Source organism: Actinomycetospora sp. NBRC 106378, assembly GCF_030269685.1.
Lineage (GTDB): Bacteria > Actinomycetota > Actinomycetes > Mycobacteriales > Pseudonocardiaceae > Actinomycetospora.
Window position 1 is genome coordinate 57265 of record NZ_BSTT01000013.1, and the last position, 56549, is coordinate 113813.

A 56549-nucleotide genomic window follows, 5' to 3' on the forward strand; every position below is an offset into this window, starting at 1 on the left:
CTCGTCGCGGATGTCCTTCACCAGCGAGACCTGCAGCGCGGCCTTGAGTGTCGCGCGGTCGGCGAGCACGCCGGGCTCGCGGGCGCACCGCATGGCGTCGAGGACCTCCGAGGTGGAGATCCGGACCTGACGGATGCGCAGGAGCCGCACGAAGCGGTGGATCGTGGCCTCCATCGCGAGGCCTCCTCTCGGTCGAACCGCACGGACGGGGCGGACCGGCACCGGCCCGACGTCGGGACGGGGCCGGTCCTTCACGCGCGCTACAGCGCGCGCTTGCGACCCAGCCCGAACGAGCGGTCGCCCTGCGAGGAGCTGACCTTGCGCGGGTTCGTCGGGTTCTTGTCCGACCCGGTGCGCGCGGCCTCCTGGTTGTCCCGGCCGGGTGCCCCGTAGACGCCCGCGTGCCGGCCCGGCTCGTCCTTCGCGGCGCGCACCGCGCGGCCGTCGGGGCCGTCCTCGTCGTCCTGGGCGGGAGCGGGCCCGCGGGAGCGGCCGTTGGTGGGGGCGTCGTGTGAGTGGTCCCCGTCGTGCCCGTGTCCGTGGCCGTGCCCGTGTCCGTGGCCGTGGGCCTCCTCGATGGTGGCGTTGGGGTCGACGAGATTCGGGAGCGCCTGCAGCGCTTTCTGCACGTCCTTGTCGTACTTCACGACGACGCTGACGGTGTCGGCGAGGATCTGGGAGTTGAGGTCGTCGATGCCGAGCACCGCGAGCGTCCGGGCCCAGTCGATGGTCTCCGAGATCGACGGCGCCTTGCGGAGCTCGAGCTCGCGCAGGCCGCGCACCACCTCCACGAGCTCGCGGGCGGCGGCCTCGGGCAGCCCCGTGTCCTTGGAGCGCACGATGTCGAGTTCGCGCTCCGCCGTCGGGTAGTCGAGGAACAGGTGCAGACAGCGGCGCTTGAGGGCAGCGGCGAGGTCGCGGGTGTTGTTGCTGGTGAGGATCACGTACGGCGCGTTCTTCGCGACGAACGTGCCGACCTCGGGCACCGAGATCTGGAACTCGCCCAGGGTCTCGAGCAGCACGGCCTCGAGGGCCTCGTCGGCGCGGTCGACCTCGTCGATCAGCAGCACGACGGGCTCGTCGGAGCGGATCGCCTCGAGCAGCGGGCGCGGGGCGAGGAAGCGTTCGGAGAAGAAGACGGAGTCCTGCGCGCCGATGCGGTCGACGGCGGTGGGGATGTCGGGGGCGTCCTCGACGACCTGCCCGATCTTCTCCCGCAGGATCTGGGTGTAGAGCAGCTGCTTGCCGTAGTCCCACTCGTAGAGGGCCTTGGTCTCGTCCTGGCCCTCGTAGCACTGCAGCCGCAGGAACTTCCGGCCCGTCGCGACGGCGAGCATCTTCGCCAGCTCGGTCTTCCCGACGCCGGCCGGACCCTCCAGCAGCAGCGGCTTCTCGAGGCGGGTGAGGAGGAAGACGGTCGTGGCCAGCCGCCGGTCGGCGATGTAGCCCTGGGCCGCCAGCGCCTCGACGACGTCGTCGACGGACTCGAAGGTGCTCGTGGTCGTCGGAGCCGCTGCGGGCTGCTCGGACGTGCTGGTCACGCGGGGGTCCTCTCCTGCGGGTTCGATCCGGGGGAACGCGGGGGAGACGCAGCGCAGCGGAGCTCGACCCGACGTGCCGGTGCCCGGCGGGCCGAGAGTCGGACCGCCGGGCACCGGGAACTGGGTCGCTCAGCTGAGCAGGTCGTCCAGGTCGCCGTTGAGGCAGTGGTCGACCACGGGGCGCACCGTGGTGAAGGTGCACTCCTTCGGGTTGCCCGGGGTGCAGGCGTCGCCGAGGACGTGGTTGGTGATGCGGTCCACGTCGGCGTCGTTGCCCGTGATGGTCTTCTCGTTCTCGTAGAACTTGGTCGGGCCCTGGCCCAGCCGGTTCTTCGAGTACGAGTCCTGGGTGACGTCGGTGAACTTCTCCGGGATGCCCACGTCGCGCAGCAGGCGGATGGAGGCGGCGAGCGCGGCCTCCGCGGCCTGCACGTCGGTCATGTGCGTGGTGTCCACGCCCATCGCCGTGGCGATCTTGGCGAAGCGCTTGTAGGCGACCGGCATGTTGAACGCCCACACGCGGGGGAGCGCGATGGCGTTGTTCAGGCCGTGGTGGGTGTCGTAGAAGGCCGACACCGCGTGCGAGATCGAGTGGATGATCCCGAGGCCACCGGAGTTGAACGCCTGGGCGGCGATGTACTGCGCGTACATCATGCCCTCGCGGCCGGGGAGGTCCTGGCCGTTCCACACCGCGGCGCGGAGGTTCTCCGCGGTCAGCTCGATGGCGCGCAGCGCGTTGCCGAGGCTCGGCTCGAAGTTCAGGCGCGAGACGTAGGGCTCGGAGGCGTGCGCGAGGACGTCGAAGCCGCACTGGGCGGTGAAGTCGATCGGGCAGTCGTAGTAGAGCACCGGGTCGTCGACGGCGAGAGAGGTCACCGAGTTGTCGTCGAACGCGACGTACTTGTGCGGGTTGTTCGGGTCCGTCGTCGTGTCGGTGATGACGTAGGCCCACGAGGTCTCGGAGCCGGTGCCGGCCGTCGTCGAGACCGCGATGTGCGGCGGGTTCTTGGGGTTCTCGGACTGGTTGAAGCCCTCGAACTCGTTGACGTTGCGGCCGTCGTGCGCGACCGAGATGCGGGCGCCCTTGCAGGCGTCGTGCGAGGAGCCGCCGCCGATCGAGACGAAGCTGTCACAGGAGTTCTCCTGGTACAGCTTCACCGCGTCCATGACGTTGTAGTCCTTGGGGTTCGACTCGACCTGGTCGTAGATGACCGTCTCGATGCCGTGCCACTTCATGGACTCGCTGATCTTGTGGACGATGTCGGTACCGCGGAGGCCCGACGTCATGATCAGCGTCTTCTTGAAGCCCATCTTGAGGGCCTCGGGGCCGATCAGCTCGTGCGAACCCGGCCCGAGGAGCGCCCGGGGGAACGGGTGGAACTCCTTGATGGGGAACGGCTTGAGCAGCTCGTCGACCTGCATCGCGATCCTCTCGTCGTCTCCGAAGACCCGCCTGGACCTCAAGCCGGTCTCTCGTCGGACCGGACGGTAGGCGTGCGCCAGGTCACTGGGGAGAGGCAAACGGTGATCCCGTTCACGGAGGCGGGAGATCACCTGAACCTTCGGAGGGTTTCCCGGGCTGCCCTTCGTACCGCGCTCGCTCGCCGCTGCAGTTGCCAGCAGTTTGCGACAGCCGAGCAGGGTTCGTCCAGTCCCCGGCGGGAACTCCCGGCCGCGTGGACCTCTCCGGCCGGACGGCGGTGGTGACCGGCGCGAGCCGCGGTCTGGGGCGGGCGATCGCCCTCGGTCTCGTGTGGGCCGGAGCCCGCGTGATCGGAGTCGCGCGCCCGGGCTCCCCCGTCCCCGACGAGGTGGAGGCGCTGCCGCTCGACCTGGCCGACGTGGACGCGATCGCCGACGCGGTCGCCGACGTCGGGGACGTGGACGTGCTGGTCAACGCGGCGGCCGTGATGAGCGCGCGGCGGTCGAAGACCCTGGAGATCTCGCTCGCCGACTGGCGGGCCGTCCGCGACGTCGACCTCGACGCCCCGTTCGCGCTGACCTCGGCGTTCGTGCCCGGGATGGCGGAGCGACGGTGGGGCCGCGTGGTCAACGTCAGTGCCTGTCTCGGGCGCATGAGCGGCCCCGGGACGGCGGGCGGGCTCGCGCCGTACCGCATCGCCAAGGCCGGCCTGAACGCCATGACCCGCAACCTCGCCCACGAGCTCGGCAACGGCCGCAAGGGCGTACTGATCGACGCGACGTGCCCCGGTCACTGCCGGACCGACATGGGCGGGCCCGACGCTCCCCGCTCGATCGAGGAGGGAGCCGACACCGCGATCTGGCTCGCCGGGCGCGAGGCGACCCTGTCCGACCCGCCCCCCACGGGGCGGCTGTGGGAGGACCGGGCCGAGGTGCCCTGGTAGGTCTCTTCCCGACGGCGGGTAAGGCCGGATGCCGTCGTCAGGCGGTGAGGGCGGCGCGGGCCAGGTCGAGGGCGCGTTCGGGCGTGACACCGAGCTCGCGCATGCGGCCGGCGAAGGCGCGGGCGGCCTCGCGGGCCTCGTCGGGACCGCCGGAGGACTCGACGACGAACGTGCCGAGCCGGCCGCGGGTCTCGACGACGCCGGCGGCCTCGAGCTCCCGATAGGCGCGCGCGACGGTGTTGGCGGCGAGGCCGAGGTCGACCGCGAGCCGGCGGACGGCGGGGAGACGGGTGTGCGCGGGGAGGGCCCCGGTGCGGACCAGCTCGGTCACCGAGGCGCGCACCTGCTCGTAGGGCGCGACGGGCGACGAGGGGTCGACGTCGATCAGCTCACTCGGATCCTTCACCCGAACCCCCGTCCCAGGTCGTCGAAGGCGGCCACGACGAGGGACCGTAGTTCGACCTCGGGGGCGGCGAGCCACACCGTGAACACCCCGCGCATCGCCGCCACCACGACGCGGGCGAAGACCTGCGGGCGGAGATCGGTGGGTGGGCACCCCCAGCGGCCCGCCGCGTCCAGCGCCACCGCGCGCTCCCACGCCTCGTAGCGGACGGCGGCCCGGGCGGCCACCTCCGGCACCGTCTCGATGAGCGCGAGGCGGCGTCGCAGCACCGGCTCGTCACCGGGGTCGTACGCGTTGACCTGCAGGAACGCCTGACGGGCGGCCGTGGTCGGGTCGGTCGTCGAGGGCACCGCGGCGAGGGCGTCGACGAGCGCGGCGAGGGCGTCGTCGAGCTGACCGAGGACGACGTCGAGCTTCGTCGGGAAGTACCGGAAGAACGTGCGGCGGCCCATGCCGCCCGCGGCGGCGAGGTCGTCCACGGTCACGGCGTCGAACCCCCGCACGGTGAACAGCTCCAGCGCGACCGCCTCGAGGCGGCGGGCGCGGAGCGTCCGAGTGGCAGAGGTCACCCGAGCAGTGTGCCCCGTCCGTGGCGACCGCCCCCTCGCGCGTAACAAACGAGACCGCGATCACGCCCCGCCCGATCGGTCGGGACCGGACCGTCCACGACGACCGTGTGAATGGCACCGGGTGCCAGTTAGCGTCCGACGCGTTCCGAGGTGGTCGAACGCAGGAGGTCGGTATGGCTGAGCCCACGCACGAGGAGACCCCGCTCGTCGAGGAGACCCTCGTCGAAGAGGTCTCGATCGACGGTATGTGCGGCGTCTACTGATGACCGCGGCTCCGGCGGAGGCCCAGACCTCCGCCGGCGCCTTCGACCCCGCGCTCCCGTACCGGCTCTCGTCGTCGGTCTCGGTGCGGCCGGAGTCGTTCGGCGCCCTCGTCTACGACTTCCACACGCGGCGACTCTCGTTCCTCAAGACCCGGGCGCTCGTCCGGGTCGTGGAGGCACTCGCCGAGCACCCCGACGTCCACGGTGCCCTCGGGGCCGCCGAGGTCCCGGCGGAGCAGTGGGAGCAGTACCTCAAGGCACTCGCCGGGCTCGCCAGGGCGGGCACGATCCAGCCGCGGGAGACCACCACATGAAGCTCGTCGACCACTTCGTCGAAGGCCTGACCTCCCCGATCTGCCTGACCTGGGAGCTCACCTACGCCTGCAACCTCTCCTGCGTGCACTGCCTCTCGTCGTCGGGTCGGCGCGACCCGAACGAGCTCTCCACCGAGGAGTGCAAGGCGGTCATCGACGAGCTGCAGCGGATGCAGGTCTTCTACGTCAACATCGGCGGCGGCGAGCCGACCGTGCGCAGCGACTTCTGGGAGCTGCTCGACTACGCGATCGCCCACGACGTCGGCGTCAAGTTCTCCACCAACGGCGTGAAGCTCGACCAGGAGCGCGCCGCGCAGCTGGCGAAGACCGACTACGTCGACGTCCAGATCTCGCTGGACGGAGCGACGGCGGAGGTCAACGACCACGTCCGCGGTCCCGGGTCCTACGACACCGCGATCCGCGCCATGGAGAACCTGTACGAGGCGGGCTTCGGCGAGTTCAAGATCTCGGTCGTCGTCACCCGGCAGAACGTCGACCAGCTCGACGACTTCAAGGCCATCGCCGACCGCTACGGCGCCCAGCTGCGCATCACCCGCTTCCGCCCCTCGGGCCGCGGCGCCGACTCGTGGGACGAGCTGCACCCGACCCGCGAGCAGCAGCGCCAGCTCTACGACTGGCTCGTCGCGAAGGGCGAGGACGTCCTGACGGGCGACTCGTTCTTCCACCTGTCGGCGTTCGGCCAGGAGCTGCCGGGGCTCAACCTGTGCGGCGCCGGTCGCGTGGTGTGCCTGATCGACCCGGTCGGCGACGTCTACGCCTGCCCGTTCGCGATCCACGACCAGTTCCTCGCCGGCAACGTCCGGTCCGAGGGCGGGTTCCAGGGCGTGTGGCAGGACAGCGAGCTGTTCGCCGAGCTGCGCGGCCCGCAGTCGGGTGGCGCGTGCACCAAGTGCTCGCACTACGACGCCTGCCAGGGCGGTTGCATGGCGGCCAAGTTCTTCACCGGGCTGCCGCTCGACGGGCCGGACCCCGAGTGCGTGCTCGGCAACGGCGAGGTCGCGCTGGCGAAGCTGGAGATGGACACCGTCATCCCCAAGCCCTCGCTGGACCACTCGCACCGCACCGAGCGCGGACCCCGTCGCGACGGCGGGCCGGTGCCGCTGACCCTGTCGGTGCGTCGGCCGGACAAGGCCTGCGACACCGACCCCCTCGCGGGTGAGGGTCGACGCCTGCCGGCGGGCATCCGCGCCCATTAGGACCTCCCCCGGCGCCGCGGACCCCTCGTCGTGGCGCCGGGGTGAGCTCGCATGTTGACCGACCCGGCCAGGTTCGGCGCGCGCACCGTCCCGTCGCGCGTGCTGTTCGGTCCGCACGCGACGAACACCTCGCCCGACCGGACCCTCGGCTCGGTCGAGCACTACCGCGCCCGGGCGGCGGGGGGCGCGGGGGTGATCGTCACCGAGGTCGCGTCGGTGACCGGGGACGACCGGCCCTACGAGTACGCGCCCCTGGCCTCCTCGTGCGTCGACGGGTGGGCGGAGGTCGCGGTCGCCTGTGCGCCGGCGCTGGTCCTCGCGGGGCTCGGGCACGCCGGGTCGCAGTCGTCGGCCCGCGGGCTGCTGCGGGCGCCGTCGTCGGTACCCGATCCGGCGACCCGGGCGGTGCCGCGTCCCCTGTCCGCCACCGAGATCGACGAGCTGGTCGGGGCCTTCACGACGGCGGGTCGCGCGGCCGTCGACGCCGGGTGCGCCGGCGTGGAGATCGCGGCCGGGCAGTACTCCCTGCTGCGGCAGTTCCGGTCGGGGCTCAGTACTCCGACACCGGACGACCGTGTGCTCGTGGCCGTGCTGGAGGCCGTCCGCGCGGAGCTCCCCGACGCGTGGGTGGGCCTGCGGCTCGGCGTCGACGAGCTGGCGCCGTGGGCCGGGATCACCCCGGACGCGGCGCTGGCGACGGTGGACCGCGTGGCCGGCCTGGTCGACCACGTCGTGCCGGTCCGGGGTTCCGCGATGTCGGTGCCGGCGACGCGTCCGGACGCGCACACGGCGCCCGGGTTCATGGCCGAGGCGTGCCGGGCGGTGCGCGCCGTGGTGGACGGCCGGTGCGCGGTGGTGCTGGCGGGCAGCGTCGTCGATCCCGCCGACGCGCGGGCGGCGCTGGACGACGGGGTGGCCGACCTCGTCGAGATGACCCGCGCGCTGCTCGCCGACCCGACCCTCGTCGCCACCGTGCGCGCCGGACGTGTCCCGCGGCCCTGCGTGCTGACCAACCAGCGGTGCCGGGTCCGGGACGTCCGGAACCCGAGGATCGGCTGCACGGTGGAGCCGTCGGTGGGTGAGCCCTTCCCCGGTGGCAGGAAAGCGTCGTTGCTGTCACGACGTGACAGCAACGACGCTTTCCTGCCACGAGGGGCCGAGGTGCTCGTCGCCGGGGCCGGGCCCGCCGGGATGGAGGCGGCGCGCACCCTGGCGCTGGCGGGACGGGCGGTGCGGATCGTGGAGCGGGACGACGAACCGGGCGGGCTGCTCCGGACGATCGCGGCCCTCCCCGGCCGGCACCGGTTCGGGCTGCTCGCCGACTGGTACGTCGACGAACTCGTCCGGCTCGGGGTGTCGATGCAGGTCGGAGCGCCTGCACCGCCCGGTGCGCACATCGTGGCGACCGGCGGGGACGACGTCGGGCTCACCCCGCTCGCCGTCCTGCGCGGCGCAGCGCTCGCCGGGCCCGTCGTCATCGACGACCCGCTCGGGGACGGATCGGCGGTCGCCCTCGCCGAGCACCTCGCGACCGGTCATGCGGTCACCCTCGTGACCGCCGACCAGATCGTCGGGAAACAGCTGCACGACGTCGTCGGCGCGGCCACGAGACTCGAGCGGGCGGGCGTCGACCGCGTCCTCGAGCACCGGGTCGTCGAGCGCCGGGCCGACCACGTCGTCGTCGCGGACGTCGTGACCGGCGCACGCCGCACGATCCCCGGCACCCTCGTCGACGCCGGGCCGCGGCAGCCGGGCGACCCGTCGTCGGGACACGGAATCGGCGACGCCCGAGCGCCGCGGACCGTCGCCGAGGCGATTCGCGAGGGGCGCCGGGCGGCCGAGGAGATCCTCCGTGCTGGGTGAGCCGATCCGGGTGGGCACGAGAACCGTCCGGAACCGGATCGTCTTCCCCGCCCACCTCACCAACGCCGCGGTGCAGAACCGACCGAGTGCCCAGCACGCGGCCTACTACGCGGCCCGTGCGGCCGGCGGCGTCGGCCTGATCATCGTCGAGGAACAGGCCCTCGACCGGCCGTACGAGAAGGCCGTCCTCGGCACCGACCCCGCCGTCGTGCCCGGCTACCGGGCGATCACCGACGCCGTGCACGCGCACGGAGCGGTGGTGCTGGCGCAGGTCGGGCACAACGGCGCCCAGTCGTCGTCGCTGTACTCCCGCGAGCCGGTCGAGGCGCCGAGCCCGGTCCCCGACCCGATGTTCCGCGAGGTCCCCGTCGCCCTCGACGCCGCCGGGATCGCGGAGGTCGTGCGCGGCTTCGCGACCGTCGCCCGCCACTGCGTCGCCGGCGGCTTCGACGGCGTGGAGATCCAGGGCTCGCAGGCGTCGCTCGTGCGCCAGTTCCTCTCGCCGCTGACCAACCACCGGACCGACCGCTACGCCGACGGCGTCGTGTTCCTGCGCGAGGTGCTCACGGCCGTGCGCGCCGAGCTCGGCGACCGCGTCCTCGGCGTCCGGTTGCAGGGCGACGAGGGTCTCGACGGCGGGCTCACCGCGGCCGACGCCGCGCGGGTGGCGGTGCGCATCGCGGACCTGGTCGACGTCGTGAACACCGCGGTCGGAGTGGCGACCGCCACGCTCCCGCTGATCGAACCGCCGATGGGCGTCCCGGCGGGCTACGCCGAGCCGGTGCCGGACGCCGTCCGCGCGGCGCTCGCGGGGACGGGCGTCCCGGTGATCGGTGTCGGCCGGTACACCACCTCCGAGCAGGCACGACGCGCACTCGAGACCGGTGCGTGCGACCTCGTCGGCGTCGTCCGCGGGCAGATCGCGGACCCGGCGTTCGCGGCGAAGGCGCTCGCCGGGGAACGGGTCCGCCGCTGCATCGGGTGCAACCAGGAGTGCATCGCGGCGGTCGGGCTGAACCGGTGGCTCGGGTGCTTGGTGAACCCCGACGCGGGGCGCGAGTCGGTCGCGGTGCCGGTGGCCCGTTCCCGACGACGGGTGCTGGTCGTCGGGGGTGGTCCGGCCGGTCTGGCGGCAGCCGCGGAAGCGGCGGAGCGGGGGCACGACGTGCACCTCGTCGAACGCTCGGACCGCCTCGGAGGGCAGTTGGCCCTCGCCGCGGCCGCCCCGGAGCGGCGGGAGCTGGCGCACGCGGTCGCCGACCTGGCGCACCGTTGTCGGGACGCCGGGGTGTGGATCTCGCTGCGGACCGAGGTCCGAGATGCACATCAGGCAGGTCCGGGCGGCTCGGAACCTGCCTGGCGTCACCCTCGCGGGGAGGGCCCGGACCACCCCGACGTCGTCATCGTCGCCACCGGCGCGCGGCCGGACCCGCCGTCGGGAACCATCGACGTGACCGACGTGCTCGCCGGCACCGCCTCGCCGTCGGGACGGGTGCTGGTCGTCGACGACCTCGGCGGCCCGGCCGCCCCGAGCGTCGCCGAGCTCCTCGCGCAGCGGGGGTCGCACGTGCGGCTGGTGACGAGCGGGATGGTCGCCGCCGAGGGGCTCGGCCCGGTGCTGGAGCGGGAGCGGTGGCGACGGCGGGTCGCGGCGCTCGGGGTGGAGCTGCTGACCGACCGGGTGCTGCTGGACGGTGCGCTCCTCCATCACCCCAGTGGTCGGTGGGAGCCCCTCGACGCGGACGCCGTCGTCCACGCCGGGCCCCGCATGCCGGCGGAGATCGACCTGGCGGGCACCCGGGTCGGCGACGTCCTCGCGCCGCGCGACGCCGCGGCCGCGATCCGGGAGGGCACCGACGCCGCGCGGGCCGTCTGACAGGCTCGGACGCGATGGACATCAGCGCCGCGCGCTCGGCCGACACCGCCGCCGTCGACCTGCTGCTCGTGCCCGTGGGGGCCACCGAGCAGCACGGCCCGCACCTGCCGCTGGGCACCGACACCGCCGTGGCGACGACGGTGGCCGGCCGCGTCGGGCTCCCCGTCACCGCGCCGATCGCCTTCGGCGCCTCCGGGGAGCACGAGGGCTTCCCCGGCACGATCTCGATCGGCACCGAGACGCTGGCCGCGGTGCTCGTGGAGACCGGCCGCTCGGCCTGCCGGTGGGCCCGGCGGCTGTGCTTCGTCAACGGGCACGGCGGCAACGTCCCCGCGCTGGTCACGGCGACGACGTTGCTCCGCCACGAGGGTCGCGACGTCGCCTGGCACTCGTGCGGCGTCCCGGGTGCCGACGCGCACGCCGGCCGCTACGAGACGTCGCTGATGCTCGCGCTCGCTCCCGACGACGTCGACCTCGCCCGCGCCGAGCCCGGCAACACCGCCCCGCTGCGGGAGCTGATGCCTGCGCTGCGGGCCGGGTCGGTCCGCGACGTCAGCCCCAACGGCGTGCTCGGCGACCCGGCCGGGGCGTCGGCGGCGGAGGGCGCGGAGACCCTCGCCGTCCTGGCCGCCGCGCTGCGCGACGCGCTCGCCGACTGGCGGGTCAGCGAGCACGGCCGGCTCAGCTGAGCGCCTGCCGGAACTCGGCCACGTCCACGAAGGCCTCGAACCGCACGACGAGTCCGTCGCGGACCCGGAGCACGTGCACCTCCGAGGCGTCGAACGGACGCCCCGTCGCGAGCGCCCGACCCCGCGAGCGCCCGATCTGCACCACCGCGTCGCCCGCCGCGAACAGGTCGACGACCTCCACCCGCGGGTCGACGTGCCCGAGTAGCGCCCGCAGGAACGCCCCCACCCCCTCCGGCCCCGCGTACGTCCCCGCCCACGGCAGGTCGCCGGCCTGGTACACCCGCACCTCCGGGTGCAGCATCGCCCCGATCGCCGCCGTGTCCCGCGCGGCGAACCCCTCGTAGAGCCGCCGCGCCACCGCCACGGCCTCACTGCTGGACATTCGTCCCCTCCGTCCTGGAATCTCCTCCGTGTGCTCGAAGCCTCCGTCGCCGTTGCCGCCCCGGACCAGGCACGGAGCACTTCCCGGGACGAAGCGCCGCATCGGTTCGGGAAACCCGGCCGACCGGCCGACGACGTCGTGCTGCGCCGGCGAGAGATCTTCGAGGCGGTCGCTCCCCTCGTTCCCGACGGCGGGGCGCGGCGGCTGACGATGGCCCGCGCGGCCCGGGTCGCGGGGCTGTCGGTCGGCGGGCTCTACCACCGCTTCGACGGCAAGCGCGCGCTGCTGCTCTACGGGCTCGCGCCGGAGAACCTCGGGCGGGCGTGCGCGGACTTCCAGGTGCGGTGGGGCCACGTCGAACCGGTCGAGCGCGTCTCGCGCGCCCTCGACGGGTTCTCCGACGCCGTCGACCGGTGGGTGCGGCCGTCGGTCGACGCTGCGGGCCAGCTCGGCGTCGACGTCCTGCACGGAGCGCTCGAGGCGGCGATGACGACGGAGCTGGTCGGGATGGTGCGGTCCGTCCGCGCGATGGCGCCGGGCATGACCGACGGACGGGCGGAGGCGCTGGAGCGGTCGCTGCGCCGGGTGTGCACCGCGCACGTGGTCGACCCCACCGCCCGCGACGGCGAACTGCGCGAACAGCTGCGCCTGACGGTGGTGGGAGCGCTCGCGTGCTGAGGTCAGCGGTGGCCCACGGCTGACGTCGGGTGTCAGCGGTGGCACACGGCTGACACCGGCCCTCGCCCGGGCGGCCGCGCCTAGACTCGCGTCCCGCGATGAGCACCCCACGCCTGCCGGACGGCTGGACCGTCCGCCCCGACCCCCGGACCTGGCGCGTCGACGGCGGGGCCACCTGGATCGGCGGGTCGCCGCCCCGGGTGCTGCGGCTCTCGGCGGCGGCGCGCGGACGGCTCGCCGGGCCGGAGCTCGTCGTCACCGACGCCACGTCCGCAGCCCTGGCACGGCTGCTGTCCGATGCCGGGGTCGCGCATCCCGCCGGGGGAGGCGGTCCGACGCCGGACGACGTCACGGTGGTGGTCCCGGTCAAGGACCGCCCGGCCGAGCTCGACCGGCTGCTCGCGGCGGTCCGGGCGACCGCACCCGGCGTCGGGATCGTGGTGGTGGACGACGGCTCGGCCGTGCCCCAGGTGACCGAGGCCGTCGTCGGGAAGCATGGCGGGCAGGTGATCCGGCATCGGACGAGTCGCGGTCCGTCCGCGGGTCGCAACACCGGCGCCCGGGCGTGCGCGACACCGGTGATCGCGTTCCTCGACTCCGACGTCGTCCCCGAGCCGGGCTGGCTGGAGACGTTGCTGGCGCACCTCGGTGACCCGGCGGTCGGGCTCGTGGCTCCCCGGATCGTGGCCTTCTCCGACGGCGGCCCCGAGAACGCCGTGACCCGCTACGAGCGGCGACGCTCCTCGCTCGACCTCGGGCCCCGGCCGGCCCCGGTCACCGCCCGGTCGCGGGTGGCCTACGTCCCGAGCGCGGCGGTGCTCGTCCGGCGCGAGGCGTTCGGCGAGGGGTTCCGCGAGGACATGCCGGTCGCCGAGGACGTCGACCTGGTCTGGCGGATCGGCGCCGCGGGGTGGCGGCTGCGCTACGAGCCGGCCGCCCGCGTCGCGCACGAGCACCGCGCCCGCTTCCGTGCCTGGCTCGCCCGCAAGGCGTTCTACGGCACGGGCGCCGCCCCCCTCGCCCGGCAGCACCCCCGCCGCGTCCCGCCCGTCGCACTCGCCCCGTGGACGGCGGCGACGGTGACGCTGCTCGGCGTCCAACGCCGGTGGTCCGTCCTGACGGCGGGGGCCGTCACCCTGGTCGCGACGGCCCGGCTCGCCCGGGGCCTCCGCAAGCCGGGGGAGCCGTGGGTGTCGCTCCGTCCTCGGTGGCAGGAAAGCGTCGTTGCTGCCACCGGACGACAGCAACGACGCTTTCCTGCCACGAGGAGGGCCACGAGGGGGGCGGCAAGGGGGGTGGCCACGGGGCCGGTCCCGCTCGCCCTCGTCCTGGCCCCCTGGGGCCTCGGCGGCGCGCTGTGGCAGGCGGCCGGGGCCCTGACGCGCCACTGGTGGCCGGCCGCGCTCGCCGGGGCCCTCGTGAGCCGACGGGTCCGGAGGGCGCTCCTGGTCGCGGCCGTCGCCGAGGGGCTGGCCGACTGGGTCCGGTTCCGCGACCCGGGCGCCGGGCCGCTCGACGCCGCCCTGCACGTCGCCGCCCACCGCGCCGACGACCTCGCCTACGGCGCCGGCCTCTGGTGGGGTGCGTGGCGGCACCGCACCGTCGAGCCGTTGCGGCCCGACCTCTCCGGGAAGGGACCCGATGCCTGATCCCCGCGTGCGCACCGTCGCCGTCGGCCGCGCCGTCGAGATCGCCGGCCCGAAGGACCGCACCACGCGCACGGCGAGCGCCAAGTCGCCGGTCGAGGGCTCCGTCGTGGTCCACCCCGAGCACCTCGAGGGCGACGAGCAGGCCGACCTCGAGAACCACGGCGGTCCCGACAAGGCCGTCTACGCCTACGCCGACGAGGACGTCGCCTGGTGGCGCGGCGAACTCGGCCGCGACGTCGACCCGCAGACCTTCGGCCAGAACCTCACGACGACGGGTCTCGACCTGCGGTCCGTCGTCGTAGGGGAGCGCTGGCGGATCGGGACGGCCGAGTTCGAGGTGGCCCAGCCGCGCATCCCGTGCTTCAAGCTCGGCCTGCACTCGGGGGACCCGACGATGCCGCGCCGCTTCATCGCCGCGGTCCGCCCGGGCGCCTACCTGCGGGTCACGACGACGGGTCGGGTCGCCGCCGGCGACCGGGTCGAGGTCCTGGACCGACCGGCCCACGGGGTGTCGCTCGCCGAGGTGTTCACGATCTACCACCACGAGCGCGACCGGGCGGCGACCCTGCTCGACGTCCCGCAGCTCGCGCCGATGTACCACCGGTGGGCCCGCGAGCGGCTCCGAGCGCCCGCCGAACGGCACCGACCCGACGTCGGGGAGGGCGTGTGAGATCGCCGTGGCGACATGGATACGAGACCTGTCCGATCGGGTAGGTGGGCACGCTGCCCGGACCGCCCGATTTCCCCCGGCTCGTACCGACGTCCGCGCCGTCGGGGCCATCGGCCGCACGCAGGTGCGGGCGCAGGAACCTCGAACCCCCGCATCTTCGGAGTGGATCCGCGGCATGGTCCTGACCAGCACCGGAGGTACCCACGGCACGCCCCGACCAGCCGTTGCGAGATGGCGATCACGGGGGTGTGATGTGGCCGCCACCACGCTGACGGGCGTGACGGCGTCGTCGCGGCCGGGCCACGGCCCGTCACTGCGACGGCAACACCACCACTGACGACGTGCTCGCCTCTTGTGTCCCGTGCGAAAGCGGGCCTGGGCGTGTGAGGAGTGAATCCATGGCACGCATCCGGACCACCGTCGACGGCCTCGTCTACGAGGACGACGTCGAGCCCCGCATGCTGCTCGTGCAGTACCTGAGGGAACGACTGGGCAAGACCGGCACGGTGATCGGCTGCGACACCAGCAACTGCGGTGCCTGCACCGTGCACCTGGACGGCCTCTCGGTGAAGTCCTGCTCCGTGCTGGCCGTGCAGGCCAACGGCAGCGAGGTGCTCACCGTCGAGGGTCTCGAGCGTGACGGTCAGCTCCACCCGGTCCAGCAGGCGTTCCACGACAACCACGCCCTGCAGTGCGGCTACTGCACGCCGGGCATGATCATGCAGTCGATCGACCTGCTCGGGGACAACCCGGACCCGACCGAGCAGGAGGTCCGTGAGGGCATCGAGGGCAACCTCTGCCGCTGCACCGGTTACCAGAACATCGTGCGGGCGGTGCAGGACGCGGCGCAGAAGATGAAGCCGGGCGCCACGGCCTCCCAGCCCGCGTCCGTCGCCGGGGGAGGCGCCTGATGACCACGGTCGAGAACAACGCACCTGCACAGGAGATCGGGCGCGACCGGCGCCGCAAGGAGGACCGTCGGCTCATCACCGGACGCACCCGGTGGACCGACAACCAGGCCCTCACGGGCCTCCTCCACCTCTCCATCGTGCGCAGCCCCTTCGCCCACGCGGAGATCGGCAGCATCGACACGAGCGCCGCCAAGCAGATCCCGGGCGTCGTCGCGGTCTACACCGCGTCCGACATCGGTGCCGACGCGGTCCAGCTGCCCTGCGCCTGGCCGATCACCAAGGACATGAAGTCGCCGCAGCGCCCCGCCCTCGCGGGGAGCCGGGTGAACTTCGCCGGTGAGGGCGTCGCCGTCGTCGTGGCCCGCTCCGCGGCCGCCGCGAAGGACGCCGCCGAGCTGGTCGAGGTCGACTACACCGAGCTCGAGCCGGTCCTGGACATGGAGGAGGCCCTCAAGGAGGGCGCGACCCTCGTCCACCCGGAGCTCGGCACGAACGAGAACGCCCAGTGGGTGTTCGACTCGGGCGAGGCCGGCTCCGGCGGGTCCGCCACCGAGGCGCTCTCCGCGGCGGAGAAGGCCGACGACCAGGTCGTCATCACGCGCCGCTTCCGCCAGCAGCGCCTCGTGCCGGTCTTCATGGAGCCGCGCTCCACGGTGGTCGACCCGTCCGGCGAGCAGCTGGTCATGTGGTCCTCCACCCAGGTGCCGCACATCCTCAAGACGATGCTGGCGCTGACGCTCGGCCTGCCCGAGCACAAGATCCGCGTCATCGCTCCCGACGTGGGCGGCGGCTTCGGCGGCAAGATCGCCGTGGCGCCGGAGGAGGTCGTCACGCTGCTGGTGGCCCAGAAGCTGGGCAAGCCGGTGAAGTGGACCGAGACGCGCTCGGAGTCGCTGCTCACCGCCCACCACGGCCGTGACCAGATCCAGGACATCTCGATGGCCGTCACGAAGGACGGCATCATCAAGGGCCTGGACGTCAAGCTCCTGGCGGACATGGGTGCCTACCTGGGCCTCGTCGGCCCGGGTGTGCCGATCCTCGGCGCGTTCATGTTCAACGCGATCTACAAGATCCCGGCCTACCGGTTCGACTGCACCAACGTCTTCACCACGAAGACGCTGACCGACGCCTACCGCGGCGCCGGGCGCCCGGAGGCGACCTTCGGCATCGAGCGCATGATGGACGAGGTCGCCGTCGAGCTCGGGCTCGAGCCGATGGAGTTCCGCAAGAAGAACTGGATCAAGCACGAGGAGTTCCCGTTCACCACGGTCAGCACGCTGACCTACGACACGGGCAACTACGAGGCCGCGACCGACCAGGCCATGCAGATGTTCGACTACGACGGCCTCCGGCGTGAGCAGGAGGAGCGCCGCAAGCGCGGCGACGTCAAGCAGCTCGGACTCGGCATCTCGACCTTCACCGAGATGTGCGGCCTCGCCCCGTCCCGCGTGCTCGGCTCGCTGGACTACGGCGCCGGCGGCTGGGAGACCGCGTCCATCCGGATGCTCCCCACCGGCAAGGCCGAGGTCGTCGTCGGCGTCAGCCCGCACGGGCAGGGCCACGAGACCGCGTTCTCGCAGATCATCGCGGACAAGCTGGGCGTCCCGTTCGAGGACGTCGAGATCCTCCACGGCGACACCCAGTCGTCCTACCGCGGGCTCGACACCTACGGGTCGCGCTCGCTCGCGGTCGGCGGCATCGCGATGGTCAAGGCGGCCGAGAAGGTCGTCGCGAAGGCCAAGCCGATCGCGGCGCACATGCTCGAGGCGTCCGAGGACGACATCGAGTTCACGGCCGGCAAGTTCTCGGTCAAGGGCACCGACAAGGGTGTGGGCATCCAGGACGTCGCGCTCGCGGTGTTCGCGGCCCACGACTACCCGGAGGGCATCGAGCCCGACATCGACGCCCACGCGACGTTCGACCCGGAGAACTTCTCCTACCCGCACGGCACACACCTGTGCGCGGTCGAGGTCGACACCGAGACGGGCTTCGTGCAGCTGCACAAGTACGTCTGCGTGGACGACGTCGGCACGGTGATCAACCCGCTGATCGTCGAGGGCCAGATCCACGGCGGTCTCGCGCAGGGCATCGCGCAGGCGCTGTTCGAGGAGGCCCCGTACGACGAGTCCGGGACGCTGCTCTCGGGCACGTTGGTCGACTACACGCTGCCCTCGGCGGCGGACCTGATCAACTTTGACACGGCGAACACCTCGACGCCCTCGACGACCAACCCGCTCGGCGTCAAGGGCGTGGGCGAGGCGGGCACCATCGCCTCCACCCCCGCCGTCGTGAACGCCGTCCTCGACGCCGTGCGCCAGTACGGGGTCTCCGACATCGACATGCCGACCACGCCGTTCCGCGTGTGGACGGCGATCAACTCGGCCAAGGGCACCGCGGGCCGGGCGGACGAGGCGGACGTCGCCTCGCCCGGCGCGGGCCTGGGTTCCACCGCGAAGGACATGCCCGAAGGAGGCAACCTGTGATCCCGGCTTCGTTCGACTACGTGCGGCCGACGTCGGTCGCCGAGGCCGTCCAGGCCCTCGCCGACGGCGGCGACGACGCGAAGATCCTGGCCGGCGGCCAGAGCTTCATCCCCGTCCTGCGGCTGCGCATGGGTGACCCGTCGCTCGTCGTCGACCTCGGTGGCATCGCCGAGCTCCGCGGCGTGCGCGAGGAGGGCGACAAGATCGTCGTCGGTGCGATGACGACGCACCACGACGTCACCCGCGACGACCTGCTGAACCAGCACGTGAAGCTGATCAGCGAGGCGACGAAGACGGTGGCCGACTTCCAGGTCCGTCACCGCGGGACCCTCGGTGGCGCCCTGGCGCACGCCGACCCGGCCGGTGACCTCGCGGCGCCGGCGCTCGCGCTGGACGCCGAGTTCGTCATCGCCGGGGCGAACGGCGAGCGCACCGTCGCCGCCGGGGACTTCTTCGAGGACTACTTCACGACGGCCATCGGCCCGCAGGAGATCCTCACCGCGATCCGCTTCCCGAAGTACACGGGCTGGGGCGCGCGGTACGAGAAGTTCAACCGCGTCGCGCAGGCCTGGTCGATCGTCGCGGTCGCCGCGACGGTCAAGGTCGAGGGCGGCACCATCACCGACGCCCGCATCGGCCTGACCAACATGGCAGGTACGCCCGTCCGTGCGCGGGGTGTGGAGTCGGCCCTCGTCGGGCAGACGATGAGCGAGGAGACGGTCCGCGCCGCCGCGCAGGCCGCCGCCGAGGGCACCAGCCCCACGTCGGACGCCGACGCCGGGTCGGACTACCGCGAGCACCTCGCGAAGGTCCTCACCGGTCGCGCGGTGCTCGCCGCGGCCGGCTGACGCCACCGGCCAACGCCCTACCGTGAGGCCCGTCCCAGCCCGGGGCGGGCCTCACGTGCGTCCACCCACTCGCCAGGAGGCGTCAATGCAGCTCGAGAACACGTTCACCGTGCCGGTCGCGATCGACACCGTGTACGACGCCATGAACGACCCGGAGAAGATCACCCCGTGCTTCCCCGGCGCCACGCTGACCTCCGCCGACGGTGACGACTTCACCGGCACCGTGAAGGTCAAGCTCGGCCCGATCTCCATGACCTACAAGGGCAAGGGCACCTTCGTCGAGCGCGACAAGACCGCGCACAAGATCGTCGTCGACGCCCAGGGCCGCGACTCGCGCGGCAACGGCACGGCCTCGGCCAAGGCCACCCTGACGATGAGCGAGGACGGCCCCGGCTCCACCAAGGTCACCGTGCTCACCGAGATGCAGGTGACCGGGAAGCCGGCGCAGTTCGGCCGCGGCGTGATGTCCGACGTCGGTGACAAGATCCTCGGCCAGTTCGCGTCGTGCCTGGCCGACGAGTTCGCCGACGCGCCCGCGCCGGAGGCCGCCCCCGCCTCGGCGTCGTCCAACGGTGCGGCCGCTCCGGTGTCCTCCGGGGCCGAGGCCGTGTCCGGCGCCGCCACCCCGGTGTCGCAGCCGGCGAGCCCCGCGCCCGTCGCCGCCGGCTCCGGTGCGCCCGAGGCCGCGCCGATGGCGTCGACCGTCGCCGAGGCCCGCAAGCAGGACGACGCCGCCGCGAAGCCCGGCGCCTCCCCGTCCTCCGGGGCCGGGCCTCGCCCCGTGCAGTCGGCGCCGAAGCCCAAGCGCCAGCAGGCCGAGGCCATCGACCTGCTCGACGCCTCGTCCGAGGCACTCACCAAGCGCCTCGTCCCGGTCGCGGCCGGCGTCGGCGTGCTGGCGATCATCCTGCTGATCATCCGGTTCGCCCGGCGCTGACCACGGCGCCGGCGTCAGCGGTGGCACACCGCTGACACCGGACGTCAGCAGCGCGTCACGGCACCCGGACCCGTCCGGTCGAAGGGCATCTCCCGACGTCGGGAGGTGCCCTTCGGCGTCTCGGCGTCAGAATGTCGACCATGACGGGACCTCTCGCGGGGCTGCGAGTACTGGAGATGGGGACGATCATCGCCGGGCCGTTCGCGGCCCGGATCCTCGGCGACTACGGCGCCGACGTCGTCAAGATCGAGCCACCGGGCCGTCCCGACCCGCTCCGCGACTGGGGCCAGGGGGAGTACAAGGGCGAGCACTTCATGTGGACGGTGATCGGCCGCAACAAGCGCTGCATCACCCTCGACCCCCGCAGCGGGCGCGGGCAGGAGATCTTCCTGGAGCTCGTGGAGCAGACCGACGTCATCGTCGAGAACTTCCGGCCCGGCACCCTGGAGCGCTGGGGCCTGGGCTTCGACCGGCTCAGCGAAGTGAACCCGGGACTGATCCTGGGCCGCGTCTCGGGCTACGGCCAGACCGGTCCCTACGCCTCGAAGCCCGGCTACGCGTCGGTGGCCGAGGCGGTCAGCGGGATGCGCAGCATCAACGGCTTCCCCGGCGAGGCGCCGCCGCGCATGGCGGTCTCTCTCGGCGACTCCCTGGCCGGGATGGTCGCGGTGCAGGGCGTCCTCGCCGCCCTCTACAGCCGGAGCGTCACCGGGAAGGGCCAGGTCGTCGACATCGCGATCACCGAGGCCTGCCTGTCGGTGCTGGAGTCGTCGATCCCCGAGTACGACAAGCTCGGCGCCGTGCGCCGTCCGGGCGGCACGAAGCTCGACGGCATCGCGCCCTCGAACATCTACCGGTCGTCGGACGGTCTGTGGATGGTCGTCGCGGCCAACCAGGACACCGTGTTCAAGCGGCTCTGCGAGGCGATGGGCCGCCCGGAGCTCGCGATCGACGAGCGCTTCGTCGACCACGTCGCCCGCGGCCGCAACCAGGACGAGATCGACGGCATCGTCGGCGACTGGGTGGCGTCGAGGACGGCCGACGAGGTCCGGGAGATCCTCGACGGGGCCGGCGTGATCGTCGGCCCGGTGAACACGATCGCCGAGGTGGTCACCGACGAGCAGTTCCTGGCCCGCGACATGATCGTCCCGCACCACGACGAGCGCCTCGACGAGGACGTCCTCGGCCCCGGCGTGGTGCCGACCTTCGCCGGGACGCCCGCCTCCGTGCGCCGGGCCGGGCCCGCCCTCGGCGCGGACAACCAGGAGGTCTACCGCGAGCTCGGGCTCTCCGACGCCGAGATCGAGGAGCTCACGGCGGCGGGGACCATCTGATGCGCGTCGGCCACGCCCGGCTCGCCGGCGACGGCGCGCTGAGCGGCACGACGGTGGTCGTCCCCGGCCCGGAGGGCGCGGTCGCCGGGGTGGACGTGCGCGGCGGCGGCCCCGGGACCCGCGAGACCGACGCGCTCGACCCCCGCACGCTCGTCGACCGGGTGCACGCGGTCGTCCTGTCCGGCGGGTCGGCGTACGGGCTCGCCGCCGCGACCGGGGTGATGGACGCGCTGGGTGATCAGGGGGTCGGCTTCCGGGTCGGCGGCCCAAGCGAGGTGGTCCCGATCGTCCCGGCGGCCGTGGTGTTCGACCTCGGTCGCGGCGGCGACTTCCGCGCCCGCCCCGACGCCGCGCTCGGCGCCGAGGCCCTCGCGGCCGCGAGCGAGGACTGGGAGGACGGCGTCGTCGGCGCGGGCACCGGGACGCTCGTCGGTGGGCTGAAGGGCGGGATCGGGACCGCCACGGTCACGACCGACGCCGGGTCGGTGACCGCGCTCGTCGTCGTGAACGCGGCGGGCTCGGCGGTCGATCCGCGCACCGGCGAGCTGTGGGCCGCGCGCCACCTCACCGCCGACGACCGCACCCCGCCGCCCCTGCCCGACGACCGGTCGGCTCTGCTCGAGCGGCTGGCCGCGGCCGCCGCCCCGCCGACCCTCAACACCACGATCGGCGTGGTGTGGACCGACGCGACCCTCACGGTCGCCCAGTGCTCCAAGCTCGCCGCCGTCGGCCACGACGGGCTCGCCCGCGCGATCCGGCCGGTGCACGGGATGACCGACGGCGACACGCTCTTCGGGCTCGCGACGACGACGGGTCCCGCCCCCGACCTCGCGGGCCTCCAGGCGATCCTGACGGCGGGTGCGGACGCGGTGACCCGCGCCGTCGGCAACGCGGTGCTCGCCGCGCACTCGATCGGCGGGTTCCGCTCCTACGCCGACGTGGTGCGCTCGTGAGACTGCGCGTGGCCACCTGGAACCTGTGGTGGCGCTTCGGGGACGCGGACCGGCGGCGGCCGGCGGTGCTGGAGACGCTGCGGGGGCTGGACGCCGACGTGATCGGACTGCAGGAGGTCTGGTGCCGCGGCACCGAGGACCTCGCGAGCAGTCTCGCCGACGACCTCGGGATGCACGCGGTGTTCGGGCCGTCCCCGGACCCGTCGTCGTGGACCGACCGGCTCCCCGGGGACGCCGACTGCGGGATCGGCAACGCCGTCCTCGCGCGGTGGCCGGTGCACCGGCTGCACCTCGAGGGGCTGCGCGGCACCGGACGGACGCTGCTCGGCGCCACCGTCGACACCCCGGTCGGCTCCTGGCACGTCCAGTCCGCGCACCTCAGTTCGTCGGCCAGCGGGTCCGCGCTGCGCTGCGAGCAGGTGCGGGTGATCGCGCGACACGTGGTGTCCGCCCCGCCGACCGACCTGCCCCCGCTCGTGCTCGGCGACTTCAACGCCGAGGCGGCGTCGGACGAGATGCGGCTCGTCGAGGGCCACCTGACGGCGCCGGCCGAGCCCGGTCTGGTGCTGGTCAACACCCGGCGCTGGGCCGCCGACCCCGACGAGCCGACCTGGTCCCCGGCCAACCCCTACGTCGCGCCCACCGGGTCGCCGCCGTCGCGGATCGACCACGTGCTCGTGGGCGCCGGGCGGGGGACCGTGCCGCTCCGGGTCGACCGGGTGGCGGTGTTCGGCGACGGTCCGGCGTCGGACGGAATCTGGCCGTCGGACCACCACGGTGTGGTGGTGGACCTCGAGGTGGCCGGCCGTGCGTGAGGTCCACCCGTGGCGGCGGGAGGCGCGCGGACCGGCGCTGATCCTCCCGGACGGGTGCCTCGACGTGATCGTCCGTCCCGACGGGGAGGCGGTCGTCGCCGGGCCGGACGCGGTCGCGCGGGAGCACGTCGGCGACGGCCCGTACCGCGGGGTCCGGTTCTCCCACGGGGTCGGCCCGCTGGTCCTCGGGGTGCCGGCGGACGAGTTGGTGGGGCGGACGGTGCCGCTCGCCGACGTCGTCGGGCGGGTCCCCGACGTCGGGTCCTGGCTGCGGTCGCGTCTGCGGGACGTCCCGGCACAACCGTGGGCCGGGGCCGTCTTCGACGCCTCGGCCCGGGGTGTCCCCGTGGCGCGGATCGCCGACGGGCTGGGGCTCTCCGCCCGTACGCTGCACCGCCGGTGCCTGGCCCGCTTCGGGTACGGCCCGCAGCACCTGCACCGCGTGCTGCGCCTCCAGCGCGCCCTGACCCGTCGTCGGGAAGGGTGGTCGTGGACGGCGACGGCGGCCGCCGTCGGGTACGTCGACCAGCAGCACCTGGCCCGGGAGGCGCGGGCGCTGACCGGGAGGTGTCCTTCGGACCTGTGAGTACCTCTCCGTGCCGGAGCACGGAGGAAGTCTTCACGGGCGCGTGGCGAACAAGTCCACCCCGACGCCGTCCGGGTCGAGCACGACGGCGTAGCGCTGGCCCCAGACGGCGTCGAACGGCGCGAGGTGACCGCGGTACCCGGCGCCGACCAGGCGGTCGTACTCCGCGTCGACCTCGGCGGGCGAGGTGCACTCCACCGCGAGGCCGACCCGTCCGGCGCCCGTCGGCGGCGTGAACGACGGGTCGAACGACGCGACGACCTCCTCGGTGTCGAGCAGGAGCCGCAGCCCCCCGAACGGGATCTCCACGTGCGGGGCGGGGTCGTCGGGCACCTCCAGACCGAGCGTGCGGTAGAAGGCGAGCGAGGCGGCCATGTCGGTCACGACGATGCCGACGGCGGCGGGGCTGGTGCGCATGGCGTGGGAGGCTAGGTCCGTGACGGCGACGGGGTCGTGGATCCATCGGACACACGCCCTCGGGTTCACGGCGCCGCTCTGCCCGGACAACCTGTACGGCCACCTGGTCGCCACCGCCGTCCCGGGCGTGGAGGAGTGGTTCGACGGCGCCTACCGGCGCACGCTCTCGCTGCCCGGCGGACCTGCCGTCGTGAGCCTGCCGCCGCCGGTCCGCGGCACCGTCGAGGCCGGGCTGGTGCTCTCCGATCCCGACGACGAGGCGGAGGGGGTCCGGCTCGCGCGGCGCCTGCTCGACCTCGACGCCGACCCGGCCGCGGTCGACGGGCGGCTGCGCACCGACCCCGTGCTCGCCCCGCTCGTCGACGCGGCCCCGGGCCGGCGCGTGCCCGGCAGCCCCGACCCCGACGAGTTCGCGGTGCGGGCCGTCCTCGGCCAGCAGGTCTCCACCGCGGCCGCGCGGACGCACGCGGCCCGCCTGGTGCGGGACCACGGCACGCCGCTGCCGGGCGGTCTGGCTCCGGCCGGGTCGTCGCTGAGCCACCTCTTCCCGAGCCCCCACCAGCTCACCGCGCTCACGGACGACGAGCTCGGCATGCCCGCGAGCCGGAAGCGGACGCTGCACGGACTCGTCGCCGCCCTCGCGGACGGGAGCGTGGACCTGCGGGCCCCGGACGCCCGGGAGCAGCTGGGCGCGCTGCGGGGGATCGGACCGTGGACGGTGGACTCGGTCGCGATGCGCTCGCTCGGCGACCCGGACGCCTTCCTGCCCTCCGACCTCGGCATCCGGGTCGCCGCGCGCGAGCTGGGCCTGCCGGAGCGCGACCGCGACCTCGTGGCGCACGCCGAGGCGTGGCGGCCCTATCGCGCCTACGCGACGCAGTACCTGTGGGCCGCCCTCGACCACGCGGTCAACACGATGCCCGCCTAGCGGGTGGCAAGGTGGTCGACGATCAGCTCGGCGACGGTGTCGCTGGTGAGGTCCATCATCGGCAGATGGGTGTTGCCGGGGTGGTCCGAGGCCGGGAGATCGAGGTAGTCGGCGGTCACGCCGGCCGTCCGCAGCTCCTCGAGGTAGGTCCGCCAGCGCCGCCGGAGGTCGCGGTAGAGCGGTGAGAGCTCGATGAAGTCCCCGGCGACGATCAGCTGACGGCCGGTCGACCCCGCGAAGTCCGCCGCGTCCGGCAGGCCGTGCGGCTCGACGAGCACGAGATCCTCGACGAGCCCGTCGGTCCCGGCCGCCGCGCGGGCGGCGATCCCCCCGCCCTGACTGTGCGCGACCACGGCGCACGGGCCGACGCGGCGGACCAGGGCGGTGACCGCGGCGACGGCCAGGTCGGTCGTGGTGGTCCAGCGCGGGACCTGCTGACGGTTCAGCTCGGCCAGCGCGTCGCCGGGGAACCGGCTGCCCGCGAACGGCGTGCGGGTGGGATAGCCCTCCGGCGGGCCGAGCCGGAACGCGTCCCACGCCTCGCGCTCGGTGCGCAGCAGCGGCGCGGCGTCCTCCCCGACCCCGGGGACCGGGCACCACCCCGCCCGGCCCCGCTCGACGTTGTCGAGCACGTAGCAGGGGTGGCCGGCCCGGAGGAGGAACTGCAGCCACCCCGGGCGGCCGTCCGGGGTGGTCTCCCAGCAGGTCCCGGTCAGCCCGCCGCCGTGGACGAGGACGACGGGGCGGCGCTCGGCCGGGGCCGGCACGAAGTACTGCACGTAGGCGTGGCCCACCGAGTACAGGCCGTTCGGGTCCACCGGGAACTCCGGGAGGTCCCGCGAGAGCCGGACGACCTGCGTGGGTCGGTCCGTCACCTCGACCCGCCGGCCGCCGACGGTGAAGCTCCCGAAGGCCGCGAGGGTCACCGGGGTGTGGGCGGCGGTCACGCGGGCTCCTCGTGCGGCGGGGGAGGCGGAGGGCCGCCCGGGAGGGCGACCCTACGTCGTGAGGTGCCGGCGCAGCGCCTCGTCCACCGTCGCGCCCGACGACGACGGCCGGCGTGGCCGACCCCGGGAGACGACCCGCGCGGAGGTGAGCCGGACGGTCAGAAGAGCATCGCGTCCGCGGCCTCGAGGTCGAGCAGCGCCCGCTTGGTCCCCAGCCCGCCCGCGTACCCGGTGAGGGAGCCGTCGGCGCCGACCACGCGGTGGCAGGGCACCACGATCGCCACCGGGTTGCGGGCCATGGCGCCGCCGACCCGCCGCGAGTCCGAGACCGGGAGGCCGACCCTCGTCGCGAGCGCCCCGTAGGTGATCGTCGAGCCCCACCCGACGCCGCGCAGCCCCTCCAGGATGCGGCGGTCGTGCGCCCCGCTCAGGTCGACCGGGACGGTGAACTCCCGCAGCCCGCCGTCGAGGTAGGCGTCGAGCTCGCGGCGCGCGAGGTCGAGGTGCTCCGTCCCCACCACCGGTCCCGGCTCGTCGGGGAGGCCGAAGCCCAGCAGCGTCAGCCCGTCCGCCGAGGCCTCCAGGTACAGCGGTCCGATCCGCGTCTCGTGCACGATCGTCATGTCCGGGAGAACACCACGGCGGCGGGCGGTGTTGCGGCCGCTCAGACCCGGGCGGCGGCGCGCCGGGCGAACGCCGGGGCGCGCTCGGGGCGGACGCCGACGCCGATCAGGTAGGCGGGCACGATCTGCGCCGCGGGCACGGCGGCCATGAGCTTCCCGACGGCGGCGGGCGGCCCGGACCGTCGGCCCTCGAGCACCGGGGAGAGGATCACGCGGTGCATGAGGCGCTGCAACCCCTGCACCAGCACGGTCGGCAGCAGCCGACGCCGCCGGACGCCGTCGAGGTCCCTCGGTCGGACCGCACCGCGCCGCAGCGGCTCGGCGAGCAGGCGCGCCGCGGCGACGGCGTCCTGGATGGCGAGGTTGATCCCGACGCCGCCCATGGGTGACATGGCGTGCGCCGCGTCGCCGATGCAGAGCAGGCCGTCGACGTGCCAGCGACGCAGCCGGTTCAGCTTCACCGAGAGGAGCTTGACCTCGTCGAGCGAGGTGATCGCGTCCATGCGGTCGGCGAACTCGGGCACCAGGGCGGCGACGTCGGCCCGGAACGCCGCGAGGCCGCGGGCGCGGAGCGCGGCGTCCGAGCCGGGCGGGGTCATGTAGGCGACCTGGTAGTAGTCGTCCCGGGGGATGAGCAGCCCGAAGCGCCGGTCGCCCATGCGTGGGGACAGGGCGGTCATGGTGTCGCCCGCGTGGCGCGGCAGCCGGAACCACCAGACGTCCATCGGGCAGGCGAACTCGGTGATCGGCAGGTCGACCCCGTCCCGGGCCGTCGAGGACCGACCGTCGCCCGCCACGGTCAGCGTCGCCTCGATCTCGCCCTCGACACCGTCGGCGGTGCGGTAGTGCACCCCGGTGACCCGTTCACCGTCGTGGCGCAGCCCGGTGACCTCGGTGCTCATCCGCAGGGTGAAGGTGGGCTCGTGCCGGGCCGCGTCGGCGAGCAGGTCCAGCAGGTCCCACTGCGGCACCATCGCGACGTACGGGTGGCGGACCCCGACCCGGGCGAGCTTCGTGAAGTCCCCGACGCGCAGCATCGGGCCGCTGCCGACCGCCGCCCCCGGAGCCACCGGCCCGGCCGGGAAGGACACCTCCTCGAGTCGGCTCTGCGTGAGGTCCGCGAACCGCTCCCCGAGCCCCAGGTCGTCGAGCAGCTCGAGCGTCGTCGGGTGGACCGTGTCACCGCGGAAGTCCCGCAGGAAGTCCGCGTGCTTCTCCAGGACCGTGACCTCCACCCCGGCCCGCGCCAGCAGCAGGCCCAGCATCATCCCGGCCGGACCGCCTCCGACCACGCAGCACGTCGTGCGCTCCATGTCGATCCCTCCCCGATTTCACCGCCTGATGAATTCCTCTCCTCGCACGGTACGGCTCCGCGCGCAGGAACTCAACAGTCGATGAGTTCGATAGGGTGACGTCATGGCGGCGACGGCCCGGCGGGCCACCGGACGGCGTCCGGGCGACTCCGGCGCCCGCGAGGCGATCCTCACCGCGGCTCGCGCCCGCTTCACCGACCAGGGCTTCCGGGAGACGACGGTGCGCGCGGTGGCCACCGCGGCCGGGGTCGACCCGGCCCTGGTCCACCACTACTTCGGCACGAAGGAAGGGCTGTTCGCCGCGGCCATGGCGTTCCCGTTCAACCCGGCGGACCTCGTCGAGCACCTGCTCGAGGGCGGCGTGGACGGGCTGGGCGAGCGCCTCGTCCGCACGCTGCTCGGGACGTTCGCGCGGCTCGGCGCAGCGAACCCGATGATCGCCCTGCTGCGCTCGGCCGTCGGTCACCCGCCGGCCGCCGACATGCTCCGGGAGTTCCTGACGGGGGCCGTGCTGGACCCGGTGGCGGCCGCGATCCGCGTTGACCGGCCGGGCCTGCGGGCGGAGCTCTGCGCCTCCCAGGTGGTCGGCATCCTGGTGGCGCGGGAGGTCGTCGCCCTGCCCGAGCTGCGGGCGGCCGAGACCGACACGCTGGTGGCGGCCTACGGGCCGACGCTCCAGCGCTACCTCACCGCGGAGTTCTGACCGTCAGGCGTTGCCGAGGGTCAGCCCCCGGCGAACGGCGGCAGCACGTCGAGGACGGCGCCGTCGGCGAGGGCCTCGTCGCGGGAGTGCACGGCGGTCCCGTCGAGGAGGAACGACGAGGCGGCCAGCACCTTGACCAGCGCCTCGCCGTGGTCGGAGGCGATCGCCTCGACCAGGGCCGCGACGGTGGTGCCTGCCGGCACGGAGACCGGTTCGGAGCCCTGTCCGGCGGCGGCCTTGGCTCCGGCGAAGTAGCGGACCGTGACGGTCACGGTGCGGGTGTCGAGGGAGTTCGTCATCATCCTCCGATCGCGCTCATGGGACGGTCGGGCTGCAGGAAGCCGGGGTCGTCGATGCCGTGACCGGGCTTCTTGCCCCACATCGCGACCCGCCACGCGGCGGCGATCTCGGCGTCGGTGCCGCCGCCGCGCAGGAGCGACCGTAGGTCGTTCTCGGAGCGGGCGAACAGGCACGTGCGCACCTGTCCGTCGGCGGTCAGGCGCGTGCGGTCGCAGGTCCCGCAGAACGGGCGGGTGACCGAGGCGATCACGCCGACCCGGGCCGGACCGCCGCCGGGGCGCTCCCAGCCGTCGACGAGGAACCGCTCCGCCGGGGCACCGCCGCGCTCGGCCGGGTCGGGGCGCAGCGAGAACCGGGTCTGCAGCGAGGCGAGGATCTGCTCCGCGGTGATCATGCGGTCGCGCTGCCAGGAGTGCCCGGCGTCGAGCGGCATCTGCTCGATGATGCGGAGCTCGAAGCCTTCCTCGAGGGCCCAGCCGAGCAGGTCCGGGGCCTCGTCGTCGTTCAGGCCGGGCATGAGCACAGTGTTGATCTTGATGGGGCCGAGCCCCGCGTCGCGGGCGGCCGCGAGGCCGTCGAGGACGTCACCGAGCCGGTCGCGCCGGGTGATCTCGGCGAACCGCTCCGGGCGCAGGGTGTCCAGCGAGACGTTGACCCGGTCCAGGCCGGCGTCGGCGAGACGCCGCGCCCGCTTCGTCAGGCCGAGGCCGTTCGTGGTGACGGACATGTCGGGGCGCGGCGTGAGCGCGGCGGTGGCGGCCACGATGTCCTCGAGCCCGCGCCGCAGGAGCGGCTCGCCGCCCGTGAAGCGGATCTCGTGCACCCCGAGGTGCTCGACCGCGACGCGCACGAGCCGGACGACCTCGTCGTCGGTCAGCGCCTCCTCGGTCGGCATCCACTCCAGGCCCTCGGCGGGCATGCAGTAGGTGCAGCGCAGGTTGCAGCGATCGGTCAGCGAGACCCGGAGGTCGGTCGCGACGCGGCCGTAGCGGTCGACGAGACGGTCGTCGGAGGGACGGTCGGCCGCCGTGTCCGACGAGCCCGGGACGGACGGGACGCCGAGGAGGGTGGTCATCGCCATCCACCCTAACCACGATCGAGGACCTGCGTGAGCAGCATCTCCGCAGGTCGCGGGCGGTGAGCCGCAGATGCGGGGACCGCTCCGGCATGATCACGCACCTGCGGCTCGGACCCTCCGGAACCGTACGATTGGAGGGGAGTCGAGCCGTCGGCGGTCCGCAGAAGTAGCGGATCCGGGGCCTGGGCGTCCGGATCCGCTACCTCTCTCAGGCGGTCGTGATGTCGCCGTTGGTCAACGTGCCGGTCACGGTCCTGCTGCCGATCCGGACGGTCACCTGGTCCCGGCCGCCGGCCCATCCCCCGGTCGGGTGACACGCCGAGCGCGCGGACGTTCCGGTCCGCGCGTCCGCCGATCACTAGCGTCGGCCCGTGACCACCACCGCGATCCGGATGCCCGCGGCGGGCCCCGGTCCCGTTCGGCGGCGCCGACGGGGACGCGGGGTGGTCGCGGTCCTGCTGCTGTTCGTGGTCGTCGTCGTGATCGGCGGGCTGGCTCTCGGCGCGGACGCCCCGCTGCGGCCCGACACCGCGACCGTGGTCCGCGGCAGCGTCGTGGCGCAGACCCGCGCCGACGGCACCGTGGTGAGCCGCCAGGCGTCCACGGCGTCGTTCCCGGTGGACGGCGTCGTCGCCTCCGTCGACGTGACGACCGGGGCGGAGGTGCGGGCGGGCGACGTGCTCGCGACGCTCGACGAGAGCGCCGTCCGCCCCCGCCTCGAGGCGGCGCGTGCCGCGGTGGTCGCCGATGAACGCGCCCGGGACGCCTCGACGCGCGTGCCGGTGCCCGACCCCGTCGCGATCGCCCGCCTGGACGCCGCGATCTCCGCCGACCGGGCCGCGCTGGCGGAGGCGCAGCAGGTGCTCGACGGCGGCGTGCTGCGCGCCGCCCAGGACGGCACGGTGACCGGTGTCCGGGCGCAGGTGGGCGACCGCGTCACGGCGAGCTCGCCCCCCGTCGTCGAGATCGCGGACCTCGCGGGGCTCGTCGTGCGGGCCGGCGTCGAGCCCGCGCAGGTCGCCGCGGTCCCCGTCGGCCGCACGGCGTTCGTGACGACGACCGGCCCCGCCACACGCGGTCGCGTGACCGACGTGGCGCCGGTCCCCGGCCCCGACGGGCGCTACGCCGTCACGGTCGACGCCCCGCTCGACGGTTCCGCCCGCATCGGCGTGCCCGCCCGGGTGGGCTTCGTGCTCGCGCGGCGGGACGGGGTCCTCGTCGTCCCGCGCGGGGCGCTGCGGCCCGGGCCGGCGCCGGAGACCGCGACGGTGTCGGTGCTGCGCGATCAGGGGCCCGGGATCGACACGCGCGTCGTCGGCGTCGGGCTCGTCGGCGACGACGTGGCCGAGGTGCTCGACGGCCTCGCGGTCGGCGACGAGGTGGTGGTCGGGGCGGGACTGCCGGCGACCGAGGAGTAGGTCTCGCCGAGCCGGGCGACGCTCAGGTCGGCCGTGGCGGTGCCGGCGTTGCCAGTGTCGCGGTAGAGGCCGACCTTCCAGTAGCTCCGCTTCCCGGGGTAGAGGGTGCCGCCGGGCGGGCGGAACCCCGCGATCTTCTGCGTTCCGTCCACCCAGGCGTCGACCCGGCCCTCGGCGGGGTCGGACGAGAAGACGATCCCGACGACGAGGTCGACCGGCCGGCCGGTGATCGCGGGAGCGATGTCGGTCGCGAACAGCCGCGAGCCGCCGGGCCGACCGAAGCCGCCGCCGAGCCGGAACTTCCCGTCCTCGACCCGCAGTTCCAGCGGCGGCGACCCCGTCCCGTCGTTCTTCCACTGGGTCGCGAGCTGGAAGCCCGACGGGTCGAGCGGGAACGAGGGCGGGAGCAGGTAGGTCAGGCGGAAGAAGCGCGTCTGGCCCTCGCCGAACTCGTCGACGTCGGGCTCGACCTCGGCCCGCTGCGAGCCGCTGGGCACCGTGAACCGGATGGTCTTCGGTGGACCGTCGAGGACCTTCACCGTCGAGCTGCCGGTGATGTTGTACGGGGTGTCCTCGAACCCGCCGAGGCCCTTCGTGGCGATGGCCCCGTCCCAGATCAGGCCGGTGCCCGAGGGCGCGGCTGTGGTGGTCACGGCTGCGCTGGTCGCGGCGAAGGCAGCGGGTCGGGGCCGGTCGGTGGGGATCGTCGGGACGGGGGACGTCGTCGGGACCGGCTCGCGCGTGTCCGGCCCGGCGGTCAGCCACACGCTCCGGGCCGCGGGCACGGCGGACCCGTCGGGGGCGCCGCGCAGCAGCAGCCGCACCTGCACCTCGGCGGTGGGGTCCGCGAACCGTGCGGGCGCGCGGTCGCGCACCGGCAGCCACGGACCCCACCCGCCGTCGGTGTCGAGGCCGCGGGCCTGGAGGTCCACCGCGGTGCCCGGCGGCGTCTCGGCCGTGACCGTGCCGGCGAGGGTCGTCGTGGGCCGCAGCAGGCGGCGGGGAGCGACGGTGAGGACGCCCTCGGTGCGGGGCGCCGCGGGGCGGACCTCGCCCCCCGCGAGCACGACCCCGGCATCGTCGCCGCCCTCGAGGGCGAGCTCGGCCGACCAGGTCTCGGCGGGCGGCGTCGGGACCACGATCGCGGGGTCGGCGACGGCCGCAGCGGTGCCCGCGACCAGCAGCGCGGCGACGGCCGCGGCGGTGACGGCGGCCCGCCGACGGTCAGCACGCGGGGACATCGGGGACCTCCAGTGCGGTGGCGGGGACGTACTGGTCGGGGCCGAGGCGCAGCCAGCGATCGGTGGCCGGCGTCGTGGTCGGCGGGGCGGTGGTCGTCGTGACCGCCGGTCGCCGGGCCACGGCGGCCTGGTCGGCCGGTGGGGCGGCGGTCGTCGTCGGGGTGGCCGGCGGAGCGGTGGTCGTCAGCGGCACCGAGCTGCTCGGCGCGGACCCGGCGGGCGCGGCGCACTCGACGAGGACGCGCGAGCGCGGCGCGACGGACCCGACGTCGGGAGCCTCGGCAGAGGGGGCGGAGCGGACGGTCAGGGGATCGTCGGAGGTGGTGCCGGCCGGCCCCGTGCCGGTCCAGAGGTAGGTGACGTCGACCGGGGAGTTGTCGGCGAGGCGCAGGTCGCGGCGGAAGGTGCCGTCGGCGAGGTCGATCCCGGCCGGGTTGGCCACCCGGCGGCCGAACCCGTCGCGGCCGCCGTTGTACCCGTCGTCGCGGGCGGCCTGGGCCTGCGGGACGCCACGGGGGAGGTCGGAGAAGGACTCGCGGTCGGCGTTCCAGTAGTCGTCGCGGATGTTCCACGGGCCGACGTCCCAGACCGGGGCCCACGCGCACCGGCCGTTGTCGGCGCAGACGCGGACGGTGTAGTCGCCGGCCCCGTCCGGAGCGAGTCCGCGCCGCGACGGCAGGGCGACGAAGCGGTCGTCGGTCACGATGCGGTGGCCGTTGGCGGTGGTGTCGCCGACCAGACCGAGGCGGGTGGCGAAGACGCGGGCGGTGAAGGGCGGGCTCGCGACCACCGCCGCCGACCGTCGTGGTGTCGGGGTCGCGTCCGCGGTGAGCCACAGGCGGCGCAGCGCCGGGCCGGCCCCGCCGTCGCCCGCGACGAGGGTCACCCGGACCTGCACCTGCAGGGTCGCGGCGGGCAGCTGGGCAGGCCCCTGCGCGCCGGTGGGGATCCACTCGGACCAGGACCCGTCGTCCCGCAGACCCCGGACCGCGACCAGGACCTGCGAACCCGGCGGCGTGTCCGCGGTGACCGCCGCGGAGATCCGGTCGGCCACGGCGCCGAGGCGGCGCGGGGGGAGGAGCAGGGTGCCCTCGGCGGGGGCGGGCCCGGACGTCGTGGTGCGGGCGGTCGTGTCGCGCAGTCGCACGGCACCGTCGGCGGCGACCACGTCGACGTCGTCCCCGTCGGCGACGGCCAGCTCGGCGGCCCAGGTCTCCCCGGTCGGCAGGGACGGCAGGGCGCGCGCCGGGGGCGCCGCCGGGAGCGTCAGCAGCGTCGCGACCGCCGCCAGGACCAGTGCCCACCGCGTCGCCTCTCGCACTCGATCATGGAATCCACCGCTGCCCGGCGGACGCAATCGCTGTGCGCGTGACGCATGTGAGTGATGGCCAGGGGGGTGAATTACATCGGTGTCGGTCGGTCGGCGTGCCCGGTGGCCCGGGTCCGTGTCACCCGGTAGAGATCTGGCGTCCACGATCGTGTGAAGGAGCCGCGCGATGGGGCGCACCTGTGTGGTGCACGACGAGCGGGAGCAGACGCGTCGTCGGCTGGAGCTGCTGCTGGCGAGCACCGGCGACGTCGACGAGGTGGTGGCCGCGGCCGACCTCGACGACCTCCTGGCGCGGGTGGGCGCCGGCCCCGTGGACGTGGTCGTGCTGGGGGCCGCGCGGGTCGGCACCGTCGCGGCCACGCTCGCCGCGGTCCGGCACGCGGCGCCGACGGTGCCCGTGCTGGTGGCCGGGCCGTCGGACGACCCGAGGGCGGTCGCGGAGGCCCTGACCGCCGGCGCGGCCGGCTATCTCCGCTGGGACGCGCCGCGGGCGATGACCCGCACGCTCGCGGCGTTGGCCGCCGGCTCCTCGACCGAGGGCGGGCTGCTCACCCCCGCGGACGAGGGTGTCCACCTCGACCGGCTCGCGCAGCGGGAGCTGGACCTCTCGGCCCGCGAGGTGCAGGTGCTCATCGGGCTGAGCCGGGGGATGACGCACGCCGACATCGGCGGGCGGCTCTACCTGTCCTCCGCCACCGTCAAGTCGCACGCCGCGCGGCTGTTCCGCAAGCTCGGCGCGACCGACCGCGCGGAGGCGGTCGGCCGGGCCTGGGCGCTCGGGGTGTTCAGGCGCGGTTCTTGATCTCGACGCGGGCGACGGAGCGCAGGTGCACCTCGTCGGGACCGTCGGCGAGGCGCAGTGCACGTGCCCAGGCGTAGGCCGAGGCCAGCGGGAAGTCGTCGGACACCCCGCCGCCGCCGTGCACCTGGATCGCGCGGTCGATGACGTTGCAGGCCATCCGCGGGCAGACGACCTTGATCGCCGCGATCTCGCTCGCCGCGCCCCGGGACCCCACCTTGTCGATGAGGTCCGCGGCCTTCTGCACGTAGAGGCGGGCCTGGTCGATCTCGATGCGGCTCTCGGCGATCTGCTGCTGGACCACGCCCTGGTTCGCCAGCGGCCCGCCGAAGGCGATGCGCTCGTTCGCGCGGCGCACCATCGCGTCGAGGGCGCGCTCGGCCATGCCGATGAGGCGCATGCAGTGATGGATGCGTCCGGGGCCGAGGCGTGCCTGGGAGATGGCGAAGCCGCCGCCCTCCTCGCCGACCAGGTTCGACGCCGGGACCCGGACGTCGTGGAACTCGATCTCGCAGTGCCCGTGCTGGTCCTGGTAGCCGAACACCGGCAGGGCGCGGACGATGTTCACGCCGGAGGTGTCGCGCGGGACGAGCACCATGGACTGCTGGCGGTGCTTCGAGGCCTCCGGGTCGGTCTTGCCCATGACGATGAAGATCGCGCAGCGCGAGTCGGCGGCTCCGGAGCACCACCACTTCGTGCCGTTGATGACGTACTCGTCGCCCTCGCGGCGGATCTCGGTGGTGATGTTGGTGGCGTCGGAGCTCGCGACGTCCGGCTCGGTCATCGCGAACGCCGAGCGGATCTCGCCGGCGAGCAGCGGGACGAGCCAGTCCTGCTTCTGCTCGGCGGTGCCGAACAGGTGCAGCGTCTCCATGTTGCCGGTGTCCGGCGCCTGGCAGTTGATCGCCTCCGGCGCGATCACCGGCGACCAGCCGGTCACCTCGGCGACGGCGGCGTACTCGAGGTTCGACAGGCCCGACTCGGACGGCAGGAACAGGTTCCAGAGGCCGCGCTCGCGGGCCTCGGCCTTGAGGGTCTCGACGACGGGCGGGAGCTCGTGCTCGGCGGGGGTGCCGCGACGCGCCTCACGGAAGGCGTCGTATTCGGCCTCGGCCGGGAGGATCGACTCCTCCAGGAAGGCGCGCATCCGCTTCGTGTAGTCGTCCGCTACGGCGCTGGGGGCGAAGTCCACACCCGCGACTCTCCCACCGGTGCGGGCGGTTCGCGAGGGTGGCGGTCCCCGCGATCTCCACCACCGTCACCCGCCGTCCCGAAGATGCTCCCCCAGGCGGGTCACCACAGCCGTAGTTACGTGCCTAGACTGCGCGCCGTGACGCACTTCCGGATCGCCGAGGCGGCTCGCCTGCTCGGGGTCAGCGACGACACGGTCCGTCGCTGGACCGACGGCGGCGCCCTGCCCGTCGAGGCCGACTCGAGCGGCCGCAAGGTCATCGCGGGCGCCGATCTCGCGGCGTTCGCGCGGGCCCAGGCACACGCCACGCCCGACCCGTCCGGGGTCGGGCGCTCGGCCCGGAACCGGTTCGTCGGACTGGTGACCGACATCCAGAGCGACAAGGTCATGTCGCAGGTCGAGATCCAGTGCGGTCCGCACCGGGTCGTGTCGCTCATGAGCACCGAGGCCGTGCACGAGCTGTCCCTCGAGGTCGGCTCGCTCGCGGTCGCCGTCGTCAAGGCCACCCACATCATCGTCGAGACCCCTGGAGGGACCGCGTGAGGACCCGATTCCGTGCTGCGCTGATGGCCGGCACCGCTGCCGTGCTCGGGCTGGCCCTGACCGCCTGTGGAGGCTCGGACTCCGGATCGGGTCAGCAGGCGGCCCCGGCGCGCACCCTGACCGTGTCCGCGGCGGCCTCGCTCACGAGCGTCTACCAGCAGCTCGGCACCGAGTTCCAGAACGCGAACCCGGGCACGACCGTCAAGTTCAACTTCGGCGGCTCGGACTCGCTCGCCCAGCAGGTCGTGCAGGGCGCCCCGGCCGACGTGCTCGCGACGGCCAGCTCGAAGACCATGCAGACCGCGGTCCAGGCCGGGAAGATCCAGGGCGAGCCGGTCGTCTACGCGACCAACTCGCTGCAGATCGCCGTGGCCCCGAACAACCCCAAGGGCATCACCTCACTGCAGGACCTGACGAAGCCGGGCGTCGTCTCGGTCGTCTGCGCTCCCGCCGTCCCGTGCGGCGCGGCCGCCGAGGCCGCCGAGAAGGCCGCGGGCGTCACGCTCACCCCGGCCAGCGAGGAGCAGGACGTCAAGGGCGTGCTCAACCGCGTCCAGACCGGCAACGCCGACGCGGGCCTGGTCTACGTCACCGACGTGAAGTCCACGAACGGCGCGGTCACCGGCGTCTCCTTCCCGCAGGCGAGCGCGCAGGGTGCGGTGCAGTCGTACCCGATCGGCGTGGTCAACGGCTCGCAGAACGCCGACCTGGCGCAGAGCTGGATCAACTTCGTCCGGGGCCAGCAGGGCACGGCGGCGCTGCAGCAGGCGGGGTTCGTCACCAAGTGACCCCCGCGTGAGGAGGGCGAGCGGAGCGACGGGAGACGTGTGAGGACCACGGTTCCGCGGTTCCTCTGGGTGCCGGCGGCGCTCGCGTGGCTCCTGGTGGCGATCCCCGTCGCGGGGCTCGTCGTCCGGGTGGACTGGCCGAACTTCCTCGGCCTCGTCACCACGCCGTCGGCCCTCGCGGCCCTGCGTCTCTCGCTGGAGACCGGGCTCGCGACGATGGTGCTCTGCCTGCTGTTCGGGGGGCCGCTCGCCGTGGTCCTCGCGCGGTCGTCCCTGCCCGGCCTGCCGTTCATCCGGTCGGTGGTGCTGCTGCCGCTGGTGCTCCCACCCGTCGTCGGGGGCCTGACGCTGCTGTTCCTGTTCGGGCGCACCGGGCCCGTCGGCGGGTTCCTCGACCGCGAGTTCGGCATCACCATCCCCTTCTCGACGGGGGCGGTGGTGCTGGCCCAGACCTTCGTCGCCATGCCGTTCCTCGTCGTTTCGCTCGAGGGAGCGCTGCGGACGGCGGGGGAGCGGTACGAGGCGGTCGCCGCCACGCTCGGTGCCTCCCCGGCGACCACGTTGTGGCGCGTGACCGTGCCGGTGGTGCTGCCGGGCCTGATGTCGGGCAGCGTGCTCGCGTTCGCCCGGGCGCTCGGGGAGTTCGGCGCGACGATCACCTTCGCGGGCTCGCTCGAGGGCACGACGCGGACGCTGCCGCTGTTCATCTACCTCGAGTCCGAGAGCGACCTCGACGGCGCCGTCGCGATGTCGCTCGTGCTCGTCGTCGTGGCGATCCTGGTCATCGTCGTGTCCCGCACCCGGGACCTGCGGTGAGCCGGCTCGAGGTCGACGTCGCGGTCACCCGCGGGTCCTTCGCGCTCGACGTGTCGGTGACCGTGGAGTCCGGCGAGGTCGTGGCCGTGCTCGGCTCGAACGGCGCGGGCAAGTCGACGTTCCTCGGCGCGCTCGCCGGGCTGTACCGCCCCGACCGCGGCTCGATCGCGCTCGACGGCCGGGTGCTCGACGACGTGCCCGTGCACAAGCGGCGGGTCGGGCTGCTCAGCCAGTCCGCGCTGCTCTTCCCCCACCTCACCGCCCGCGACAACGTCGCCTTCGGGCCGCGCTCCACCGGTTCCCGACGACGGGTCGCGCGTGCGACCGCGGACCGCTGGCTCGCCGAGGTGGACGCGACGGCGCTGGCCGACCGGCGCCCGTCGGAGCTCTCCGGCGGCCAGGCCCAGCGCATCGCGATCGCCCGCGCTCTCGCCTGCGAGCCCGAACTGCTCCTGCTCGACGAGCCGTTCGCGGCGCTCGACGTCGACGTCACCCCCGCGATCCGCTCGTTGCTGCGCCGCGTGGTGCGGGCCGCCGGGGTGACCACCCTGATGGTCACCCACGACGTCCTCGACGCCGTCGTCCTCGCCGACCGGCTCGTGGTGCTCGACGCCGGCCGGGTGGTCGAGTCGGGGGCCACCGCCGACGTGCTGCGCCGGCCGCGCTCCGCGTTTGCCGCGCGGATCGCCGGACTCGACCTCGTCCCCGGGCGCTCCTGCCCGGAGGGCCTGCGCACCGCCGAGGGCACGGTGATCGGCGGCGTGCACCCGGAGCCGGTCGCCGACGGGGAGCCGGCGGTCGCCCTGTTCTCCCCGGCGTCGGTGGCCGTGTACCGCGAGCCGCCGAAGGGCTCGCCGCGCACCATGGTGCCGGTTCGGCTGGCCGCGATGGAGCCCCACGGCGAGCTGGTGCGGCTCCGTGCGGGCGTTCCCGACGGCGGGCCGGGCTGGGTCGACGGCCTCGCCGCCGACGTCACGCCGGCCGCCGTCGCCGACCTGGGCGTCGACCCGGGCGACGAGCTGTGGTTCTCGGTGAAGGCGGCGGAGGTCGAGGTGTACCCGGCGGGCCGGTGAGCCCGACACCCGCGCGAACGGCACTCCCGCAGCATCTATGTGCACGAGAGTGCCGTTCGCTCGGAAGGGAGGATGGGCCGATCAGACCAGCCGGCCGCCGCCGTCGACGTGCAGCGTCGTGCCGGTGACGAACGGGTTGGTGAGCGCGAGGAGCGCCGCGGCGGAGACGTCGGCCGGGGTCCCGGTCCGTCCCGCCGGGAGTCGGGCCGCGGTGTCGGCGAGGAAGTCCGCGTCCCACGTGCCGGAGTCGACGATGCCGGGCGAGATCGCGTTGACCCGCACCGGCGCGAGCTCGACGGCCAGCGCCTCGGCGAGGAACGCGACCGCGCCGTTCGTCGCGACCATCACCGACAACCCGGGCGCGGGCCTCCAGGCGGCCACCCCGGAGAACAGCAGGATCGAGCCGCGGACGGTCAGGTGCTTGGCGAGCAGGAGCGGCCCGATCACCTTGGCGTCGAAGGCGGTGTGCACGGCGTCGCGGTCGAGCGAGGCCACCGGTCCGTTGGCGTGCGCCGCCGCGGTGACGACGAGGTGGTCGACCGGCCCGACGCGTGCGGCCAGGGCAGCGATCGACGCCTCGTCGGTGAGGTCGACGGCCTCGGGGCGGGCACCGTCGGCGGCGAGCCGGCCGGGGTCGCGCCCGGCGAGGATCGCGTCCGCGCCGCGGGCGGCGGCGTCCGCGGCGATGCGGGCCGCGATGCCGGAGCGGCCGCCCACGACGAGGACGGTGGAGCCGGTGAGGTCGGTGGTGATGTCCATGCCGGGTGCAGCGCACCGGCCGGCCCGCCGCATCCCGTCGCGCCATGAGTGTTCTGGGCAGTTGCCATAGATTGTGCGCATGCCGACGTTGCGCGCGCTGGAGTGCCTGGTCGCGGTCCTCGACGCGGGGTCGGTCACCGAGGCCGCCCGGGCGCTGCACCTCTCGCAGCCCGCGCTCTCCCATCAGCTCGCGGGGCTGGAGCGCGAGCTCGGCACGCCCCTGCTGGAGCGCCTGCCGCGCGGGGTGCGTCCGACGGCCGCCGGACGCGCCGTCGCGGCCGACGCCCGGCTCGCGCTCGCGGCGGCGGACCGGGTGGTCGCCACGGCCCGGGACGTGGCGGGCGGGCGCGGTGGCCGCCTGCGGCTGGCGTGCGCCGAGTCGATGACGGCGTGGCTGCTCGCGCCCGTGCTGCGCGGCTGGCGGCGCCGGCACCGCGACGTCGCGGTCGAGCTGACCGAGACCACGAGCGCCGACGACCTCGCGGCGGCCCTCGCCAGAGGCGCTGCCGACGTCGCGATCGGCCCCCGCCCCTCGTCGCACGAGGCCGCGCGGGAGGTCGTCGTCGGGACCGAGGAGATCCTCGCCGTCGTCCCGCCGGACCACACCCCGCCGCAGACCTGGGCCGACCTCGCCGCCGGACCCGTCGTCGGCTACCACCCCGACAACGGGCTGGCCGCCTTCCTCGACGCGACCGCGGCGCAGCGGGGCGCGGCCCTCACCCCGGTCACGCGCACGCGGCACGCCGCCACCGCCGCCCAGCTCGCCCACGCCGGCCTGGGTGTCGCGCTGGTCCCGACGACGGGTCTCGGTGCGGCCTTCTCGGGCGAGCTCCGCCACCTCGATCCACCGCTGACCCGCGAGGTCGTCGCCCTCGTAGAGACCCCGCACGACCCGATGGTGCGGGCCTTCGTCGGCGAGGTGGTCCGCCGCGGGGTGCCCGTGTCGGCGGCGGTCAGCCGGCGGCTGTCGGACCGGAACTGACGGACCCACGGCGCGACGCGGGGCCCTGGCGGCGGTCGGTGGCGTCGGCGGAGTTCGTCACTCCGCGCGACCTGCGGGTCCACCCGTTCGAGACCACAGCACGCCCTCGTCGGCGGTTTACCGTGGCCGTACTGCGAAGTAGGTGTACGCGATCCGCCCGGTCGGGTCGGACCGCCGGAGGGGGACGAATGGCGGTCGAGGTCACGGACGACGTGGACGCGGACCTCCGCGCCGTCCTCGCGACGAGGTCGGTCCGCACGGTCTTCCAGCCCGTCGTCGAGCTCTCGACCCGTCAGGTCGTCGGCGTCGAGGCCCTCACCCGCGGACCGCGCGACGGTGCCCTCGAGCGCCCCGACGCCCTCTTCGCCGCCGCTCGCGCGGCGGGGGTCACCGGGGAGCTCGACCGGCTCTGCCACGCCGAGGCCCTGAACCAGTGGGAGATCGCGCGGCCACCGGCCGAGCTGCGGCTGTTCCTCAACTGCGAGCCCGCCGGCCTGGGCGCCACCTCGTGGACGGCGCTGCTCGCCGGCATCGCGCGGTACCCGCAGGTCCAGGTCGTCGTCGAGATCACCGAGCGCGACCTCGCCCGCGACCCCGCGGAGCTGCTCACGTTCACCGAGCACCTGCGGGCGGCCGGGGTGGGGATCGCGCTGGACGACGTCGGGGTGGACGCCGACTCGCTCGCGCTCATGCCCTTCCTGATGCCCGACGTCGTGAAGCTCGACATCAGCCTGCTACGCCGCGCCCCGGACCCCGCTCTCGCCCGGGTGCTCTCCGCGGTCCGCGCGCACGCTCAGCGCCGGGGGGCGCTCGTCCTCGCCGAGGGGGTGGAGACCCTCGAGCACGAGCGCCTGGCGATCGCGTTCGGCGCGACCCTCGCGCAGGGCTGGTACTACGGCGCGCCACGCCCGCTGCCCGAGCACTGGCTCCCGGGCGGCCTGCCGCGTCCCCGCTGGCCGTTACCGCTGCACGGCCTGGACGACGCGACACCCGCGGGGAGCCCCTACGAGATGGCGACGTCCCGGCACCCGGCGGTCCGGACCCCGGTCGATCTGCTGATCGCCATGCGGCGGGAGCTCGAGGACGTCGTCAGCCGGAACGCCGGCCTCGCCGTCGTGCTGATCACGTGTCTCGATCCGCGCAACACGCCCGCCGGGCTCGCCGAGCACTACGCGGCGCTCGCGACGCACGCGCGGTTCATCGGGGCCCTCGGGGTCGACATGCCCGCCGAACTCGTCCCCGGGCTGCGGGGCACGGCGCTCGCGGCGGGCGACCCGGTGGCGCGCGAGTCGAGCCTCGTCGTCGTCAGCCCGCACTTCGCCGCGGCCCTCGTCGCCCGCGAGCGCGGCGACGCCCAGCCGGGCGAGGGCCGGGCCTTCGACCACGTGGTCAGCTACGACCGCACCCTCGTCGTCGAGATCGCCCGGTCCCTCATGGTCCGGGTGCTCCCCCTCGCCGACGAGGAGCCCGTCCCGGGGGACCGCGTCCCGGCGTGAGCCCCCGGTCCTACGTGTCCGAGGGACCGCCGAACAGCGGCTCGTCGACCGAGCGGATCTCCTGGCTGGGCAGGCCGCCCGGGTGCTCGCGACGGACACGGTCCACGGCGGCGAGCGCGATGCCGAGGTGGTGGCGCTTCGAGGTCTCGTAGAAGGTCTGGGCGTCCGCGGAGAGCTTGGGCGACCCGTGCAGCGGCTTGTCCGAGACGCAGAGCAGCGTCGCGTTGGGAACCCGGTAGCGGAACCCGTTCGCGGCGATCGTCGCCGACTCCATGTCCACCGCGACGCTGCGGCTGGCCTGCATCGCCGCGAGCGTCAGCTTCTGGTTGAGCTCCCAGTTGCGGTTGTCGGTGGTGTGCACCGTGCCGATCCGGTACTCCGCCCCGGCCTCCTGGAGCGCTTCGAGGAGGAACGTGTTGAGCCGGTGGTTCGGGATCACCGGGACGTTCAGCGGCAGGACCTCGTCGAGCACGTGGTCGAAGCGCTGGTAGCCGGTGGCGAGGACGAAGTCGCCCTTCTGCTGGTGGTTCCGCAGCCCGCCGCAGTGTCCGATCATGATCATCGTGTCGGGGCGGAGCACCGCGACGTGGTCGGTCGCGGTCTTCGCGTTGGCCGGGCCGACGCCGATGTTGACGAGCGTGACGCCGTCGCCGTCGGGCAGGACGTGGTGGTAGGCGGGCATCTGGACGTCGTGGTCCGGCCGGACGGCGTCGGCGTAGCGCTCCAGGAACGCCTCGACGTGCATCGCGTAGTTGGTGAACAGCACGTGCCGCTGGAAGGCCGCCGCGGGGGTGCCGGTGTAGTGCCCGAGCCGGTCGGTGGAGAGCTGCATCCGCTCGGGGGAGAAGAGGAAGAGCTTCTTCGAGCGCGCGTCGACCCGGTCCTCGTCGAGCGCGGCGAAGAAGGAGGGGTCGTCGAAGGCCAGCGCGGGCCGTGCCGGGCGCACCGTGATCCGGGCGCCCGCGCGCAGGAGCGACTCGAGCTCGCGGCAGAGGTAGCGCCGGATCGCCGCCGTCCGGGAGAACTCGCCGGTCAGCCGTGGGTTGACCGCCGACCACGGGCGCACGACCTCGATGGTCGAGTACCACCCGTCGTCGTCGATGGCACCGAGCGTGTCCACCAGCCGGGCCACGGCGTCGTCGTACTCGGTGAGCGTGGCGCCGTCGGCGCTCGCCGTGGTGTGCGGGTGGGTCGCGGTCACGGCTGTCGATGGTCCCAGTCGTTCCCGACGACGGCGGTGGCCGGGTCGCCGAGGCTTCACGCTGTCGGTGCATCGTGCGATCGTGAGACGGACCACGATCGAGTCCGTCATGGAGGTCACCCGGTGAGCGCCCCCGCTGTCCCGTCGTACGCGTCCGGTATCTCCGACGTGCCCCTGCTCGGCGACACCATCGGCGACGACCTGGACCGGACGGTCGCCGCCTTCCCCGACGGCGAGGCGCTGGTCGACCGGGCGCAGGGGCTGCGCTACACGTGGTCGGAGTTCGCCGCGGAGGTCGACGCGCTGGCGGTCGGGCTGCTCGACCTGGGGATCGCGAAGGGCGACCGGGTCGGGATCTGGGCACCGAACTGCGCGCAGTGGACGCTGCTGCAGTACGCCACGGCGAAGGTCGGGGCGATCCTGGTCAACATCAACCCCGCCTACCGCACCCACGAGCTGGAGTTCGTGCTCAACCAGGCCGGGGTGCGGCTGCTGGTGGCGGCCCGGTCGTTCAAGACCTCGCAGTACGCCGAGATGATCGAGCAGGTGCGGCCGAACTGTGCGGCGCTCGAGACGGTGGTCATCACCGACTCCGACGCGTGGCGGTCGCTGTTCGTCACCGACGGGGACGTCGCCCGGGTGCGCGCGGTGCAGGCGGAGCTGTCGGCCGACGACGCGATCAACATCCAGTACACCTCGGGCACCACCGGGTTCCCGAAGGGCGCGACGCTCTCGCACCACAACATCCTCAACAACGGCTACTTCGTCGGCCGCATGTGCGGCTACGACGAGACCGACCGGGTGTGCATCCCGGTGCCCTTCTACCACTGCTTCGGCATGGTGATGGGCAACCTCGCGTGCTCCAGCTCCGGGGCGACGATGGTGATCCCGGCCCCCGGCTTCGACCCGGCGCTGACGCTGGCCGCCGTCGCCGAGGAGCGCTGCACCTCGCTCTACGGCGTGCCGACGATGTTCATCGCCGAGCTCGCGCTGCCCGACGTCGGCGACTACGACGTCTCCTCCCTGCGCACCGGGATCATGGCCGGCTCGCCGTGCCCGGTGGAGGTGATGAAACAGGTCGTCGACCGGTTCGGGATGACCGAGGTGACGATCGCCTACGGCATGACCGAGACCTCGCCGGTGTCCACCCAGACCCGCGCGGACGACTCGCTCGACCGCCGCGTCTCCACCGTCGGACGCACGATGCCGCACCTCGAGTCGAAGGTGATCGACCCCGAGACCGGGCTGACCGTGCCGCGCGGGACGCCGGGGGAGCTGTGCACCCGCGGGTACTCGGTGATGCTCGGGTACTGGGAGCAGCCCGACAAGACCGCCGAGGTGATCGACCGGGCGCGCTGGATGCACACCGGCGACCTCGCGGTGATGGACGACGAGGGCTACGTCAACATCACTGGCCGGATCAAGGACATGGTCATCCGCGGCGGCGAGAACGTGTACCCGCGGGAGATCGAGGAGTTCCTCTACACCCACCCCGACATCCTCGACGCGCAGGTCATCGGGGTGCCCGACCCGCGCTACGGCGAGGAGCTCATGGCGTGGGTGCGCCTGCGCGACGGGGTGGCGGAGCTGACCGCCGAGCAGGTCCGGGAGTTCGCCACCGGCCGGCTCGCCCACTACAAGATCCCGCGCTACGTGCACGTCGTCGAGGAGTTCCCGATGACCGTCACGGGCAAGGTCCGCAAGGTCGAGATGCGCGCGACCGCCGTGGAGCTGCTCGGTCTCGAGGCGGCGGCACCGACGGCGTAGCGGGGAGAGGACGCGCGCCCGCGATCTCCGACGACCCGGTCACCCGTGCGGGATACGATGGACCGATGCGCTCCGGCACTCTGCCGGGGCGCGTTCTCGTCGACGAGAGAACGGGTGAGCACGGTGCCGACCGGCAAGGTCAAGTGGTACGACGCCGAGAAGGGGTTCGGGTTCCTCTCCCAGGAGGAGGGCGCCGACGTCTACGTCCCCAAGGGTTCCCTGCCCCGTGAGGTGGAGGCCCTGAAGTCCGGTCAGCGCGTCGAGTTCGGGATCGCCGAGGGGCGTCGCGGACCGCAGGCGCTGCAGGTCCGCCTCGTCGACCCGCTGCCGTCGGTGGCCGAGGCCAAGCGTCGTTCACCGGACGAGCTGCACGGGCTCATCGACGACATGATCAAGCTGCTCGAGATCAAGGTCCAGCCCGACCTGCGGCGCGGGAAGTACCCCGACCGGCGCAACACGAAGAAGCTCGCCGAGGTCGTCCGCGCCGTCGCCCGGGAGCTCGAGGGCTGAGCGGTCCCGACGGCGGCTCCGGCCCTGTCGCGGGTTTCCACCCTGCCGTGCCCACCTTGTCGTTGTGAATCACAACGACAAGGTGGGACCGGTCGGTCGAATGTCCGCGACAAGGCGGCTCAGGCCGCCCCCGCCGCGGTCAGCACCCACGTGGACCGGGTGGAGAACAGGCTGCCCTGCGGGGTGATCGTCTGGCTGGCCCCGAACTGCTGCACCTCCACGCGCTGGAGGCGCCAGCGGGGGTCGGGGAGCACGAGGCGGAACGAGCCGCGCGCGTTCGGCGCGAAGACCTGGCTGCGTCCGCTCTGCTGCGCGCCGGTGTCGTCGAGGTAGGTGAAGGCGACCTGCCACGGCGTCGCGAGCACGGCGTCGGGGATGGTCAGGTCGACCGCCACCCCGGCCGGCAGCGGCAGCGTGGCGACGTTCGACGGGTCGGTCTCGCAGTCGGTGACCATGAGGTCGCAGTAGACCGTCGGCTCGGCCTGCACGGACGCCGGGCCGGCGGTGAAGGTGACGTCACCCGGGTCGTCCGGCCCGGAGGTGACCACGAGCACGACCACCACCGCGGCGACCACGACCACGACCACGACGACGGCGATCCACACCCAGCGGGGCACCGCCCGCAACCGCGCGAGCATCAGGCGGGACGGCGGGGGAGCAGCGAGCGGCCGCGCGAGGTCATCACGGTCTGCACGGTACCGATCACCAGCACGGCGCTGATCACCGTGAACCCGATCCACCAGGTCGGGGGCAGGAGCACCCCGAGCGTGCCGCCGAACACCCAGGTGAGCTGCAGGATCGTCTCCGACCGCCCGAACGCCGAGGCGCGCGCCGCCTCGGGCATGTCCCGCTGCACCACCGCGTCCAGGCAGACCTTCAGCAGCGCCGAGGCGGTCGCGCCGACCAGGCCGACCACGGCCGCCGTCGCGAGCCCGACGACGAGCGCGGCGGTCACGGTCGACGCGAGGGCCGCGCACAACGCCGTGATGAGCAGCAGGTCCGGGCGGTCGAAGCGGCGTCGGGCCCCGAGGGCGTTGCCCAGGAACCCACCGGCTCCCGCCGCCGCCCCGACGACGCCGAGCAGCAGCAGCTGACGGCCGGGCGTGCCCTCGGTCTGGGCCTTGACGACGAACGCGGCGAAGAGGGTCAGGAATCCGGTGAGGGCCCGGATCGTGCCGTTGGCCCACAGCGCCGTGACGACGTGCCGGCTCATCCGCACCCGCGGCCGGGCCCCCGGGCGGTCTCGACGGCCCGGCTCCGCCGCGGTGCGCGGGCGGGGGATCAGCACCGTCTCCATCTCGCCCTCGGTGACCTCCACCCACCGCGGGATGCGCAGGCAGAGCCAGATCCCGGCGAAGCAGATCCCGGCGGTCAGCCAGGCCGCGCCCGGCGAGCCGGCCAGGTACGAGACCCCCGCGGCGATCCCTCCGAACACCCCGGAGGCGACGAGGCCGAACACGGTCAGCCGGGAGTTGGTGGTCACGAGCGTGATGCCCGGCGGCAGGACGCGCGGGGTCACGGCGGCCTTGAGCACCCCGAACGACTTCGACAGCACGAGGATCCCGAGCGCCGCCGGGTAGAGCGCCCAGGTGTCCATGAACAGCGCGAGGACCACCGCGAGGACGCCCTGACCCGCCGTCGAGATCGCGAGGGCCCAGCGGCGGCCGCGTTGGACGCGGTCGAGCAGCGGGCCGATCACCGGCGCGACGAGCGCGAACGGCGCGACCGTGATCAGCAGGTAGAGCGCGACCTTGTCCTTGGACTCGGCGCTCGCCGCGGAGAAGAACAGGGTGTTGGCGAGCGCGACGGCGAGCGCGGCGTCGGAGGCGTAGTTGGCCATCCACGCGTAGGTCAGCGCGGTCAGCCCCGAGCGGTCGGCACCGTCCGCCGAGGCCGCACGGTGGAAGGCCCGGACGCCGGCGCGCGTCAGGTTCCGCGTCCGCCACGCGGCGACGCGGGTGACCGTGATCTTGCGCGGGCCGGGGTCGTCGGCGTCCTGCCCGGTCAGGCGCCGCGTCGGAGCAGGTTCCGGACGGCGGGTGTCCCGGTCCCGGCGACGCCCGGCCGACCAGCCGGCACGGCCGGGGTCGGGGTCCGGGGCGGGATCGGGGCGGGCCACGGAGCCATCGTCGCCCACCTCACGGGTCACCGGGGAAGGCCGGAGGCCGTCGGGGTGTTCTCGTAGACTGGCCAACGATCCTCCCCACCTGCTCAGGAGTCGGTTCCCGGGTGTCTCCCGCTGCTCTGTCCGAACTCACCGCGGTCGTGCTCGCCGATCCCGGCCTGCGCGAGGTCGTCGACGCCGCCGGCCGCGACGCCGCCGTCGAGGGGCCCACCGCGCTGCGGCCCCTGCTCGGCGCCGCGCTGGCGTCCGGGGCGCGGCGGACCGTGCTCCTCGTCTGCGCCACCGAGCGCGAGGCGGACGAGCTGGCCACCGCGGTCGGCGACCTGATCGGGCCGGACGTCGTCGCCTACCTGCCCAGCTGGGAGACGCTGCCGCACGAGCGGCTGTCCCCGCGGGCGGACACGGTCGGGCGCCGCGTCGACATCCTGCGGCGCCTGGCCCACCCGGGCGAGCGCCCGCTGCGCGTCGTCACCACCGCCACGCGCTCGCTGATCCAGCCGCTCGTGCCGGGCCTGGGCGACCTCGAGCCCGTGGTGCTCCGTGAGGGCGTCGAGATCGAGCTGGGCGAGCTGTCCGAGCGCCTGGTCGGCCTCGCGTACGCGCGCGTCGAGATGGTCGAGAAGCGCGGCGAGTTCGCCGTGCGCGGCGGCATCGTCGACCTCTTCCCGCCGACCGCCGAGTCCCCGGTGCGCATCGAGTTCTGGGGCGACGAGGTCTCCGAGATGCGCTGCTTCTCGGTGGCCGACCAGCGGTCGCTGCCCGATCGCGAGGACGGCTCCGGCCGTCCCACCGAGGTCGTCGCCCCGCCGTGCCGCGAGCTGCTGCTCACCCCCGAGGTCCGCGGGCGTGCCGCGGAGCTGCACACCGTGCACGGCAACGACGCCGCGCTCGGCGAGCTGCTCGGCAAGGTCGCCGCGGGCATCCCCACCGAGGGCATGGAGTCCCTCATCCCGGCGCTGCTGCCCGGCGAGCTGCGGCTGCTGCCCGAGTTCCTTCCCGACGACTCCTCGGTCGTCATCTGCCACCCGGAGCGGGTGGCGCGCCGCGCAGCCGACCTCGTGCGCACCGGTCAGGAGTTCCTCGAGGCCAGCTGGCTCGTCGCGGCCGACTCCACCGACGGCCGCGCCCCGATCGACCTGGGCGCCTCCGCGTACCGCGACCTCGACGTCGTCCGGGCCAACACCCGCGAGGCCGGCCACCCGTGGTGGACCCTCTCGAGCCTCGCCACCGATCCCGATCTGGCGGACGACTCGGTCACGAGCGACGGCGTCCGCGTCCTGCGCACCGGGATCGCCGGCGTCGACTCCTACCGCGGCGACTGGGAGGAGGCCGCGGTCGACCTGCGGGCCCACGCGGCCGCCGGGGGCGCCGCGCTCGTCGTCCTGCCCGCCGCGGGCACGGCCGAGCGCGCGGTCGAGCAGCTGCGCGAGTTCGTCGGCGAGGACGTGCCCGTCGTCGGCGGGGAGGCGGTCCCGCGGCCCGGCAGCATCGTCGTCACCCGCGGCCGTCTGGCCGACGGGTTCGTCGCTGAGGCGAGCCGCCTCGTCGTCGTGACCGAGGCCGACCTGACCGGTGCCCGCAGCACGGGCGGGGACGCGCCGACCAAGCGCGCCGCGGTCAAGCGCCGCAACGCGGTCGACCCGCTGACCCTGCAGCCGGGCGACTTCGTGGTCCACGCCCAGCACGGCATCGGCAAGTTCGTCGAGATGACCCAGCGGACCACCGGCACGGGCAAGGCCGCGACCACCCGCGAGTACCTGGTGCTGGAGTACTCCAGCTCGAAGCGCGGGCAGGCATCCGACCGGCTGTTCGTACCCACCGACCAGCTCGACCAGATCAGCCGGTACGTGGGCGGCGAGCTGCCGACGCTGAACAAGCTGGGCGGCTCGGACTGGTCGAAGACGAAGTCGAAGGCCCGCAAGGCCGTCCGGGACATCGCCGCCTCGCTCGTCCAGCTCTACGCCGCCCGGCAGGCCGCGCCCGGCCACGCCTTCGCCCCGGACACCCCGTGGCAGCGCGAGATGGAGGACGCGTTCCCGTACACCGAGACGCCCGACCAGGCGAGCGCGATCGACGAGGTCAAGTCCGACATGGAGAAGGCGGTCCCGATGGACCGCGTCATCTCCGGCGACGTCGGCTACGGCAAGACCGAGATCGCGGTGCGCGCGGCGTTCAAGGCGGTGCAGGACGGCAAGCAGGTCGCGGTCCTCGTCCCGACGACGCTGCTGGCCCAGCAGCACCTGCAGACGTTCACCGACCGGATGCGCAACTTCCCGGTGACGGTCCGCGGTCTCTCCCGGTTCACGCCGAACAAGGAGGCCGACCAGACCATCAAGGGGCTGGCGGACGGTGCGGTCGACGTCGTCGTCGGCACCCACCGCCTGCTGCAGACCGGGATCACGTGGAAGGACCTCGGGCTCGTCGTCATCGACGAGGAGCAGCGCTTCGGCGTCGAGCACAAGGAGCACATCACGGGGCTGCGCGCCCACGTCGACATGCTCTCGATGTCGGCCACGCCGATCCCGCGCACGCTGGAGATGAGCCTCGCCGGCATCCGCGAGATGTCGACGATCCTCACCCCGCCCGAGGAGCGGCACCCGACACTGACCTACGTCGGCGCCTACGACGACAAGCAGGTCGCGGCCGCGATCCGGCGCGAGCTGCTGCGCGACGGGCAGGTCTTCTACATCCACAACCGGGTGTCCTCGATCGACGACAGCGCCGCGAAGCTGCGCCGGCTCGTCCCCGAGGCGCGCATCGCCACCGCGCACGGCCAGATGGCCGAGGAGCGGCTCGAGCGCACGGTCAACGAGTTCTGGGAGCGCGAGCACGACGTGCTCGTCTGCACCACGATCGTCGAGAACGGCCTCGACATCTCCAACGCGAACACGCTGATCGTGGAGCGCTCGGACACCCTCGGGCTCTCCCAGCTCCACCAGCTGCGGGGCCGCGTCGGCCGTGGGCGCGAACGGGGCTACGCCTACTTCCTCTACCCGAACGACAAACCGCTGACCGAGACGTCGCACGAGCGCCTCGCGACGATCGCGCAGCACTCGGAGCTGGGTGCGGGCACGGCGGTCGCGATGAAGGACCTCGAGATCCGCGGCGCCGGCAACATCCTGGGCGCCGAGCAGTCCGGCCACATCGCGGGCGTCGGGTTCGACCTCTACGTGCGGCTGGTCGGCGAGGCGGTCGAGGCGTTCAAGAAGCACACCGACGCCGCGGGCGACGACGACGAGCCGCTGGCCGAGGTCCGCGTCGACCTGCCGATCGACGCGCACGTGCCGCACGACTACGTCGACACCGAGCGGCTGCGCCTCGACGTCTACCGCAAGATCGCCGAGGCGGGCGACGCCGCGGCGCTCGACGCGGTGAAGGAGGAGCTGGTCGACCGGTACGGCGAGCCGCCGGTGCCGGTGACCAACCTGCTCGCGGTCGCCGCGTTCCGGCAGGCGTGCCGCCGCTACGGCATCACCGAGGTGTCGGGGCAGGGCAACCAGATCCGGTTCGCCCCGGTCGACCTGCCCGAGTCCGCCCAGATGCGGCTCAAGCGGCTCCACCCGCGCGCCCAGCTCAAGGCGGCCTCGCAGACGCTGTCGCTGCCGAAGCCGACCGAGGGCTCGTCGGGCGCGGGCGGACAGAAGGGCCCGGTGAAGATGGGCGCCCCGCCGCTGCGCGACCTCGAGCTCCTCGCCTGGTGCGAGCAGCTGTTCGTCGCGCTCTACGGCGAGCGACCCGCCGCCGCGAAGGTCCCCGCCGGCGTGTAGGCCCGCCGGGCTCGTCGCGAGGGTGACGTCAGACAGGGTCCGGAGCGTCGGGGCCTGCCTGGTGTATGTCTCGCGGGCGCGGGAGCGGCGGCCGGGTCAGGGCCCGCCCAGGAGGAGCAGGAACGCCGTCCCGGTGGTCTGCCCGTTGCCGCCGCCCGCGGTGCACGAGGCGCCGATGAACAGGATCACGGCGAGGATCACCAGCAGGGCGAGGAAGCCGCCGAGGATCGCCCCGACCGGCAGCCGTGTGCGGCCACCCGCCGGCTTCTCGTCGGTGGTCGGGCGCTTCTCGAACGGCGTGTCGGGACGGTCGTTGTCACTCACGGGCCGGGCTTCCCGTCTCCGGCCCGGTCGATACCCGCCCCCGGGAGTGATGTCCGCCTAGGGTGACGCGCCGTGACCCGACTCGCGCTCCTGGCCACCGGCGGCACCATCGCGACCCGCGCCACGGCCGACGGTCGGGCGGTGTCGGCCACGGCCGCGGACCTGCTCGGCGCGGCCCGCACCGACCTCGACGTCACGCCGGTCGACGCGGCCGGACGGCTCTCCTTCGCGGCGACGCTCGACGACCTCGCCGCCCTCGCCCGCACGGTGCGCGCGACGTGCGCGGACCACGACGGCGTCGTGCTCACCCACGGCACCGACACCCTCGAGGAGACCGCGGTGCTGCTCGCCCTCACCCACGACGGGCGGACACCGGTCTCGATCACCGGCGCCCAGCGGCCCTTCGACGACCCGGCCCCCGACGGCCCCGGCAACCTCGCCGCGGCCTTGCGCTGGGCCGCGCACGGTCGGCCCGGGGTCACCGTCACCTTCGCCGGTCAGGTGTTCCCGGCGGTCGGCGTCCGCAAGGTCGACGCCGAGGCGCTCACCGCCTTCGCCGCGCCCGGCCGGGGCCCGCTCGCGAACGTCGACGCCCACCACGTCCGCGAGCACGCCGTCGCCCCGCCGGCGGCGCTGGCCGACCCGCCCCCGACCCTTCCGCGCGTCGACGTCGTCGCGCAGTACGTCGGTGCCGACGACCACGCGATCACCGCGGCCGCCGACGCCGGGGCGCGGGGCGTCGTCATCGCCGCGTTCGGGGCGGGCAACGCGACCCCACCCGTCGTCGGGAAGGCGAAGGAGCTGCTGGAGCGGGGGATCCCGGTGGCGGTGGCAAGCCGCACCGGGTCGGGGCCCGTCGCCGGGCTGTACGCGGGTGGGGGAGCCGAGCTGGCCCGGGCCGGCGCGCTGTTCGCCGGGGACCTGTCGCCGTGGCAGACGCGGCTGCTGCTCGCCGTCGCGCTCACCGCGCACCCGGACGACCCGATCGGGGCGGCCCGGGAGTGGCTGGCGCGCGTCGGGGTCGCGTGACCATGAGAAGGTGTCGCCCGTGCTGCGCCGGATCGTCCTCGCACTGGTCGCGCTGACCGCCCTGACCGCGTGCTCCACCGCCAACGGACCCCAGGTGGGTGCCGGGACGGCGGCCGTCGTCGGGAACATGACCATCTCCTCGGACCTGGTCGACCAGCGGCTCCGGACCGCGGCCCCGACGCTGGCACAGGCGTTGGACCAGCAGGCGCAGCAGGAGGGCCGGCAGAGCTCCGGGCTCGACGCGACCACGCTCGCCGACCAGAGCCGCGAGCTGCTGACCACCGCGATCCTCCACGACGTCATCACCGAGGCGAGTCGGCGCGAGGGCGTCGTCGTGGACCCCGCGGAGGTGGAGCAGCGCGTCGCGGCGGCCGGGGGAGAGCAGGCCGCGGCGGCCGCGGGCTACGACCTCGACACCCTGCGCCAGCTCATCGGTGATCAGCTCGCGGTCGCCGAGATCGGCCGCCGGCAGTTCGACCGGCTGCAGGTGACCGTCGACGTCGGCACCTTCGCCGACAAGACCACCGCCGAGCGCGCCGCGGCCCAGCTCGCCGCCGACCCCGGTCCCGGCCCGCTCGCCACGCTCCCCGCCGAGGCCCGCATCCTCGACACGACGCTGCGGCCGGGCACCACCCAGGGCGGCCAGGTCCGCACCGCGTCGTCGCTGCTCTTCGGCCTGCCCGGTCGCACCGTGAGCATCTCCGCCCCGCAGCAGGACTCCACCCCGGGCGCGCCGAAGCCGGACCCGACCACCCAGCCCTGGACCGTCGTCCGCGTCCGCGACCGCTCCCTGAACGCCCCGGCGCCGACCGGCTCGACCGTGCCGGCGGCCCTCGTCGACACCCGCACGATGATCCAGTTCGGGCTGCGCGCGATCCAACCGGTCGCCGCGGAGATCGGGGTGCAGGTCAACCCGCGCTACGGGACGTGGGACCCGACGCAGGTGCGCGTCGTCGCCCCGCCGTCGGCCGCCGGTGCCATCGTCCCGCTCGCCCCGACCGTGACGTTCGCCCCCACCGCCCCGTGACGCTCCCCGCCGACCACGAGCCGATCACCGTCCCCGTCGACCCCCGGCTCGGCGCGGTCCTGCCGGCGGGCGCGGTCCGGCTCGTCGCCGCCGCCCCCGCGGTGCTGCTCGACCCGTCCCTGCCGGAGCCGGTCGCGGCACGCTTCGCCGCGGACCTCGGTGCCGTCCCCGTTCCCGACGCCGGGTCGGCGCCGGCGGGCGCGGTCGTCCTCGTCCCCGTGGCGGACCCGCAGGCGCCGGCCGGCGCCGAGCTGCTCACCGCGGTCGCCGTCATGGACCGGCTCCGCTCACCCGGCGGCTGCCCGTGGGACGCCGAGCAGACCCACGAGAGCCTCCTGCGCTACCTCGTGGAGGAGACCTACGAGCTCTACGACGCGCTCGCCGCGGGCGACGTGGCCGCCAGCCGGGAGGAGCTCGGTGACGTGCTGCTCCAGGTGCTCTTCCACGCCCGGGTGGCGGCGGAGGCCGAGGGATACGACGTCGACGACGTGGCGGCCGAGCTGGTGGCCAAGCTCGTCGGCCGGCATCCGCACGTGTTCGCGGACGGCGAGTCGGTGGCCACCGCGAGCGACCAGGACCGCCGCTGGGAGGAGCTCAAGGCCACCGAGAAGCAGCGGGAGTCGATCCTCGACGGGGTGGCCCAGGCCCAGCCCGCCGCCGCCCTGCTCGCGAAGTACGTCAGCCGGGCGAAGCGGGCCGGTGTCCCGCCTGACCTGCTCGCCGCGGCCGTGCCCGAGGGTGTGCCCGCCGCGGTGGCGACCGCCTACCTGGCGGGAGGTGACCCCGAGGGCGAGCTGCGGGCTGCGGCGACCGCACTGGGGGTCCACCTGCGCGCCACTGAGGCCAGGCTGCGCGAAGCGGGCCTCCCGAGCGGGGCTGCGGTGGACGGATCGACCTGGCGCCAGCACTGGCAGTGACTGTTTTGCCCGATTCCTCCCAGGCGTAGCCCGTCCAGGCGACAGATTGTGTCGCATTGAGTCGCGGGATGGCTTGACGACGAGGTGAGGCAAACCTAAGACTTCCCGGCGGCGTGGGCGGCTTCTCCGGCCGCGCGAGAGACCGGGAGGCGTGGCGGTGCTGGCGACGTTCGTGATCGGACTCCGTGAGGGTCTGGAGGCCGCACTCATCGTCGGCATCGTCGGCGGCTTCCTGCGCCGCCGGGGTGACCGCGCCGCCCTGCGCCCGATGTGGGCGGGTGTCGCGCTCGCGGTGCTGATCTGCATCGCGGTCGCCGTGGTGCTCGAGGCGGTGTCGGCGGACCTGCCGCAGCAGGAGCAGGAGGGTCTCGAGACGGTCATCGGGCTCGTCGCCGTCGCGATGATCACCTACATGATCGTGTGGATGCGCAAGCACGCGCGGTCGATGCGCGGCGAGCTCGAGGCCGCGGCGGAGTCCGCACTCGCGAAGGGCTCGACGTGGGCCCTCGTCGGGATGGCCTTCCTCGCGGTGCTGCGCGAGGGCTTCGAGACCACGGTCTTCCTGCTCGCCGCGTTCGGGTCCTCCACCAGCCCGGTCGCCGCCGGTGGGGGTGCCCTGCTCGGCATCCTCATCGCGATCGGGCTCGGGTACGGCATCTACCGCGGCGCGGTGCACATCGACCTCGCCCGGTTCTTCACCGTCACCGCCGTGTTCCTGGTGCTGGTCGCCGCCGGTCTGCTCGTCAGCGCCGTGCACACCGCCCACGAGGCCACGTGGGTGAACGTCTGGCAGGAGCCGGTCGCCGACCTCTCGGCGATCGTGCAGCCGGGCACCCCGATCGCCTCGCTGCTGACCGGCGTCCTCGGTATCCAGCCGGAACCCACCCTGATCGAGACCGTGGTCTGGGTGCTCTACCTCGTGCCGATGCTGATCTTCGTGCTGTGGCCGACGCGCCGCCCGGCGGGCTCCCGGACCGCCGCCCCGGCCGCCGCCTGAGTCCTCCCTCCCGTCGTCGAGAAAGGCCCGTCCCGTGCCCCGTCCTGCCCTCCGCACCCTGGCTGCGGCCGGTGCGTTCGTCGTCGTCGCCGGCCTCGCGGCCGCCTGCTCGTCCGGGGGGGACGACGCGCAGGGCGGCAGCGAGGCGAAGGTCGCGCTCGCCCTGTCCGACGCGGGGTGCGCCCCGAACCCGGCGAGCGTGCCCGCCGGGCCGGTCACCTTCACCGTCACCAACTCGGGCACCGCGAAGGTCACCGAGGGCGAGATCCAGAAGGACAACCGCATCCTGGGCGAGAAGGAGAACATCACCGAGGGCATCTCCGGCGACTTCTCGCTGCGCCTCGACCCGGGCACCTACACCGTGTACTGCCCGGGCGCGGCGCAGGACACCGCCGAGCTGACCGTGACCGGGCAGGGCGGGCAGTCCCAGGCGCCGGTCGACGCCTCGCTGGCGACCGCGACCGCGGGCTACAAGCAGTACGTCGAGAACCAGGTCGCCGCGCTCGTGCCCGCCTCGAAGGCGTTCACCGACGCCGTCCGGGCCGGCGACGTGGCCCGCGCCCAGGCGCTCTACGCGCCGGCGCGCTACCACTACGAGACGATCGAGCCCGTCGCGGAGAGCTTCGGCGACCTCGACCCGGCGATCGACCTCCGCGAGCCCGACGTCGAGCCCGGGCAGGACTGGACCGGCTTCCACCGCATCGAGAAGTCGCTCTGGACCCAGAACACCGCCGCCGGGATGGCCCCGTACGCCGACAAGCTGGACGCCGACATCGCGAAGCTGCAGGCCCA

Annotated in this window: 55 protein-coding genes (2 of these 55 only partly in view); 35 read left to right on the forward strand and 20 right to left on the reverse strand. The window is 74.1% G+C overall.

Features of this window, described 5'->3' with window-relative positions; translation table 11 throughout:
• The 3 genes from QSK00_RS23605 to mdo all read right to left on the reverse strand — a co-directional run.
• Positions 1-174, reverse strand: partial view of a VWA domain-containing protein gene (locus QSK00_RS23605; RefSeq protein WP_285594721.1) — the start only. The gene continues 1371 nt to the left of window position 1, outside the view; the window shows 174 of its 1545 coding nt (coding positions 1-174); it begins with the start codon at positions 172-174; the stop codon falls past the left edge of the window.
• Between the two features lie 86 nt (positions 175-260).
• A complete protein-coding gene (locus tag QSK00_RS23610; protein WP_285594723.1) occupies positions 261-1541 on the reverse strand; it encodes an AAA family ATPase in 1281 nt (426 codons plus the stop codon).
• Between the two features lie 129 nt (positions 1542-1670).
• A complete protein-coding gene (gene mdo / locus QSK00_RS23615; protein WP_285594725.1) occupies positions 1671-2963 on the reverse strand; it encodes an NDMA-dependent methanol dehydrogenase in 1293 nt (430 codons plus the stop codon).
• A gap of 254 nt (positions 2964-3217) precedes the next feature.
• On the opposite strand from mdo, the gene QSK00_RS23620 reads away from it, so the two are divergent.
• The gene (locus QSK00_RS23620) at positions 3218-3907 is read left to right on the forward strand and encodes an SDR family NAD(P)-dependent oxidoreductase (RefSeq protein WP_285594728.1); all 690 of its coding nucleotides are present in this window, start codon (positions 3218-3220) and stop codon (positions 3905-3907) included.
• Positions 3908-3944: 37 nt separating this feature from the next.
• Here QSK00_RS23620 and QSK00_RS23625 read toward each other — a convergent pair whose 3' ends face one another.
• Both QSK00_RS23625 and QSK00_RS23630 read right to left on the reverse strand, forming a co-directional pair.
• Positions 3945-4313 (reverse strand): GntR family transcriptional regulator, encoded by a 369-nt coding sequence (locus tag QSK00_RS23625; protein ID WP_285594730.1) that lies wholly within the window; start codon positions 4311-4313, stop codon positions 3945-3947.
• Positions 4310-4879 (reverse strand): acyl-CoA-like ligand-binding transcription factor, encoded by a 570-nt coding sequence (locus tag QSK00_RS23630; RefSeq protein ID WP_285594732.1) that lies wholly within the window; start codon positions 4877-4879, stop codon positions 4310-4312. Before QSK00_RS23630 ends, QSK00_RS23625 begins: the two co-directional genes overlap by 4 nt.
• A 173-nt stretch (positions 4880-5052) precedes the next feature.
• On the opposite strand from QSK00_RS23630, the gene mftA reads away from it, so the two are divergent.
• Genes mftA through mftE form a run of 6 tightly spaced genes read left to right on the forward strand, consistent with a single transcriptional unit; the run spans position 5053 to position 11101 of the window.
• The gene (mftA, locus tag QSK00_RS23635; protein ID WP_018332344.1) at positions 5053-5142 is read left to right on the forward strand and encodes a mycofactocin precursor MftA; all 90 of its coding nucleotides are present in this window, start codon (positions 5053-5055) and stop codon (positions 5140-5142) included.
• On the forward strand, positions 5142-5456 hold the full coding sequence (gene mftB, locus QSK00_RS23640) for a mycofactocin biosynthesis chaperone MftB (protein ID WP_285594738.1): 315 nt from the start codon (positions 5142-5144) through the stop codon (positions 5454-5456). Before mftA ends, mftB begins: the two co-directional genes overlap by 1 nt.
• Positions 5453-6673: a mycofactocin radical SAM maturase gene (gene mftC / locus QSK00_RS23645; protein ID WP_285594740.1), complete on the forward strand. Its 1221-nt coding sequence runs from the start codon at positions 5453-5455 to the stop codon at positions 6671-6673. The genes mftB and mftC overlap by 4 nt, the downstream gene beginning before the upstream one ends.
• A gap of 51 nt (positions 6674-6724) precedes the next feature.
• Positions 6725-8536 (forward strand): oxidoreductase, encoded by a 1812-nt coding sequence (locus QSK00_RS23650; protein ID WP_285594741.1) that lies wholly within the window; start codon positions 6725-6727, stop codon positions 8534-8536.
• Complete coding sequence (locus QSK00_RS23655) at positions 8526-10412, forward strand: FAD-dependent oxidoreductase (RefSeq protein ID WP_285594742.1); 1887 nt, start codon at positions 8526-8528, stop codon at positions 10410-10412. Before QSK00_RS23650 ends, QSK00_RS23655 begins: the two co-directional genes overlap by 11 nt.
• A gap of 14 nt (positions 10413-10426) precedes the next feature.
• Complete coding sequence (gene mftE, locus QSK00_RS23660; protein ID WP_285594744.1) at positions 10427-11101, forward strand: mycofactocin biosynthesis peptidyl-dipeptidase MftE; 675 nt, start codon at positions 10427-10429, stop codon at positions 11099-11101.
• Here mftE and QSK00_RS23665 read toward each other — a convergent pair.
• Positions 11094-11483 (reverse strand): nuclear transport factor 2 family protein, encoded by a 390-nt coding sequence (locus tag QSK00_RS23665; protein WP_285594745.1) that lies wholly within the window; start codon positions 11481-11483, stop codon positions 11094-11096. The genes mftE and QSK00_RS23665 overlap by 8 nt on opposite strands.
• A gap of 138 nt (positions 11484-11621) precedes the next feature.
• Here QSK00_RS23665 and QSK00_RS23670 point away from each other — a divergent pair, with 138 nt between their 5' ends.
• From QSK00_RS23670 to QSK00_RS23720, 11 genes are all read left to right on the forward strand, one after another.
• On the forward strand, positions 11622-12161 hold the full coding sequence (locus tag QSK00_RS23670) for a TetR/AcrR family transcriptional regulator (RefSeq protein ID WP_285594748.1): 540 nt from the start codon (positions 11622-11624) through the stop codon (positions 12159-12161).
• Between the two features lie 98 nt (positions 12162-12259).
• A complete protein-coding gene (gene mftF, locus QSK00_RS23675) occupies positions 12260-13810 on the forward strand; it encodes a mycofactocin biosynthesis glycosyltransferase MftF (protein WP_285594750.1) in 1551 nt (516 codons plus the stop codon).
• The gene (locus tag QSK00_RS23680; RefSeq protein ID WP_285594752.1) at positions 13803-14480 is read left to right on the forward strand and encodes an MOSC domain-containing protein; all 678 of its coding nucleotides are present in this window, start codon (positions 13803-13805) and stop codon (positions 14478-14480) included. Before mftF ends, QSK00_RS23680 begins: the two co-directional genes overlap by 8 nt.
• 398 nt (positions 14481-14878) lie before the next feature.
• On the forward strand, positions 14879-15391 hold the full coding sequence (locus QSK00_RS23685; protein ID WP_285594754.1) for a (2Fe-2S)-binding protein: 513 nt from the start codon (positions 14879-14881) through the stop codon (positions 15389-15391).
• Positions 15391-17874, forward strand: a complete 2484-nt coding sequence (locus QSK00_RS23690; RefSeq protein WP_285594756.1) for a xanthine dehydrogenase family protein molybdopterin-binding subunit — start codon at positions 15391-15393, stop codon at positions 17872-17874. The genes QSK00_RS23685 and QSK00_RS23690 overlap by 1 nt, the downstream gene beginning before the upstream one ends.
• Positions 17871-18722 (forward strand): FAD binding domain-containing protein, encoded by an 852-nt coding sequence (locus QSK00_RS23695; protein WP_285594758.1) that lies wholly within the window; start codon positions 17871-17873, stop codon positions 18720-18722. The genes QSK00_RS23690 and QSK00_RS23695 overlap by 4 nt, the downstream gene beginning before the upstream one ends.
• An 85-nt stretch (positions 18723-18807) precedes the next feature.
• The gene (locus tag QSK00_RS23700; RefSeq protein ID WP_285594760.1) at positions 18808-19659 is read left to right on the forward strand and encodes an SRPBCC family protein; all 852 of its coding nucleotides are present in this window, start codon (positions 18808-18810) and stop codon (positions 19657-19659) included.
• A 140-nt stretch (positions 19660-19799) separates the two neighbouring features.
• Positions 19800-20993 (forward strand): CaiB/BaiF CoA transferase family protein, encoded by a 1194-nt coding sequence (locus tag QSK00_RS23705; RefSeq protein WP_285594763.1) that lies wholly within the window; start codon positions 19800-19802, stop codon positions 20991-20993.
• On the forward strand, positions 20993-21946 hold the full coding sequence (locus tag QSK00_RS23710) for a P1 family peptidase (protein WP_285594764.1): 954 nt from the start codon (positions 20993-20995) through the stop codon (positions 21944-21946). The genes QSK00_RS23705 and QSK00_RS23710 overlap by 1 nt, the downstream gene beginning before the upstream one ends.
• On the forward strand, positions 21943-22761 hold the full coding sequence (locus QSK00_RS23715) for an endonuclease/exonuclease/phosphatase family protein (RefSeq protein WP_285594765.1): 819 nt from the start codon (positions 21943-21945) through the stop codon (positions 22759-22761). The genes QSK00_RS23710 and QSK00_RS23715 overlap by 4 nt, the downstream gene beginning before the upstream one ends.
• Positions 22754-23347 (forward strand): AraC family transcriptional regulator, encoded by a 594-nt coding sequence (locus QSK00_RS23720; protein ID WP_285594767.1) that lies wholly within the window; start codon positions 22754-22756, stop codon positions 23345-23347. The genes QSK00_RS23715 and QSK00_RS23720 overlap by 8 nt, the downstream gene beginning before the upstream one ends.
• Before the next feature lie 33 nt (positions 23348-23380).
• Here QSK00_RS23720 and QSK00_RS23725 read toward each other — a convergent pair whose 3' ends face one another.
• Positions 23381-23764 carry a VOC family protein gene (locus tag QSK00_RS23725; RefSeq protein WP_285594769.1) on the reverse strand — a complete coding sequence of 128 codons (384 nt, stop codon included), beginning with the start codon at positions 23762-23764 and terminating at the stop codon, positions 23381-23383.
• A 19-nt stretch (positions 23765-23783) separates the two neighbouring features.
• On the opposite strand from QSK00_RS23725, the gene QSK00_RS23730 reads away from it, so the two are divergent.
• Entirely contained in the window at positions 23784-24692 is a 909-nt protein-coding gene (locus QSK00_RS23730; protein WP_285594771.1) for a DNA-3-methyladenine glycosylase family protein, read from the forward strand.
• Here QSK00_RS23730 and QSK00_RS23735 read toward each other — a convergent pair.
• The 3 genes from QSK00_RS23735 to QSK00_RS23745 all read right to left on the reverse strand — a co-directional run bounded on the left by QSK00_RS23735 (position 24689) and on the right by QSK00_RS23745 (position 27575).
• Positions 24689-25639 (reverse strand): alpha/beta fold hydrolase, encoded by a 951-nt coding sequence (locus QSK00_RS23735; RefSeq protein ID WP_285594773.1) that lies wholly within the window; start codon positions 25637-25639, stop codon positions 24689-24691. The genes QSK00_RS23730 and QSK00_RS23735 overlap by 4 nt on opposite strands.
• 158 nt (positions 25640-25797) lie before the next feature.
• The gene (locus QSK00_RS23740) at positions 25798-26262 is read right to left on the reverse strand and encodes a methylated-DNA--[protein]-cysteine S-methyltransferase (RefSeq protein ID WP_285594777.1); all 465 of its coding nucleotides are present in this window, start codon (positions 26260-26262) and stop codon (positions 25798-25800) included.
• Positions 26263-26303: 41 nt separating this feature from the next.
• On the reverse strand, positions 26304-27575 hold the full coding sequence (locus tag QSK00_RS23745; RefSeq protein WP_285594779.1) for an FAD-dependent oxidoreductase: 1272 nt from the start codon (positions 27573-27575) through the stop codon (positions 26304-26306).
• A 103-nt stretch (positions 27576-27678) separates the two neighbouring features.
• On the opposite strand from QSK00_RS23745, the gene QSK00_RS23750 reads away from it, so the two are divergent.
• Positions 27679-28278: a TetR/AcrR family transcriptional regulator gene (locus QSK00_RS23750; protein WP_285594781.1), complete on the forward strand. Its 600-nt coding sequence runs from the start codon at positions 27679-27681 to the stop codon at positions 28276-28278.
• Positions 28279-28298: 20 nt separating this feature from the next.
• On the opposite strand, the gene QSK00_RS23755 is transcribed toward QSK00_RS23750, so the two are convergent.
• The 4 genes from QSK00_RS23755 to QSK00_RS23775 all read right to left on the reverse strand — a co-directional run bounded on the left by QSK00_RS23755 (position 28299) and on the right by QSK00_RS23775 (position 33636).
• Complete coding sequence (locus QSK00_RS23755; RefSeq protein WP_285594931.1) at positions 28299-28577, reverse strand: MoaD/ThiS family protein; 279 nt, start codon at positions 28575-28577, stop codon at positions 28299-28301.
• The gene (gene moaA / locus QSK00_RS23760; protein ID WP_285594783.1) at positions 28577-29653 is read right to left on the reverse strand and encodes a GTP 3',8-cyclase MoaA; all 1077 of its coding nucleotides are present in this window, start codon (positions 29651-29653) and stop codon (positions 28577-28579) included. Before moaA ends, QSK00_RS23755 begins: the two co-directional genes overlap by 1 nt.
• Positions 29654-30941: 1288 nt before the next feature.
• Positions 30942-32315: a heparin lyase I family protein gene (locus QSK00_RS23770; RefSeq protein WP_285594785.1), complete on the reverse strand. Its 1374-nt coding sequence runs from the start codon at positions 32313-32315 to the stop codon at positions 30942-30944.
• Positions 32299-33636 (reverse strand): DUF8814 domain-containing protein, encoded by a 1338-nt coding sequence (locus tag QSK00_RS23775; protein WP_285594787.1) that lies wholly within the window; start codon positions 33634-33636, stop codon positions 32299-32301. The genes QSK00_RS23770 and QSK00_RS23775 overlap by 17 nt, the downstream gene beginning before the upstream one ends.
• Before the next feature lie 175 nt (positions 33637-33811).
• Between QSK00_RS23775 and QSK00_RS23780 the strand changes: the two genes are divergently transcribed.
• A complete protein-coding gene (locus QSK00_RS23780) occupies positions 33812-34447 on the forward strand; it encodes a response regulator transcription factor (protein WP_285594789.1) in 636 nt (211 codons plus the stop codon).
• Here the strand turns inward: QSK00_RS23780 and QSK00_RS23785 are convergent.
• The gene (locus QSK00_RS23785) at positions 34431-35636 is read right to left on the reverse strand and encodes an acyl-CoA dehydrogenase family protein (RefSeq protein WP_285594791.1); all 1206 of its coding nucleotides are present in this window, start codon (positions 35634-35636) and stop codon (positions 34431-34433) included. The genes QSK00_RS23780 and QSK00_RS23785 overlap by 17 nt on opposite strands.
• A 138-nt stretch (positions 35637-35774) precedes the next feature.
• Between QSK00_RS23785 and QSK00_RS23790 the strand changes: the two genes are divergently transcribed.
• The 4 genes from QSK00_RS23790 to QSK00_RS23805 are packed head-to-tail and all read left to right on the forward strand — an operon-like array spanning position 35775 to position 38856.
• On the forward strand, positions 35775-36179 hold the full coding sequence (locus QSK00_RS23790; RefSeq protein ID WP_285594793.1) for a TOBE domain-containing protein: 405 nt from the start codon (positions 35775-35777) through the stop codon (positions 36177-36179).
• A gap of 23 nt (positions 36180-36202) precedes the next feature.
• On the forward strand, positions 36203-36967 hold the full coding sequence (gene modA / locus QSK00_RS23795) for a molybdate ABC transporter substrate-binding protein (RefSeq protein ID WP_502872074.1): 765 nt from the start codon (positions 36203-36205) through the stop codon (positions 36965-36967).
• 39 nt (positions 36968-37006) lie between these two features.
• Positions 37007-37783, forward strand: coding sequence for an ABC transporter permease (locus tag QSK00_RS23800; protein WP_285594797.1), 777 nt, complete (start codon positions 37007-37009; stop codon positions 37781-37783).
• On the forward strand, positions 37780-38856 hold the full coding sequence (locus QSK00_RS23805; protein WP_285594799.1) for a sulfate/molybdate ABC transporter ATP-binding protein: 1077 nt from the start codon (positions 37780-37782) through the stop codon (positions 38854-38856). The genes QSK00_RS23800 and QSK00_RS23805 overlap by 4 nt, the downstream gene beginning before the upstream one ends.
• Positions 38857-38937: 81 nt before the next feature.
• Here the strand turns inward: QSK00_RS23805 and QSK00_RS23810 are convergent, their stop codons facing one another.
• A complete protein-coding gene (locus tag QSK00_RS23810) occupies positions 38938-39615 on the reverse strand; it encodes an SDR family oxidoreductase (RefSeq protein ID WP_285594801.1) in 678 nt (225 codons plus the stop codon).
• A 79-nt stretch (positions 39616-39694) separates the two neighbouring features.
• Here QSK00_RS23810 and QSK00_RS23815 point away from each other — a divergent pair, with 79 nt between their 5' ends.
• Positions 39695-40597 carry a LysR family transcriptional regulator gene (locus tag QSK00_RS23815; protein WP_285594803.1) on the forward strand — a complete coding sequence of 301 codons (903 nt, stop codon included), beginning with the start codon at positions 39695-39697 and terminating at the stop codon, positions 40595-40597.
• A gap of 188 nt (positions 40598-40785) precedes the next feature.
• A complete protein-coding gene (locus QSK00_RS23820; protein ID WP_285594804.1) occupies positions 40786-42093 on the forward strand; it encodes a sensor domain-containing phosphodiesterase in 1308 nt (435 codons plus the stop codon).
• Positions 42094-42103: 10 nt separating this feature from the next.
• On the opposite strand, the gene QSK00_RS23825 is transcribed toward QSK00_RS23820, so the two are convergent.
• Positions 42104-43294, reverse strand: coding sequence for an AMP nucleosidase (locus tag QSK00_RS23825; protein ID WP_285594805.1), 1191 nt, complete (start codon positions 43292-43294; stop codon positions 42104-42106).
• Between the two features lie 123 nt (positions 43295-43417).
• Between QSK00_RS23825 and QSK00_RS23830 the strand changes: the two genes are divergently transcribed.
• Both QSK00_RS23830 and QSK00_RS23835 read left to right on the forward strand, forming a co-directional pair.
• Positions 43418-45061 (forward strand): AMP-binding protein, encoded by a 1644-nt coding sequence (locus tag QSK00_RS23830; protein WP_285594806.1) that lies wholly within the window; start codon positions 43418-43420, stop codon positions 45059-45061.
• 123 nt (positions 45062-45184) lie between these two features.
• Positions 45185-45571, forward strand: a complete 387-nt coding sequence (locus QSK00_RS23835) for a cold-shock protein (protein ID WP_285594933.1) — start codon at positions 45185-45187, stop codon at positions 45569-45571.
• Positions 45572-45690: 119 nt separating this feature from the next.
• On the opposite strand, the gene QSK00_RS23840 is transcribed toward QSK00_RS23835, so the two are convergent.
• Both QSK00_RS23840 and QSK00_RS23845 read right to left on the reverse strand, forming a co-directional pair.
• Complete coding sequence (locus tag QSK00_RS23840) at positions 45691-46209, reverse strand: DUF2771 family protein (RefSeq protein WP_285594808.1); 519 nt, start codon at positions 46207-46209, stop codon at positions 45691-45693.
• A complete protein-coding gene (locus QSK00_RS23845) occupies positions 46209-47690 on the reverse strand; it encodes an MFS transporter (RefSeq protein WP_285594810.1) in 1482 nt (493 codons plus the stop codon). Before QSK00_RS23845 ends, QSK00_RS23840 begins: the two co-directional genes overlap by 1 nt.
• Positions 47691-47800: 110 nt before the next feature.
• On the opposite strand from QSK00_RS23845, the gene mfd reads away from it, so the two are divergent.
• Entirely contained in the window at positions 47801-51463 is a 3663-nt protein-coding gene (gene mfd, locus QSK00_RS23850; protein ID WP_285594812.1) for a transcription-repair coupling factor, read from the forward strand.
• A gap of 96 nt (positions 51464-51559) precedes the next feature.
• Here the strand turns inward: mfd and QSK00_RS23855 are convergent, their stop codons facing one another.
• On the reverse strand, positions 51560-51787 hold the full coding sequence (locus QSK00_RS23855) for a hypothetical protein (protein ID WP_285594814.1): 228 nt from the start codon (positions 51785-51787) through the stop codon (positions 51560-51562).
• 72 nt (positions 51788-51859) lie between these two features.
• Between QSK00_RS23855 and QSK00_RS23860 the strand changes: the two genes are divergently transcribed.
• From QSK00_RS23860 to efeO, 5 genes are all read left to right on the forward strand, one after another.
• A complete protein-coding gene (locus QSK00_RS23860; RefSeq protein ID WP_285594816.1) occupies positions 51860-52816 on the forward strand; it encodes an asparaginase in 957 nt (318 codons plus the stop codon).
• Between the two features lie 19 nt (positions 52817-52835).
• Complete coding sequence (locus tag QSK00_RS23865; RefSeq protein ID WP_285594818.1) at positions 52836-53843, forward strand: hypothetical protein; 1008 nt, start codon at positions 52836-52838, stop codon at positions 53841-53843.
• Positions 53840-54760: a nucleoside triphosphate pyrophosphohydrolase gene (locus QSK00_RS23870; protein ID WP_285594820.1), complete on the forward strand. Its 921-nt coding sequence runs from the start codon at positions 53840-53842 to the stop codon at positions 54758-54760. The genes QSK00_RS23865 and QSK00_RS23870 overlap by 4 nt, the downstream gene beginning before the upstream one ends.
• A 151-nt stretch (positions 54761-54911) precedes the next feature.
• Complete coding sequence (gene efeU, locus QSK00_RS23875) at positions 54912-55757, forward strand: iron uptake transporter permease EfeU (protein WP_285594822.1); 846 nt, start codon at positions 54912-54914, stop codon at positions 55755-55757.
• Between the two features lie 34 nt (positions 55758-55791).
• On the forward strand, positions 55792-56549 hold the 5' portion of the coding sequence (gene efeO / locus QSK00_RS23880) for an iron uptake system protein EfeO (protein WP_285594824.1). 394 nt of this gene lie beyond the right edge of the window; 758 of the gene's 1152 nt are visible here — the first part of the coding sequence; the start codon lies at positions 55792-55794; its stop codon lies beyond the right edge, outside the window.

Bases quoted from the DNA above. Each gene is read 5' to 3' on its own strand.
- mdo (WP_285594725.1), bottom strand. From the start codon at position 2,963: ATGCAGGTCGACGAGCTGCTCAAGCCGTTCCCCATCAAGGAGTTCCAC.
- mftA (WP_018332344.1), top strand. From the start codon at position 5,053: ATGGCTGAGCCCACGCACGAGGAGACCCCGCTCGTCGAGGAGACCCTC.
- mftB (WP_285594738.1), top strand. From the start codon at position 5,142: ATGACCGCGGCTCCGGCGGAGGCCCAGACCTCCGCCGGCGCCTTCGAC.
- mftC (WP_285594740.1), top strand. From the start codon at position 5,453: ATGAAGCTCGTCGACCACTTCGTCGAAGGCCTGACCTCCCCGATCTGC.
- QSK00_RS23650 (WP_285594741.1), top strand. From the start codon at position 6,725: ATGTTGACCGACCCGGCCAGGTTCGGCGCGCGCACCGTCCCGTCGCGC.
- mftE (WP_285594744.1), top strand. From the start codon at position 10,427: ATGGACATCAGCGCCGCGCGCTCGGCCGACACCGCCGCCGTCGACCTG.
- QSK00_RS23665 (WP_285594745.1), bottom strand. From the start codon at position 11,483: ATGTCCAGCAGTGAGGCCGTGGCGGTGGCGCGGCGGCTCTACGAGGGG.
- mftF (WP_285594750.1), top strand. From the start codon at position 12,260: ATGAGCACCCCACGCCTGCCGGACGGCTGGACCGTCCGCCCCGACCCC.
- QSK00_RS23680 (WP_285594752.1), top strand. From the start codon at position 13,803: ATGCCTGATCCCCGCGTGCGCACCGTCGCCGTCGGCCGCGCCGTCGAG.
- QSK00_RS23685 (WP_285594754.1), top strand. From the start codon at position 14,879: ATGGCACGCATCCGGACCACCGTCGACGGCCTCGTCTACGAGGACGAC.
- QSK00_RS23690 (WP_285594756.1), top strand. From the start codon at position 15,391: ATGACCACGGTCGAGAACAACGCACCTGCACAGGAGATCGGGCGCGAC.
- QSK00_RS23700 (WP_285594760.1), top strand. From the start codon at position 18,808: ATGCAGCTCGAGAACACGTTCACCGTGCCGGTCGCGATCGACACCGTG.
- QSK00_RS23705 (WP_285594763.1), top strand. From the start codon at position 19,800: ATGACGGGACCTCTCGCGGGGCTGCGAGTACTGGAGATGGGGACGATC.
- QSK00_RS23710 (WP_285594764.1), top strand. From the start codon at position 20,993: ATGCGCGTCGGCCACGCCCGGCTCGCCGGCGACGGCGCGCTGAGCGGC.
- QSK00_RS23725 (WP_285594769.1), bottom strand. From the start codon at position 23,764: ATGCGCACCAGCCCCGCCGCCGTCGGCATCGTCGTGACCGACATGGCC.
- QSK00_RS23740 (WP_285594777.1), bottom strand. From the start codon at position 26,262: ATGACGATCGTGCACGAGACGCGGATCGGACCGCTGTACCTGGAGGCC.
- QSK00_RS23745 (WP_285594779.1), bottom strand. From the start codon at position 27,575: ATGGAGCGCACGACGTGCTGCGTGGTCGGAGGCGGTCCGGCCGGGATG.
- QSK00_RS23750 (WP_285594781.1), top strand. From the start codon at position 27,679: ATGGCGGCGACGGCCCGGCGGGCCACCGGACGGCGTCCGGGCGACTCC.
- QSK00_RS23755 (WP_285594931.1), bottom strand. From the start codon at position 28,577: ATGACGAACTCCCTCGACACCCGCACCGTGACCGTCACGGTCCGCTAC.
- moaA (WP_285594783.1), bottom strand. From the start codon at position 29,653: ATGACCACCCTCCTCGGCGTCCCGTCCGTCCCGGGCTCGTCGGACACG.
- QSK00_RS23770 (WP_285594785.1), bottom strand. From the start codon at position 32,315: ATGTCCCCGCGTGCTGACCGTCGGCGGGCCGCCGTCACCGCCGCGGCC.
- QSK00_RS23780 (WP_285594789.1), top strand. From the start codon at position 33,812: ATGGGGCGCACCTGTGTGGTGCACGACGAGCGGGAGCAGACGCGTCGT.
- modA (WP_502872074.1), top strand. From the start codon at position 36,203: ATGGCCGGCACCGCTGCCGTGCTCGGGCTGGCCCTGACCGCCTGTGGA.
- QSK00_RS23810 (WP_285594801.1), bottom strand. From the start codon at position 39,615: ATGGACATCACCACCGACCTCACCGGCTCCACCGTCCTCGTCGTGGGC.
- QSK00_RS23815 (WP_285594803.1), top strand. From the start codon at position 39,695: ATGCCGACGTTGCGCGCGCTGGAGTGCCTGGTCGCGGTCCTCGACGCG.
- QSK00_RS23820 (WP_285594804.1), top strand. From the start codon at position 40,786: ATGGCGGTCGAGGTCACGGACGACGTGGACGCGGACCTCCGCGCCGTC.
- QSK00_RS23840 (WP_285594808.1), bottom strand. From the start codon at position 46,209: ATGCTCGCGCGGTTGCGGGCGGTGCCCCGCTGGGTGTGGATCGCCGTC.